Below are 57,470 nucleotides of genomic sequence, written 5' to 3'. Positions count from 1 at the left end.
GGTGTCGACATCCACCAGCAGCGTCGCCGCACCCTGACGTGCGAACTCCCCCGCGAGGTTGACCGCCACGGTGGTGCGGCCGGGGGCGCCGGTGGGCCCCCACACCGCAATGACCGGGCCCTCTCGCACCGCAGTGGCGCGCCCGGCGCCCGTCACACCGGGAGCACGGGGAGCAGGCGCTTGCGGCATCAGCACGCTCAGGGCACGCTGAACCGCCGCGACGAGAGCGTCGTCCGCCGCTTGCGGCGCAACCACCTCGCCGATGCCGATGAGGGATAGCGCCTCGGCCGCCCTTGGAGTCGTGGGCACGCCCACCACTGCGACGCCGATCCTCGCCAGCTCGACGAGCACCGTGCGCGTCAGATGAGGCTGGTCCGACACCACGACGACCGAACCCACACCTGCATCGGCTGCGGCGGTCGCCTCCGCCAGATCCGCGCATCGGCGCACGACCCTCAGTCCGGCCGAGCCGTCGATCACCTGCGCGACACGCGCCTCCATCTGACCCGCGACCGCAATGATCACGCCAGGCGCCGCCATCACGAACCTCCAGCGAGCCCGACCACCGAGACCTCGCCACCCGTCGCAAGCGCCTCGAGGAAGTCCTCCAGCCCGGTGCGCGGCACGACGACGTAGACCGTCTCGCCTCCGCCGGCACCGAACGCGCCGTCGTCATTGTCCAGGTCCGCCACCACGAGTCCGTCGCCCACCAGACTGCTGTGAGCCTCGCCCTCGCCGTCGGCGTGGGTCACCCACACGTCGACCGAGGAACCGGGACGCACATCTGCCGCCACCGGAGACGTCGTGACGACGGCCACGGGTCGCCCGTCGAACTCGTCCGGGCTGGCGAGCGCTCGGGCAGGGATCAACTCGCCCTCTTCCACCACCCTGGTCACCACCTGACCCCAGGGCTCTGTGTCACCGGCTCCGTCGGCCGTGATGTAGGCGCCCTCCCCCACCCGCACATGAGCGACGGCGAGGTCGTCGGCCCCGAGGACCATCCCGGGAGTGAGCGTCGCGTGCGCGACGTAGTGCGGTGTGGTGCGGTCCGCCGCGTTCACGATGCCTGACACGCCGACGATCGCCACGGCGATCAGCAGCAGCCCGATGAGCAGGCGTGGGTCCTTCCACCCGGGGCGTCGCAGTCGACCCGCGACAGGTGCCCGTTCGTCCATAGCCTTTCCCCCCTGGTACACGGCTTCAGGCATAGCCTGCCCCGTCGCGACGCATCTCACAAGGGCCTGTGGAAACGCCCGAAGGAAAGCCGGCACCGTGCCACAATGGCGCCATGGCGCCCCGTTTCCTCAAGATCGAGGACGTGCAGGAGATCCTGAACGTCTCCTCGCAGCAGGCCTACGCACTCGTGCGCTCCGGCGATCTGCCCGCCATCCAAGTGGGCGGGCGCGGCATCTGGCGCATCGAGGCGAGCGAACTCGAGTCGTACATCGAGCGTCAGTACGCCGCGACGCGCGAGAGGACGAGCCAGCCCCGCTCCGCTGCCGAGTCCTAGGAGGACGCCACCTCCACGATGCCCGCAATGGGCACCGCCACGCGGTGCCGGTGGTGAACGTCGGTCATGAGCTCGATGTGATCCGCGTACACCGCCGCAATGACGCCATGCGTCTCGCCCCCTCGCGTCCGAACCCGCACGCGGGCGCGATCACGGCTGAGAGCACGCAGCGCATGTGAGATGCCGAGCCTGCGCTCGACTTCGGTGACGTGATGCGCGGCTCCGCTCAGACCACTGATGGAAGCGATGGAGGACATCGGCACCAGGTGCTCCCGCGCACCCTCATCGACCAGCAGCACCCACGCATGCGCGGAGTCAGTCACCACGCCGAGAAGCACTTCTCCATCACTCAGCACCACCGAGACGCTCGTCCCCTGCGCCCCCGCGATCCGGGCCGGAAGGTCGACCGCGGCTCGCTCGCCCCGCGTGCGTTCGGAGACCTCCGCTCGCCAGTCATGGTCGTGCGCCGCAGCCATCTGTCCCTCGAGGTCGTCGAACAAGGCATCCCAGCGCATGTGCACACGCTACGGGGTGAGCGCTGTCCACAGCCAGCACTGACCTCCGGTAGACGCCAGAGCGGCATCGTTGTATATCTACCATTATCAAACTGCATCAAACGCTATCGAAGAGGTGTGACATGGAGATCAGGACGACACGGCGAGCGCGCGGACATCGGGGAGCGTTCGCGGCGCGCGAAGCCGCGGCGAGGGCGGGCGCGATGGCCGCGTTGGCGGCGACTCCCGTCCTCGCATGGGCGCTCGCCGTCGCCACGTGGGACTCAGGAAGCGCGATCGCCGCCGGGCTATCGCGGGCGCCGTCGATGGCGCTCGCTCCCCTGACTCTCGGCGAGGGAGTCGCCGTGGTGGCAGGCGCTGGCGGCGCTGCGGTCGCGGCTCATCTCAGCGTCATGTCGCTCGTCCTCGTCGTCGCGCCGCGGCACTCGCGCGTGCGCCGGGCCGCACTGCGACTCACTCCCGGAGCATGGAGGCGCGTGGTGTCCATCGCCGCCACCGGGGCGCTGTCGGCGGGTCTTGCGCTCCCGGCGGGCGCCACGCCTGGCGACTCCGACGCCGGGTGGATTCCAGAGCCGATCGCCCCCCGCTCGAGCCTCGTGGAGCCTCCCGTGTCGCACCCGGTGCTGCCGCCTCCCGTGGGCCGTGAGGGACAGCCAGCGGCGGCTCCCGAGTCTGGCGGATCCGAGACTCCGACCACCGCAGCGCCGGCTGACCGCTCGCGGGATCGGCTCCACGTCGTGGCCCCAGGAGACTCGCTGTGGTCCATCACGGCCGACGCGATCGACGGGGGGCTCCACGACGGGTCCATCAGCCGCGACGCAGGAGCCATCGCGGCGGCATGGCCACAGCTCTACGAGGCGAATCGCGAGACGGTAGGCACCGATCCCTCTTTGATCCACCCCGGCCAGGAACTCACCATCCCCCCGGGGTGGGAGCGATGAGCGCCGCAAGCCTCCCCGCGCCCCAGGGCGGTGCCCGTGCGCCGGGGTTCACCTCGGCGCCGCCGCCGCCCAGCCCTGTGCCCTACGGCCGGGAGCGACGGGTTCTCGGCGACCCGGCGCCGCTCGCCTGCACGGTCGCCAAGGCGGTCATGGAAGCCCTGCTGGGCGGACCGGCACTGGACCCCTATGTGCGTTGGATCGCACCTGCGGTGTTCGGTCAGGTGGCTCGGCAGCGCTCCCTTGCTCGCCGAGCGGGCCTCGCTCGCTCGCACCCCGTCGGCGTGCGTCGGGCACGCGTGTTCCGGGTGTCGCGGGACGCGGCGGAGGTCTCGATCGTCGTCGACGACGGAGACCACTGCCGAGCCATCGCCATGCGACTCGAAGACGTGACGGGCCGCTGGCTCGTCACCGAGATGCACGTGGGTTGAGGCTCAAGCCTCGTTCTTGCCGTGGCACATCTTGTACTTCTTGCCTGAGCCGCACGGGCACGGGGCGTTCTTCGCGGTGCCCGGGAACGTCGCGCCGTCGTCGGAGGGCTTGTCGCCCGCCTTGGGCCCCGACTTCTTGACCTCGCCCGTGCCGTCGTCCGAGGGGCCCGAATACGTGAGCGCACCCATGTTGGACTGCATCATGGCGCCGGGCGTGGCCGAGGCGACGCCCCGGCGCTGACCCGCCTGTGGGCCCGCTGCCTGCGCTCCCGCGGTCGCCTGCGCGACGTTCGGGGAGCCCGCGGCGGTCGCTGCGGCGGAAGCGGCCGTGACCTCGCCCGCCGCCGGCTCCTTGACGCGCTTCTCGACCCGGTACAGCACCTGCAGCGACTGCTCCTTGATCGAGTCCGTCATAGCCTCGAACAGCTGGAAGCCCTCGCGCTGATACTCGGTGAGGGGGTCGCGCTGGCCCATGGCCCGCAGCCCGATGCCCTCCTTGAGGTAGTCCATCTCGTACAGGTGCTCGCGCCACTTCGCGTCGAGCACCTGCATGACGACCTGGCGCTCGACGGTACGGGTGAGGTCGGCGCCCAGGCGCTCCTCCACGGCCTCGTACTGGACCTTCGCGTCGGCGGTGAGTTCCCGCGTCAGGAACGCGCCCGAGAGCTGACTGACGCCTCCCGCCTCCTCCACGAGCTCGTCCGTGGTGAGCGAGACCGGGTAGATGGTGCGGAGGTCCTTCCAGAGCGCGTCGAGGTCCCAGTCCTCGGGACTGCCCACGGCGGTGCCAGCGCGCACGTAGGCACCGACGATGTCGTCGATGAACGTCATGACCTGGTCGCGGAAGTCCTCGCCGTCGAGCACGCGACGCCGCTCGGAGTAGATGACGCTGCGCTGAGAACTCATCACGTCGTCGTACTTGAGGATGTTCTTGCGAATCTCCGCGTTCCGGCCTTCGATCTGGGCCTGCGCCGAGCGCACGCCGCGCGTCAGCACCTTCGACTCGATAGGCATATCGTCGGGCAGCGCCGACGAATTCATCATCGTCGCGGCCAGTCCCGACTGGAACATGCGCATGAGGTCGTCCTCGAGCGACAGGTAGAACCGGGACTCGCCGGGGTCGCCCTGACGGCCCGAGCGGCCGCGAAGCTGGTTGTCGATGCGTCGCGACTCGTGGCGCTCGGTGCCGAGCACGTAGAGTCCGCCCGCGGCGAGCACCTCCTCGTGCTCAGTGGCGACGGCGGCCTGTGCCTCCTCGAACACGCCGTCCCACACGCGCTCGTACTCCTCTGGCTGCTCCTGCGGGTCCAGGCCGCGGTCCGACATCTCCTGCACGGCCCGGAACTCGGGGTTGCCGCCGAGCATGATGTCGGTGCCGCGCCCGGCCATGTTCGTGGCGACGGTCACGGCGCCCTTGCGGCCCGCCTCGGCGACGATGGCCGCCTCGCGCTCGTGCTGCTTCGCGTTCAGGACGGAGTGCTGGATCCCGTGCTTGCGCAGCTCGGCGCTCAGCCGCTCCGACTTCTCGACGGAGACGGTGCCGACCAGCACCGGCTGGCCCTTCTCGTGGCGCGCGAGGATGTCCTCGATCACTGCGTCGAACTTCGCCTGCTCGGTCTTGTACAGCAGGTCCGACTTGTCCTCGCGGATCATCGGCATGTTGGTGGGGATCGGCACCACGCCCATCCCGTATGTCGCGTTGAGCTCGGACGCCTCGGTCTGGGCCGTTCCGGTCATGCCGGCGAGCTTGTCGTACTGACGGAAGTAGTTCTGCAGCGTGATGGACGCGTAGGTCTGATTCTCGGCCTTGACCTCGACGCCCTCCTTCGCCTCGATGGCCTGGTGGAGCCCCTCGGAGTAGCGGCGGCCGCGCAGCAATCGGCCGGTGTGCTCGTCGACGATGTCGACCTCGCCGTTCTGCACCACGTAGTCGCGGTCGCGGCGGAACAGCTCCTTGGCCTTCACCGCGTTGTTGAGGAAGCCGATCAGGGGCGTGTTGGCGGGGTCGTAGAGGTTCTCGATGCCCAGGGCCTTCTCGACCTTGTCGATGCCCGGCTCGAGCATGCCGACGGCCTTCTTCTTCTCCTCGACCTCGTAGTCCTCGTCGATGACGAGCGACGCCGCGATCCGGGTGAACTCCGTGTACCACTTGAGATTGTCGCCCTGCGAGGGCCCCGAGATGATGAGCGGGGTGCGCGCCTCGTCGATGAGGATCGAGTCGACCTCGTCGACGATCGCGAAGTGGTAGCCGCGGTGCACCAGGGAGTTCGGGTCCAGCGCCATGTTGTCGCGCAGGTGGTCGAAGCCGAACTCGTTGTTGGTGCCGTACGTGATGTCGGCCGCGTACTGGGCCTTGCGGTCCTGGGGGGACATCCCCGACAGGATGCAGCCGGTCTCCATCCCGAGGAACCGGAACACCCGGCCCATCAGCTCGGACTGGTAGCTCGCGAGGTAGTCGTTGACCGTGACGACGTGGACGCCGTTGCCCGTGATCGCGTTGAGGTAGGCCGGGAGGGTCGCGACGAGGGTCTTGCCCTCACCGGTCTTCATCTCGGCGATGTCACCGAAGTGCAGCGCCGCACCACCCATGACCTGGACGTCGAAGTGCCGCAGGCCGAGGGTCCGGCGCGATGCCTCACGGACGGCCGCGAACGCCTCGGGCATGATCGCGTCGAGACTCTCGCCGCCTTCGAAGCGGGTGCGGAACTCGGGAGTGAGGCTCTTCAGCTCGTCGTCCGAGAGCTCCTGGTAGGCGTCCTCCATGGCGTTCGTCAAGGTGACGATCCTGCCGAGACGTCGCAGCACGCGGCCCTCGCCCATGCGGACGACACGATCGAGAATTGACACGTAGCTCTCCTTGCGGTTCGGATCCGTCAACCATCGTAGGGCGTCAGTGCAGGGTCGCTGGTTCGTCTCGCTGTGGGCGCAACAGCACGACGGCCGATGCGAGGGCCGCCCCTCCGAGCAGCCCCCAGGGGCCGATGCGCTCGACGAAGATCAGCGCGCCGAGCACGGCGGCGACGAGCGGCTCCAGCAGCGCGACCACGGTCGCGACGAACGGCGGCACCGTCCGGAGGCCGGAGAGGTACGCGAGATACGCGAGCGCGGTGGACACGACGCCGAGCACCAGCGCATACCCCCACGGGGCGGCCCCCTGGGGCACTCCCCACCCGACCAGCGCGGCGACCGGCACCAGCATCAGCCCGCCTGCGCTGAAGGCGAGCGCCGTGAGGCGCGCCGCGCCGAGCCCAGGGACCGGAGCGCGGTTGACCACCGTCACCCCGGCGAAGACGGCACCGGTGGCGATCGCCAGCGCCACGCCCGCGAGCGCGCGGTCGTCGGCGTCCACGGACGAGCCCAGCAGCGCGACCAGACCGGCGAGAGCGATCACCAGCGCGAGCGCGCGGCGAGCGTCCGGGCGGTCTCCGCGCCGTGCCCAGTCCCACAGCACCACCCACGCGGGCGCGCAGCCAATCGCCACGAGCGTCGCGAGACCCACCCCGGCGAGTGCGATGCTCGTGAAGTACAGCACCTCGAAGGCGGCGATCATCGCTCCCGTGGTGACGAGGCGCCGGAGCATCGGCACGGTGAGGGACCGGGGACGCACCGCTCCGCGCGCAGCCAGCCACAGCGTCAGCGTTGCGCCGGCGACGAGCATGCGCCACATCGCCACCGAGGCGGCCGGAATCTGGCCGTCATCGGCCAGCAGCGTCCCGAGCACCCCTCCCGTCCCCCACAGTGCGGCGGCGAGGAGGACGAGCAGAAAGTCGCGGGTGCGCACGCTCGGAGACTACCGGGAGACCCCGGTGCTCCGGCGTGCGCGCCCGCGACGATTCCGTGTCGTCAGGCGGTCAGGCGGTCTCGCGCTGAGCGTCCTCGTCGTCGGCGGTCTCCTCGATACGGATCACGCCATAGGTCCAGCCGCGCCTGCGGTACACCGCAGAAGCGAGACCGGAGTCGGAGTCGAGGAACAGGTAGAAGTCGTGCCCGACGAGCTCCATCTGATCGATGGCGTCGGCCACGGACATGCGCGTCGCACTGTGGGTCTTGGAGCGGATCACGATCGGCGTGCCATCGATGGGCACCTCGACTGTCGACCCCTCGGGGGCGCCATCCCACGATTCGACGCTCTCGACTCGTTCGCCGTCCCGCGGGGCGCCGTGCTCGGTGGTGGTGCCGGCCTGCTCGGCGGCTGCCATGTCCTGAGCGACCACCGCGTGGAGCGACGGCTTGCCCTTGTGACGGTTCGCGCGGCGCTCGTGCTGTCGGCGCAGCTGCTCCACGATGCGTGCGGTCGCAAGGTCCAGCGCGGCCATTCGGTCGTCGGCGGCGGCCTCGGCCCGAATCACGCCGTGATCGTGGAGCGTGATCTCCACGCGTTCGCGCTCTCCGGACAGCCGGGGGTTCCGTTCGTGTACCACGTTGATCTCTGCGCGCGTGGCTCTGGGGGCGAGCGACTCGACCTTCTCCATCTTCTCGAAGATCTTCAGGCGCGTGTCTTCGGAGACCTTCGTGTGGCGTCCGACGATCGCAATGTCCATGGTGAAACTCCTCCGGGTCAGCGTTAGCGGCCACGTGGCCGAGTCATGGTGACGGCGGCGCCTTCTGCGCCTGCGGCATCACCTCCTCGAACCTTGAAGGTGTCGACGAATCTCTGTCTGAATCCCACCCTAGACCCACCCGGGCACGCGAGCGAGCACCACTGGCAGACGCGGCGACGAACGCCCCGATCACGATCGCGCCCTCCCCCTCGAGCGCGTCGACGCAGGCCGCCAGAGTCGCCCCCGTCGTGAGGACGTCGTCGACCAGCACAACCGGACCGCGGACGGCGCGCCGCACCGCGACGGACCCCCGCGCGCCGCGCCAGCGGGCGCGCGCCGACCGCCCGCGCGACTCCCCGCCGCCGATGCTCATCACCCTGGCGACCGACGCCTCGAGCCCCGCCTCCCTCAGGCCCGTCGCGACACCCCTGGCGAGCATCTCGGGCAGGTCCACCCCGCGCCGCCGGGTGCTGGCGGGGCGTGCCGGTGCAGGCACCACCGTGATCGAGGGCGGGGCGGGTGGGACGACAGGGCCTTCTCGCATCGGCGCCCTCGCGAGCTCCGGGCCGACCCGCCGGGCGGCGAGCCGCACGGATCCGGCGATCCAGGCGTCGAGGTCCCGGCGCGCGCCGTCCTTCCACGCGCGCACCACGGACTCAGGCGATCCGTCGAGGCCCGCGACCGCCCACACGGGCAACGGAGCCCGCCCGTCGATGTCGAGTCGCGGAGCACCGGAGTCCACGCGCACGGGCCACCCCCACCAGACGGACGCGCAGTCCTCGCACAGCCTCACGTCCACCTCGCCGCACCCGGCACACTCGACCGGCACGACGAGCCGTGCGAGATCCTCCGCTGCGGTGCGCGCCGCCCCGACCCAGTCCACCGGCCCAGGATGACCGGCCGTCCGCCGCCGAAGCACCGTCAGAGCAGGGTCGCGGTGCGCGCCGTGCCATCACGCCCGCCTGGGGACGGCGTGGCTCAACCCGAGTAGGCGACCTCGGACACGCCTTGGAGCACGGGTGCCCACGCCGAGCCGGAGCGCTCCTCCACCCGACCATCGGCGCCCACCACCACCAGCGACGCTTCGCCGACGCGCACGGACAGGTCGACAGCGTCCTGGAGCGTGGTCACCAGGGAGGTGCCGCCCCCGACGGTCACGAGCCACAGGGGCGACGAGGCGCCCTCGACGTCCTCGCCCAGCACCGCGACCGTCGAGTCGTCGAGCCATGCGAGGTCGACGCCCGCGCCGACCCCCGTCCCGATCGCGACTGGCTCCCCGATGCCCAGCGGCGCGCCTGCGGCGTCACGCACCACGGCGGCCACCTCCACCACGGGCTGTCCGCCGGAACGCGACACCGTGGCGACCATGCTGCCGTCGCGCGACACGGACAGCGCAATCGTCGACCGGGTCTGCAGCCAGGCGCTCTCGAGCACCACGCTCTCCCCGGTGGGGGCGACCGCGATGAGCCCCTCGCCGTCGACCCCGCGCGCGGTCCACAGGTACCCGTGCCGGTCGAAGCTGGGCGCCACCAGATCGCTACCGGAGAACACGTCGGTGGCCGCCACCGTGCCCACGGGCGCGGGCATGTCCTGCTCGAAGGCGACGAACGAGGCACCGTCCTCGGCAAGCACGGTGCTCGTCATCAACGCCTCGCCGTCGACGTAGGCCACGCGCTCGCCGTCGTATGACCGCGCCAGGCCGTACGCGTTCGCGCCTACACCGCCCACGTCGTCGGCGGTCATCAGCAGCGTCTCGCCATCCCACGTGCCGAGGCGACCCGCCGCGAGCACGGCCGCTTGCGGCTCGGGCACCGGCGGTGCCGTGAGCTCGACGGGCTCGTCGGTCGCGATGGGCAGTCCGCCGATGCGCACCTCGACGTCCGTCACGCTCGGCATCGCTCCCAGCGTCACGCGCATCTGCTCCGCCGCCAGCGCGCGCTGCTCCGGCGTGCCCGCGGACTGAGGCGTGAGGTCCACGGTGGCCACGCCGCCCGTCACCACCACCGACTCCACCGCGAGCGCAGCGGTCGCCGGGAAGCCGGTGACGACCGCATCGGCCAGCCACGTCGAGGGCCCCTCCACGAGTTCGCGCGCCGCGGCGGTCACGACGTTGTTGTCCGGCAGCCACCGCACCTCCGGGACGGACGTCGTGAGGTCGGGGGTGGCGAAGACCAGGTCGACCTGGCGGAAGAACCGCGTGAAGTTCGCCTGGTTGATCACCACGCCGTCAGCGAGCTCGGAGATGCGCCACCGCCCCTGATCGTCCTCGATGAGCGTGTACGAGAGGTCCGCGACGGTGCCATCGGGAGAGTCGACACGCCTCCCCGACGAATCGACCGTGGATGACAACGGCACCTCATAGGCGACCGTGCGCGACTCCTCGTCCCACACGGGCGTGGCGGCACCGGACCGGTAGACGAGCGTCTGCGCTCCGGGGTTCCAGCTGGCCGCCGCCTCGTCCGTCAGGAACTCCCGTGCCACCTCGAAGTCCGAGGCGACGCCCGCAGCGGAGGCGTTGAGGAAGCCCACGATGATCGCCGCCGGCTCGTCCGAGGGGCCCGGGCCCTCCTGGATGGGCTGCAGCGGCTCGACGGGCAGCACGTCGGCGCTGCCCTCCTGCACGTCCCCGGTGTGCGGGATCGCCGCGCAGCCCACCAAGGTCGTGGCGGCGAGCGTGATCACGGCCGCGAGTCGTCGGGTGTTCACGGCTGGCCTCCCTCGGCGCTGGGACTCACGAGCGTGGAAGCGAAATCCACGCGGGGGCCAGCGGCCTCGAAGTCCTTCTCACGCATCACGAGGGGCAAGGGGGCGTTCGAGCCGAGCCCCTCCGACGTCCGCGGCAGCAGCAGCCGGAAGCTGGCGCCCTTGCCCGGCTGACCCCACGCCTCCAGCCGCCCATCGTGCAGCACCGCATCCTCGCGCGCGATCGACAGTCCGAGACCGGTCCCGCCCATCGTGCGCGCCCGCGCGGAGTCCGCCCGCCAGAACCGGTCGAACACGCGCTCGACCTGGTGCGTGGTGAGCCCCAGACCGTAGTCGCGCACCACGACGGCGACGCCGCGCCTGTCGGCGCGGACCGCGACGTCGACGGCGCCCTCCTGACAGTGCTCGATGGCGTTCGAGAGCAGATTGCGGACGATGCGCCCCACCCGGGGTCGATCGATCGACGCCGTGTGGCCGCCCGCCGCGACGTGGAGCCGGATCTCGACGCCCATGTCGCCCGCGATGGGAAGCATGGCCTCGACCTCGTCTCTCACCACATCGGCGAGGTCCACCTCTTCGAACTCCAGGGGCGCGGCGCCCGCGTCGATGCGGGAGATCTCCAGCAGGTCGCTCAGCAGCGCCTCGAAGCGATCAAGCTGAGTGCTGAGCAGCTCGGCCGAGCGGGACACGTGGGGAGGGAAGCCGTCGCGAGCGTCGTGGAGCACGTCGGACGCCATCCGCACCGTCGTGAGCGGGGTGCGCAGCTCGTGCGAGACGTCGGAGACGAACCGACGCTGCAGTCGCGACAGGTGCTCCATGCGCGTGATCTGGCGCTGGAGCGACTCGGCCATCTCGTTGAAGGTCTGCGCGAGCGTGGCCATCTCGTCGTGACCGCGCACGGTCATGCGCTCCGAGAGCCGCCCCTCGGCGAGGCGCGACGCCACGCGAGCCGCCTGCCGCACCGGCCGCACCGCCTGCGACGTCACGAACCACGTCATGGCGACCACGAGCGCGACGAGCACCGCGGCGCCCAGCGCGAGCACCTGCTGAATGAGCGCGAGCGTCGACTGCTCGTCGGCGAGCGAGTACACGAAGTACAGCTCGTATGCGCCTGCGACGGGGATGTCGAACTGCGACCCCACGACGATCCCCGGGTCCCCCGTGCTGGGCAGGGTGACGAACTGCCATGGCTGGGCGACGCCGTCCGCCACCGCGTCACGCATGTCAGAGGAGACGGCCAGACGCAGGCCCGTGGTCGACTCACCGATGGTCAGCGGTACCGCCGAGGTGTTGTCGGGACTGCGCAGCATCACCAGACCGCGGCTCTCGCCGCCCAGCGCGCGCAACTCGGTCTGCAGCACGTAGACGAACTGCTGCAGGTCCTGCGGGTTGGCGGCCGTCGACGTCTCGGCACGTTCCTGAGCGGTGGCGGCGTCACGCGCGCTCTCCGCAAGCACACGATCCACACGGTTGTCGACCAGGCCGTCGCGGATCTGGGTCGTGACGTAGGCGCCGAGCAGAGCGACCGTGCCGATGCCCATCACGAGTGTCGACACGACCACGCGCAGCGACATCGAACGGGTCCAGCGCCGGGTCGCGTAGCGCACCGGGGTGGCGAGAGCCGCGCCGACGGACCGTGCGATGCTCGTCATGGGGGTGGACCTCAGACCCACGCCGTCACGGCTGGTGGGCGCCCGCCTTGTAGCCCACGCCGCGCACCGTCTGGATGATCTCGGGGTTCTCCGGGTCGTGCTCGATCTTCGCGCGCAGTCGCTGGATGTGGACGTTCACCAGACGGGTATCCGCGGCGTGCCGGTAGCCCCACACGTCTTCGAGCAGGATCTCGCGCGTGAACACCTGGCCGGGCGCGCGGGCCAGGGTGACGAGCACGTCGAACTCGAGCGGCGTCAGCGGGATGACGTCCCCGGCGCGCGTCACACGGTGGCCGGTGACGTCGATCTCGAGGTCGCCGATGCGCACCACCGCCGGGACGGCGTTGTCGTTGCGGCGCAGTCGCGCCCGCACCCGAGCGATGAGCTCGCGCGGCTTGAACGGCTTGGGGATGTAGTCATCCGCCCCGGACTCGAGGCCGAGCACCACGTCGACCGTGTCGGACTTCGCCGTGAGCATGATGACCGGAACGCCTGACTCTGCGCGGATCTCCCGGCAGATGTCGATGCCGCTCTTGCCCGGCAGCATCAGGTCGAGCAGGATCACGTCGGGATTCTCGTCACGGAAGGCCTGCACTGCACGGTCGCCGTGATCGCAGAAGACAGGCTCGAAACCGTCGCCGCGAAGGACGATTCCGATCATCTCCGAGACTGCGGGGTCGTCATCGACCACCAGGATGCGTGCCGTCATGACGCCATCTTGCCACGGTGGGCGCGACGGGAGTGAGAGGGCCGCAACCCGCGTGCGCCGCATGGCAGGATAGTCCGAGTCGACGAAGGGGGCTCGATGACCAACGACGATCGCCGCGGCACGGAGGCATCAGCCGACGCGGCGGCGCTGCACTGGCCGTCCGACCAGGACGCCCGCACGGCGGCCGATGCGGCAGCGCCCCAGGCGTGGACCGCGCCAGGTGGCACCCCACCGGGTCCGCCGGGAGCTGCACCCGCACCCGTCGCCGGCGCCGCACCGGGCCCGTCGCTCGCTGAGCAGCCCGCCTACGGCACGCCTGCCGCGGGACGTGGGCCCGTGCCGCAGCAGATGGGTGCCGCGCCATCGTTCCGGTCGTGGCAGCCGGGGATCATCCCGCTTCGTCCCCTCAGCTTCGGCGACTTCCTCACCGTGCCGTTCAAGGCCATGCGCTTCAATCGCGCCGTCGTCCTGGGCGCACCGCTGCTGTTCACGCTCGTCTCGACGATCCTCATGCTCGTCGCGCTGTGGATGGTGTTCACCGACCCCCAGCTGGGCCTGATGAACACCACCCCCACGTTCTCTGGCATCTCCTCCCGCACCATCGCGATGATCGTGGTGTCAGTCCTGATGATGCTGCTCGCGGACGTGTTCTCCAGCTCGATCATCGCCCCTGGAGTCGCGCGCGCCGTGCTCGGGGAGCGCATCGGCATCCCGCTCGCGTGGCGCCAGGTGCGCCGGCGCCTGGGGTCCCTGCTGCTGCTCTACGTCACGACCTCCGCAGCTCTCACCGCGCTGCTGCTCGTGGCGTTCTCGCCGCTGCTGGTGTCCCTCGCCGCGGGAGACGCCAGCGGCGGCGCCATCGCGCTCACCGTGGTGCTGTTCTTCCTCCTGATGATTCCTGCGGGCTTCCTCGTGACGCTCGGCCAGGGCATCGCACGAGCGATGATCGTGCTCGAGGGCATCTCGATGGTGGCGGCACTCAAGCGTCTGACGCGCCTGATCCGTGGTCGGTTCTGGTGGAGCGTCCTCGTACTGTTCGTCGCCGCGATCCTGATCAACATCGTGTCGAGCGTGCTGCAATACGTGGGGCAGTTCGGCGCGATCTTCGTCTCGCTCGTCGCCCCCGAGAACATGGTCGTCCTGATCGTGGCCTTCTTCGTGGTGTACGGACTGTCCTACGTGATCTCGCTGGTGTTGGTGTACTCCTACCTGGGCTCCGTATTCGCGCTCCTCTACATCGACCTGCGCATGCGTCACGAGGGCTTCGACCTCGACCTGGCCCGTGCCGCCGAGCAACGGGCACGGCGCTGACAGATGCGCGTCGACATTCCCGTCACACCTGACTCCGACAGCGCGCGCGAATGGGCGCGCGAGGAGCTGGCGAAGGCCGAGTACCTCGACCAGGGCACCACCTGGTTCGAGAGCTTTCTCCAGTGGCTGCAGGAGCTGTTCGACGGCGTGGGCTCGCTGGGGGGCGCGATCGGCCCGCTCGGCACCATCCTCATCGTGGTGCTCGCGGTCGCTGCCGTCGCGATCATCGTGTGGCTCGTGCTCGGACCCCTCCGGCGCTCCCGCCGTGCCGCCGTCGCGGGTGCGGTGTTCGACGACGACGGTCGGTCCTCTCAGCAGATCCGCGACGCGGCGGCCACGGCCGGAGACGCGGCCCAGTGGGACCTCGCGGCCATGGAATGGTTCCGCGCCGCGGTGCGGCTCATGGAGGAGCGGCGCATGATCGTCGACTCACCCGGAGCCACCGCGCGCGAGGCCGCCGTGCGGATCGAGACAGCGGTCCCGGACCTCGCGGGAGCCGTCGCGGTCGACGCCGAGAGCTTCGACGTCGCCCGGTACGGCTCGGGCGGGCTCACCAGAACCGACGCGGATCACGCGCGCGCGACGTACGAGTCGCTCGTCCACGCGCGTCCCGGAGCACGGGCCGAGGCCACGGCGTGAGCACCGCATCCGTGGACAGCGCGCGCACGCGACCCGCGCCATCCTCCCCAGGCTTCAGCCGCGCGGACGACGATGCGGGTCTGGTGACGCGCGCACGTCGGCGGCCCGTCGTGCTGAGCGCCGCCGCGCTGTTCGTCGTGCTCATCGTGACGCTGATCTGGACCTCGCGCCCCGAGGACTACACGCCGCTGTCGACGGACAACGCGACTCCCAGCGGCACCCGGGCGCTGGCCCAGGTGCTGCGGGCCCAAGGTGTGGACGTGCGCCAGATCGGGACCATGGCCGATGCGCGCATCGACTCACCTGGGACGACCACGCTCGCGGTCGCGGGCACCGAGCCCATGGCCGAGTACCAGATCGACGCGCTCATCGAGTATCCGGGAGACCTCGTCCTGATCGACCCGTCGCAGAGCGTGGTCGACCGCATCGCTCCGGCGCTGTCCGTCGAGCCATCGCTCGACGCCGCGCCCGTCGCTGCCGCATGCGAGGATCCGGATGCGGTGGCGGCCGAGAGCGTGCGAGTCGCGGACACGGGGCTGGCTGGCGATCCTGGCCCGGACGGGATGCTGTGCTTCCCGAACGACTACGGCAGCCACGCGTACGCCGTGGTCGACGACGGCGACCGCCGCGTCACGCTGATCGCGTCGTGGCCGCTCGTCACGAACGAGCACCTCGCGGAGGACGGCAACGCCGCACTCGCGCTGCGGGCCCTCGGGCGCCACGAGACGGTGGTCTGGTACGTCGGCGACCTGTTCGACCCGTCGACGCTGACGTGGAGCGACGGGGACGGCGACGGGGACAATGGCGCTGATGGCGCGGTTCCGCCCACCGAGATCGAGGCCAACCCCGACTTCCTGCCTCCTGGTACCGGCAGCGCCGTCTACCTGCTGGCGCTCACCGCCCTCGTGGCGGCGTGGTGGCGAGCCCGCAGGTTCGGCCCGCTCGTGCGCGAACCGCTGCCGGTGATCGTGCGGGCGTCCGAGGCGACGCGAGGGCGCGCACGACTCTACCGCCGCTCGCGCGCCAGCGGGCGGGCGACCGCTGCTCTTCGCGCCACCGCCGCCGCACGGATGGCACGCCGGCTGGGCGTGCCGCGCGCGGCAGGACGGACGGGACTCGTCCCTGCGGTGGCCCGCGCCGCGAACCGCGACGAGAGCGACGTCGATCGCATTCTCTACGGCGCACCGCCCACCGACGACTCCACCATGATGAGCATCATCCAAGAGCTGGACACCCTGGAAAGTGAGGTTCACCGACCGTGACCGATACCCCTGACTCCCCACGCCCGACCTCCGAGACGACCCCCGCCGGCGGCGATGCCGACAGCGCACGCGAGGCGCTGTCACGCATCCGCACCGAGGTCGGAAGGGCCGTGGTGGGCCAGGACCAGGTGGTCACCGGTCTGGTCATCGCCTTGCTGTGCCGCGGCCACGTGCTGCTCGAGGGCGTGCCCGGCGTGGCCAAGACGCTGATGGTGCGCACGCTCGCGCGCACGATCGGCCTGGACTCCAAGCGCGTCCAGTTCACGCCCGACCTCATGCCGGGAGACGTCACCGGGTCGCTCGTGTACGACGCGCGCACGGCGGCGTTCTCGTTCCGGGAGGGGCCCGTGTTCACCAACCTGCTGCTCGCCGACGAGATCAACCGCACCCCTCCCAAGACCCAGTCATCTCTGCTCGAGTCGATGGAAGAGCGCCAGGTCACGGTCGACGGCGAGGCTCGCGCCCTTCCGGACCCGTTCCTCGTGATCGCGACCCAGAACCCCGTCGAGTACGAGGGCACGTATCCGCTCCCCGAGGCCCAGCTGGATCGGTTCCTCCTCAAGCTCCCGGTGCGCATGCCCGCGCGACACGATGAGATCGACGTGCTGCGTCGCCACGCCGACGGCTTCGACCCTCGCAACCTGGAGGCGGCCGGGGTCACCGCCGTCGCGACGATCGCGGATCTCGAGGCCGGACGCGCGGCCGTGTCGCAGGTCGCGGTCTCCGACGAGGTCGCGGGCTACGTGGTCGACATCTGCCGCGCGACGCGAGAGGCCCCCTCGGTCGCCCTCGGAGTCTCCCCCCGAGGAGCGACGGCCCTGCTCAGCACCGCGCGAGCGTGGGCGTGGATGCGCGGCGGCACCTTCGTCACGCCCGACGACGTCAAGGCGCTCGCCGAATGGGCCCTCAGCCACCGGATCCAGATGCGCGCGGAGGCAGAACTCGAGGGCGTCACCACGGCCGCCGTGCTGGCCTCGGTGCTCGCGAGCGTCCCGGTGCCGCGCTGACGATGTACATCACCGGTTGGACAGTGGCGCTCAGCGCGATCGGCGCCGTGCCCGCGATGTGGGTGCAGGAGCGCGCCTTCGCGTGGGTGTGGGTGATCGGCGTCATCGCGCTGGCGTGCCTGGATGCTGCGCTCGCGGCCAAGCCTGGGATTCTCGGCGTCAGGCGCAGCGCGCCTCGCGCCGTCCGGCTGACCGAGTCCACCGCGGTGGAGCTCGAGGTCGTGAACCTGGGGAGCAGGGTGGTCTCGGGGACCGTGCGCGACGCGTGGCAGCCGTCCGCCGGGGCCACGGGCAATCGCCACCGCTTCCGGCTGGCGCCGGGCGAGGCGACGGTGTGCGTCACGCCGATGCGCCCCACGCGTCGCGGGGACCGGCGAGCGGACGTCGTCACGGTGCGCGTGGCGGGACCGCTGCGGCTCGCGGGCAGGCAGCGTTCGATCGAGGCACCGGCGACGCTGCGGGTGCTCCCGGAGTTCGCCTCGCGCAAGCACCTGCCGTCCCGGCTCGCCCGCCTGCGCGAGATCGACGGTCAGACAGCGGTGCAGCTGAAGGGCGCGGGGTCCGAGTTCGATTCCCTGCGCGAGTATGTGATCGGGGATGACGTCCGTGCCATCGACTGGCGCGCGAGCGCGCGGCGTGCCGAGGTGCTGGTGAAGACCTACCGCCCCGAGCGCGACCGGCGGGTCATGATCGTGCTCGACACTGCGCGGCTCTCCGCCGCCCGCGTGGGGGACGCTCCGCGCATCGACGCCTCCATCGAGGCGGCGCTGCTGCTATCCGCTCTCGCGTCCAAGGCGGGCGACCGCGTCCAGGTGAGCGCGTTCGACCGCGTCGAGCGAGCGCGCGCGATGGGCGTGTCCGGACCCGCGATGATGCCTGTCCTCGCGGACGCACTGTCGACCGTCGAGCCCGCGCTCGTGGAACCCGACTGGCCCGCTGTGGCACGGCTGGTCCAGTCCCGCCTGTCCCAGCGCGCGCTCGTCGTGCTCATGACGACGCTCGATGCCTCCGCCGTCGATGGCGGCATGCTCGACGCCGTCGCGGCCATCGCGCGCAGCCATGCCGTCGTTCTCGCCTCCGTCGACGACCCCGAGGTGCGCGCGCTGGAACGAGGCCGCGACGACATGCACGACCTCTACGCCGCGGGCGCGGCCGCACGGGGAGCACTCGAGCAGGACGCGGTTGCGGCGCGGGTGCGCGAACTGGGCGCGGACGTGCTCACCGCGCTGCCGGACGACCTCGCACCGGCCGTGGCCGACCGCTACCTCGACCTCAAGGCCTCGGGGAAGCTGTAGCGCCGCTGAGTCCTCAGCCGACGACCGCGGCGGTGTCAGTGGCGAAGTCCCCCTCGGAGTCCCCCGTGATCTGCGAGGCGACCGCGTGGCGGCCGATCACGAAGACGTAGAGCCAGAACGCCCCGAATGCCAGCGAGCCGATCGCGATCTTCACGGACCACGGCATGTGCGACCCGGTCACGAATCCCTCGATCAGTCCCGACAGGAACAGCACTCCGACGAGCCCGATGCCGACGCTCACGGCGATGCGGCCCTCCTGCGCGAGAGCCTCTCCGCGCGCGCGGTCCCCGGGCACGAGCATCGTCCAGAACAGCCGGAGGCCCGCGCCAGCGGCCACGAACACGGCGCTCAGCTCGAGCAGACCGTGCGGGATGATCAGCTGGAGGAAGATGTCGAGCAGCCCGGCCTCGGCCATCACGGCGGCGGCGACTCCCAGCTGGATGACCGTGTTGTACATGAGGAGAATCGGGAAGAACCCGGTGATGCCCAAGGCGATGCACTGCAGCGCGATGAGTCCGTTATTGGTCCACACCGTCGCGGCGAACGACGAGGAGTCGTACTCGTAGTAGTAGCTCGCGAACTCGAGCTCGGCGACGGCCGCCCGCTCCTCGGGCGTCCCGACGAGTGCGAGAGCCCCGGGGTGGGTCACGGTCCACCACGCCGACACTGCGGCCATGGCCACCACCGCCGCGAAGACGATGACTCCCCACCACCGCACCCGGTAGAACGCGGCGGCCAGCCCCAGCGTCAAGTAATGGCGAAGGCCGTGAGTCGACACCTCGTGCGCGCCCGTGAGCCACACGCGCGCACCGGCGAGCAGGATCGACAGTCGAGTGACCAGGCCGGGCTCAGGGGCCGCGGAACGGATCGCGGACAGGTCTCCGGACGTCGACTGGTACAGACGGGTGAGCTCGTCGGCCTCCTCGCCTGTGAGGCGGCGCCGGCCGGAGAGGTCCTTCAGACGAGCCCAGCGGGCCTCGCGAGCCTGGGAGAAAGCGTCGATGTCCACGCCGCTACGATGCCATAGGAGCGGCGGAGAGGGAGTACACGGTGGACGAGATCGACGACGAGATCCTCACGGGCGAAGGCGTGGTGCTCAGCACCGGTGCGGCCTCGGTGACGATGCGGATGCTGTCCGGCATCATCGATCTTGTCGCCTACGGCGTCCCCGCCCTGCTGGCGATCGCGGCCGTCGAGCGGGCCGTGATCCCGCTCAACGAGGCACTCGTCCGGGCGCTGCTGATCATCGCTGCGGTCGTGATGCTCGTGCTCGTGCCGGCGCTGGTCGAGACCCTCACCCGCGGCCGCTCTCCGGGCCGCTACGCCACCGGTCTGCGCGTCGTGCGCGACGACGGCGGGCCCGTCTCGTTCCGCCATGCGTTCACGCGGTCGCTCGTGGGACTGGTCGAGGTGTTCGGCACGCTGGGCATGCTGGCGATGACCGTGTCCGTGCTGTCCGCCCGCGCGAAGCGGCTGGGCGACATGCTCGCGGGCACGTACGCGATGCGAGTGCGCGGCGCCAAGCGCGCCCTCCCACCCGTCGACATGCCTCCGCACCTCGCCGCGTGGGCCTCGACGGCGGACATCCGCCGACTGCCGGACGGGCTTGCGCTCACGTGCCGGATGTTCCTTGCCCGCGCGAATGACCTGCACCTGGGCTCGCGCGCCCGCCTCGCCGCCGCATTGTCCGAGCGCCTCACGGAATACGTCTCGCCCGCGCCGCCGGTCGGCACGCACCAGGAGTACATGATCGCGGCGGTGCTCGCCGAGCGCCGCTCGCGCGAGACCGCCATCGAGTCGCGGCTCTCCGCTCGCGCGGCGGGAGAATCCGCACGGGTGAGCACACTGCCATACGGCATCCCCGACGCCGTCAACTGACCCACTGACCGAGGGCCGATGCGCGCATCGTCGCGCACGCATCGGCCGCCTGCAGTCACTACCGCCCGGTGGTCAATACCTGTAGTGCTCGGACTTGAACGGGCCATGCTGCGGCAGACCCAGATAGTCGGCCTGATCCGCAGTGAGCTCCGTGAGTCGCACGCCGAGGGCGTCGAGGTGCAGGCGCGCGACCTTCTCATCGAGCACCTTCGGCAGGCGGTGCACGCCCAGCGGGTAGGCCTCGAGGTTGACCCACAGCTCGATCTGCGCGAGCACTTGGTTCGCGAACGAGGTGCTCATCACGAAGCTGGGGTGACCGGTCGCGTTGCCCAAGTTGAGCAGCCGTCCCTCGGACAGCACGATGACGCTGTGGCCGTCCGCAAACGTCCACTCATCGACCTGCGGCTTGATGGGCTGATGCTTGGCTCCCGAACGGGCGAGCCCCGCAATGTCGATCTCGTTGTCGAAGTGGCCCACGTTGCCCACGATCGCCTTGTCCTTCATCGCAGCCATGTGCTCGACGCGAATGATGTCCTTGTTGCCGGTGGTGGTGATGAAGAAGTCGGCGCGGCCCACGACGTCCTCGATCCGGACCACCTCGTAGCCATCCATGACCGCCTGCAGTGCGCAGATGGGGTCGACCTCGCTCACCACGACGCGAGCGCCCTGTCCGCGCAGCGCCTCTGCCGCGCCCTTGCCGACGTCGCCGTAGCCCGCGACGAAGGCCACCTTGCCGCCCATCAGCACGTCGGTCGCACGGTTGATGCCGTCAGGCAGCGAGTGCCGAATGCCGTAGCGGTTGTCGAACTTGGACTTGGTCACCGAGTCGTTGACGTTGATCGCGGGGAACGCCAGTTCACCGCGGGCGTGCATCTGGTCGAGCCGGTGCACGCCGGTGGTGGTCTCCTCCGACACGCCGACGATGCCGGCCGCCATGCGCGTGAAGCGCTGCGGGTCCGACTCCAGCGAGCGGCGCAGCACGTGCCGCATCGACTCGACCTCGGCGTTGTAGGCGGGGTCCTCCTCCTCGAGCGGTGCCGGCACGGAGCCGGAGCGCTCGGCCTTGACACCCTCATGGACCAGCAGGGTCGCGTCGCCGCCGTCGTCCAGGATGAGCGTGGGGCCGTCGTGGCCCTCCCACGTGAGGATCCGGTCCGTGTACTCCCAGTACTCGCGGAGCGACTCGCCCTTGACCGCGAACACGGGCACGCCGTCGGGCGCCGAGTACGTGCCCGCGCCCACGACCACAGCCGCGGCCGCATCGTCCTGCGTCGAGAACACGTTGCACGACGCCCAGCGGACGTCGGCGCCCAGCGCCGTCAGCGTCTCGATGAGCACCGCGGTCTGCGTGGTCATGTGAAGCGACCCGGCGATGCGGGCGCCCGCGAGCGGCTGGGACTCTCCGAACTCCTCACGGAGCTGCATCAGGCCCGGCATCTCCTGCTCCGCGAGCCGAAGCTGGTGGCGGCCGGATTCCGCAAGGGATAGATCGGCGATGACGTAGTCGGTCAGGGTCACGGGTGGGGCTCCTCGGTTCGGGCGGTCGACAGCGGATTCAGGAATGGCGGATGGCCGCGAGCGCGGCGTCGCGCACCCTCTCCATCTCGATCGGCTCGGCGGCCTCGCAGTTGAGCCGCAGCAGCGGCTCAGTGTTGGACGCTCGGATGTTGATCCACCACCGCGGCTCGGCGTGCCAGTGCGACAGCGTGACGCCATCCATCTCATCGACCTCGATCGAATCATCGGCGAACTCGGCACGCACGCGGGCGATGGCCGCGGATGCGTCCTCGACTGTCGAGTTGATCTCTCCGGACGCCGCGTACGGGCTGTGGGACTCGAGGAGAGCCGAGAGCGGCCGCTCCTGCGAGCCGAGGGCGGCCAGGACGTGCATCGCGGCGAGCATCCCCGAATCGGCGAAGAAGAAGTCACGGAAGTAGAAGTGAGCGGAGTGCTCGCCGCCGAACACGGCGTTGAGGCGCGCCATCTCCGCCTTGATGTAGCTGTGGCCCACCCGCGAGCGCACCGGGGTGGCGCCAGCCGCCGTGAGCTGCTCAGGCACGGCACGGGAGGAGATCAGGTTGTGGATGACCGTGGGGGTGCGGCCCGCGGCGAGCTCGCGAGCGCTCTCGCGCAGCCCGACGAGGGCGGTGATGGCCGATGCGGGCACCACCTCGCCGCGCTCGTCCACCGCGAAGCAGCGGTCGGCGTCGCCGTCGAAGGCGAGCCCGATGTCCGCACCGGTCTCGCGCACCGCCGCCTGGAGGTCGACCAGGTTCGCGGGGTCCAGGGGGTTCGCCTCGTGGTTCGGGAAGGTGCCGTCGAGCTCGAAGTACAGCGGAATGATCTCGAGCGGCAGCTCGGGCAGTCCGGCGCCCGTGCCGAGCACTGCGGGCACCGTGTACCCCCCCATCGCATTGGCAGCATCCACCACGACGCGCAGGGGGCGATTCGCGCTCAGATCGACGAGCGAGCGCAGGAAGGCCGCGTAGTCGGCGAGCATGTCGCGCTCGACGGCGTCGCCCCTGTCCGGTGCGACGGGGATGCCGTCGGCCAGGTAGTCCGCGGCGAGCGATCGCACGTCGCCCAGCCCGGTGTTCTCTCCGACGGCACGCGCGAGGCGCCGGCACAGCTTCATGCCGTTATAGGCCGCGGGATTGTGCGAGGCCGTCACCATCACTCCCGGCCGCTCGAGGGCGCCGGACGCGTGGTAGAGGCCGTCCGTCGAGCACAGGCCGATGTCGATCACGTCGACTCCCCGGTCACGCAGGCCCTCACCCACCGCCTCGACCAGGGCGGGCCCCGAGTCGCGCATGTCGCGGCCGATCACCACCTGGCTCTCCCCATCGGGAAGCACCACGGCATCGGCGAAGGCCGCGCCGATCGCACGAGCGACGTCCACGGTGAGGGAGACACCGACGATGCCGCGGACGTCGTAGGACTTGATGAGGGAGCTGAGATCAGGGCGCAGGGTCACGCGCCCAGGGTAGCGTTCAGGCGTCCCCGGAGACCACGCGCAGGTGTCCGCGGCGGGGCTCGGAGGCCAGCGGAGCCGGCGGCTGCTGCGATGGGCGTGGCCTGCCAGCCTCGCGCACCGCTCGCGCGAGGGCGTCGAGATCGTCCGGAGTGGGCCCGGCGTCTACGAAGTCCTGGTGGATGTGCACCACATCCCAGCCACGCGGCGCGGAGAACCGATCTGCGTGATGCGAGCACAGGTCGTAACTGTGAGGTTCGGCGTCGGCAGCCAGCTGCCCCACCACCACCGTCGAATCGGCGTACACGTACGTCAACGTCGCCGCCGCTGGGCGGGAGCACGAGGTACGGGAGCACTGACGAGTCGACTTCACGCCTGGGACGCTACCCGCGCGGCCCCGTCGCTTCCGGCTGCCACGCCGATGCGCGGGTAGCGTGGACGCCATGGGACGCCGGGACCGCCACGACCGCGGCCTCCGCGCGCCCCTGCTCCCCTACGACGCGCCGGGCTATCGCACCCGCGCGGACGTGTTCGACGATTGGGTGAGAGACGGAGCCGAGCGGCTCGAGAGCCGATGGGGATCGCGATGGGGGCGGATCGACTTCGCCGCCGAGGACGTGCCTCCATCCGATCCGACGCCGTGGGAGCACGGCGTGCCCTTGGGCCGGGTGTTCCCTGCCGATCTCGGCCAGCCCACCCGGGTGGTGCTGTACCGGCGTCCCATGGAGCTGCGCGCGGACTCCGACGACCTCGCGTCCCTCGTCCGCGACGTGCTCGCCGAGCAGGTGGGGGCGGTGCTGGGCCGCGCGCCGGAGGACATCGATCCGCACTATGGAACCGACTAGCGGTGGCACCGCCCAGCCGAGCGGCGCCGGCTGACCGAGGCGACCGTGGGAGGCTAACCCCCGACGATGACCGTCGTCTCGACTGACGACATCTCGACCGACACCGGTTCGATGGTGGTCAGGAACCCGGGGTCGTCGGTCACCACCAGCGTCCACGACGCCTCCGTCGTGCTTGACAGACGCACGCCCGCCGCGACGTCGACAGGCACGATCACGCTTCCGCTCGCCGGTACGGTCACCGTCAGGGTCTCGCCGACCGCATCGAAGTCGACTGCGCCCGCCGCGTCAGCATGGACCAGCAGGGACACCTCACCCGGGGGCACCACGACCGCCCGTTCGCGCGCATCGGCGCGTGCCTGGGAACCGGTCCAGGCGAAGTCGTACGCCTGGGTGCCCTGGCCTGCGGGAGCGTCGCGCTCGATGCGGACGCGCGAGGCAGCGGCGACGGGGGCGCTGGCGTCGATGAGCACCGTGCCGGGGGCCGCCTGCGGGACTGGAATCTCGGTCAGCACCCCTGGTTCCAGGGTGAGCGCTGACTCGCCGATCCACGTGACCTCGCCCTGGTCCGTGACCATCGAGAGATCCACCTGGGCACCGTCGGGGGCGATGAGCGTGACCGTCGCTCCGCGGCCGCCATCGGACTCGGCAGGGACCGGCACCGCCAGGGCCTCGCCCACCGCCGATGCGGTCACCCAGTCGGAGCCCGCTGGAGTGAAGCCGTCGAGCCGCGAATCCTGGATTGCCACGCTGACGCCGAGGCCTCCGGCGGTGATGTGGACCGCGACTGCCGGCATCTCGGGCTCGATCGCCTCGAGCAGGACGATGCGCTGGGCACCCGGTCCGATCACCACCGACGTGACGCCGTCGACGGCGCCCACGGGAGTGTGGAGAGCGACCTCTGCGCGCACCGACGTGTCTGCTGGATTCGAGAGCACCAGCCGCGCGCTCGCGCCGAGCTCCGTCGACCCGCCGACCAGCCACTGGTCGCGCGAGGTGGGCGCACAGGTCATGCCGGCGAGGCCCGCGATGTCGCCTGAGCCGATGCGCTCGAGCGACATTCCGACGCCCTCGAACGCAGTCCCGCCGTCGATCACCTCACCGCCCTCGGGCAGCACCGTGAAGTCGACCTCGTCCGAGCCGGAGTCGAGCTCCGCGTCGCCTGACTGGATATCGCCCACGGGAATCGTCTGCGTGCCGGGGCACACCGCAGGAAGAGTGCGGGGGTCCGACGCGAAGGTCGCCGTCGCGGCCGGGGCCCCACCCGGGGTCGGGGCGTCGAGTGCGATCGCGGCGGCGAGGCCCAGCAGAGCGGCGACGATGGCCAGCGTGCGAATCATCTCTCGTCCTCCTCGGTCGCGCGGCGCGAGCGGGCCGGAATGGACCCGATGGCCGCCCAGGCGAGCGTCGCCGCGGCGGCCCAGAACCAGGCACGGTATCCGCGGTCGTCATAGGAGAACACGACCTCTCCCGGCCCTGACACCGCGAAGGCCTGGCGGCCGAGCGGGTCCTCGACGGCCACCACCGGTGCACCGTCGAGAGTGGCCCGCCACGCGGAGTCTGCGGCTGCTGCGACGACCAGCGTGCCGGGCCCTGTCGCGTCGACGGTTCCCGTCGCGTGCCCCATGCTCGCTGCGGTGACCCCGTCGCGTGTCTCCATCCACGCGCGAGCGACTCGGCCGTCTCCCTCCGGAGCGCCGATGCGCCACGACGTGCCGCGGTCAGACGCTCCCATGAGCGCAAGGCCCGGGGTCTGCGCCAGGGCGTCAGCGATGCCCTCGGACCCTGGTGCGGCCACCACGACGCCGACGCCCCACTGCGCCAACGCACTGGCCGCATCGCTGCTGGAGGTCACGAGGCCCGCCACCGCCGCGCCCAGATCGGCGGCGCCCGCGATGGGCGCGGCGTCTCGGCGTGCTGCGGGAGAGCCCGTCGCGGTGAGCGTCGCGGCGGACGACACCACATCGGGCCCGTCGGAGGACAGCACCGCATACGTGGCCACGCCATCGACCTCGGCGAGCGTGATGACACGCTGGCGCTCCTCCGTCCCCTGCTCGATCGCTGCCACCAGCGGAAGGACGTCGCGCGCGACCGGTGCGACGTCGTCATCGGACTCGCGAGCGGGCCAGACCTGGGCCGCGGCCGCTCCTGCGGTCGCGACCACGAGCACCGCGCCGACGGCGATCGCGCCCACGCGCCGCCAGGCTCGCGCGGCGCCGGCACCCGCGAACCACACGTCGGCCGCCGCAGAGGTGGCAAGAACGAGGAAGGCGACAGCCACCACGGACATTCCTGGTCCGTAGAACCCGGCGGCCGCTTCGCCGCCAGAGCCTGCATCGGGAGACATCGTCACGCCCTGCACGAGGACCGCCACCGCGAGCCCGAGGGCGGCGGCGACGACGGCAAGCGCCGACAGCGCCCGGCGCCTGCCGATCAGGGCCGCGACGACCGCCGCCAGGACCACGAGTCCGGAGAGCCCCCTCGCAGTCAGCATCAGGACCTGCGGAACTCCGGCAACGTCGAGGTCGAGCCCCGTGAGGAGATCCAGCGACGACTGGATGGCCGCGGTGCCGCTGGGCCCGGGCTCACGCACCACGATCGCGAGAGCATCGCGCGTGAAGGGGCCGGCATTCCACGCTGCGATGAGTCCCGGCGCGGACAGCACGAGCGCAGGGATCGCGACGCCCCAGAGTCTCCACCGCAGGCGGCCGGCGGCGGCGCCGAGCACCGCGATCACGACGAGGGCGGGTGCGAGCAGCACCGGGGCGGCGATCACCACCACGCCCAGCATCGCGGCCGCGCCCATCGCGGCGCTGGAGGACGGCGGCCGTGCGGCGTGCTCGTCTCCCCCGCCGATGCGCTCGCCCCGCTGCCAGCCGCCCGCCCTGGCAAGGCCGAGGACGACCCACGGAAGCACGATGTGGACGACGACGGCCCCGACGCGGCCCTGGTCGACGGCGACCAGCGCGGCGGGCCACAGGGCGTAGACGACGGCCGCGAGTGCCCGCGCGGCGAGGGACCGGGTGAAGGCGCCCGACGCCGCCCACAGCGCGAGTCCAGCGGCCAGCGGGGTGAAGACCAAGAGGAGGCCGAGGCTCACGGCGAGCCCGCCGGGTGCCGCAGCGAGCGGCACCAGCAGCGCACTCAGGCCCGCATCGATCGAGGGCGCGCCGAGCGACTGCGCCGACCATCCGGTGAGGGCACGGTCCCACAGCGCGCCGATGCCGGGATCGGTGACACCGAGCATGGTGCCGGACAGCATCTCACCCCCGACGATCCCCGCGACCCAGGGTGGCCGGAGCGCAACCGACACACCCGCGAGCAGCACGGCCAGAGCGGCCAGGACGGCCCTGCGCCGTCGCCGTGCCGTCAGCAGTTCGGCCTTCACGACATCGGTGGGCGCGGCCGCAGCCTTGCGGCGGTCGCGCACGCCGAATTCGAGGGCGCGAACGTGGTGGGCGATCTGACGAGACCCGGCCAGCAGGCTCTTCTCGGCCGCACGACCCTCCCTCCCCGCCTGACGGACCTGGAGTCGGGAGCGCGGCAGCCGCGGCACGAGCGCGAGCACTCGCCACGGCACCACCAGGTCGGCGACGAGGAGGCGGGGCTCGTTCTGAGCGATGCGCAGCACCGCGCGTGCGAGCGCCGAGATCACGGTCCACACGAGCAGCAGCGGCACCGCCCACAGCGGCGAGTAGGTGAGCGCGTGGTACCACTCGGACGCACGCCGGACGGCATACGTCGAGCGACGCCCGCCACCGGACCCACCGCGTCGGCCGTACAGCCGTTCCTGGCCATGCCGCACCTTCGCCGCGGGCACAGCGACCACGTCGTGGCCCGATCGCCACGCGCGTCTGCAGAAGTCCAGGCTCTCGGACCAGCCGTCGCACCCAGGGTCGATGCCGCCGAGCCGCTCCCACAGCTCGCGCCGGACCAGTGCGCCGCCCAACGACACCGCGAGCACGTCGTCGCGATCGTCGTACTGCCCCTGATTGACGTCTTCCTCCTCGACGAGCGCGAGCCGGCGCGCGCCGATGCGGGAGGTGGTGGTGCCGAGGTTGACGAGCCGGGACGCATCGTCCCACCGCACCTGGGCGGCGCCGATCACTCCGGCGCGCAGGCGCTTGCGAGCGGTGGCGGTGAGCGCCGCGAGGGCGCCCGGGAGCGGCGCCATGTCGTCGTGAAGGAGCCACAGCAGCTCGTGTGGGGCTGCGGGCACCTCGGCGACGAGAGTTGCGACCGCCTCTCCCCATGAGTCGGCCTGGACGCGCCGCACATCGATGCGAGGGTCCCAGCCGTGGTCCGGAGCGTCGACGTCAGCGGTCAGCAGCAGATGGATCGCGTCGGGAGCGGGGTCTTGAGCGAGGATCGCGTCCAGGGCCGCGAAGAGCTGAGGGGCGCGCGCGTCCGAGACCACGACCGCGCGCACTGTCAGGCGCGCGGGGCTCATGCGATGCCCACGCAGGCCGACCGGCTAGACAGCGCGACGCTTGAGTTTGCGCCGCTCGCGCTCCGACAGCCCGCCCCAGATGCCGAAGCGCTCGTCGTTCTCGAGCGCGTAGTCGAGGCACTCTGACCGCACGTCGCACGAGGCGCAGACCTTCTTGGCCTCGCGGGTGGATCCGCCCTTCTCAGGGAAGAAGGCCTCGGGATCGGTCTGAGCGCACAGCGCGCGTTCTTGCCAGCCCAGGGGACCGTCATCGTCGGCCCCATCGAAGATGTCCACGACCGACGCGAGGGTCGGTGCGGGCTTTCCTGCGTCCGAGGGCACTGCGCCTTCGTAGATATTCCACATAGGCCGTCCTCCGATTCGCTGCTGCAGGAGTTCCTGCATGTAGGAATTACACCGTTGTCATCCCTATGCGTCAAGTCGAGAGTAGCGCACACCACACAAATATCCGACGCCCCAGGCAACATGCATGGTAATGAGCACCACGGGCATCGCGAGCGCCGCTCGTGCTCCGGTGCGTCGCGCAAGAGACGCACTCGCGCCGAACACGCCAAGAACGTAGGCCCCGGGGACCACGAGCAGCCATGCGAGGGCCGGTGTCCCCAGCACTGCGCCCAGTCCCGCGGTCGCGATCGCCGCCGCGTTGGCCACTACCATCGCCGGCGCCGCCAGGTACCGCGGCGACCGAGTGCTGGGGTGGGTGCGCACCACCTCTCGACGCCACTGCCCGGACGTGAAGAACTGCCGCCGGAGCGCAGACCAGCGCGACCGCGGCGTATAGGGCACCGCCATCTCCGGCACGAACCAGACGACGTGACCGGCCTCGCGCAGCCGGTGATTGAGCTCCCAGTCCTGCGCGCGGACGAAGTGGGGATCGTAGCCGCCGACGTCTGCCAACGCGTCTCGACGGAACGACCCGAGGTAGACGGAGGACGCCTCGCCTTCCACGCCGCCGAGGCGGTGGCCCGCGCCGCCGAGCCCGAACCGCGAGGACATGGCGACGGCGACTGCTCGGCCGAAGGGAGCATCGGCCGTCGGCACCATGCGGCCGCCCACATTGGCGGCACCGGTACGGAGCAGCGCGTCGACCGCGAGGTCGATGTACCCGGCAGGCATGTGCGCGTGGCCGTCCATCCGCACGAGGACATCGTGCTGGGCTGCGGCGATGGCGGCGTTGAGGCCGTCGGGGGTGCGACCGCTGGGGTTGTCGACCACCACGACGCCGGGCGCCTCGGCGAGCCGTCGTGCGATGTCCGCGGTCGCATCGTCAGAGGGGCCCACCGCGATCACGACCTCGAGCGGCCCGGAGTACCCCGCTGCCAGCACGGCGCCCACCGCGCCGTCGAGAGCGGACTCCTCATTGCGCACGGGCATGACGACCGACACGCCGGGACGGGCAGCGGCTTCAGGCATGGCGGGCACGACACGTAGGCTATCTGAGAAGAGTGGGACGCCCCGAAAGTGCGAGGTATCCAGCACGAACACCGCGCAGCCGCCATGCCAGGTCTGCGCTGACAGAAGGCGGGAATGCTCCGCGCACTGTCGACGACGACGAGGAGAGTTGCGTGTCCAGACGCATCGGTCACGTCCGGCACGCGCGCCGCGCCCGCACGCACGCTCTTGGTCGCACGATCGCCATCGCTCTCGCGGCATCGGCCGGGTTCGCCATCGTCTGGGTACAGACCATCGCCGTGCAGTTCGGCGGCGCGATCGACACGCGGGACGCCAAACCTCTCGTGACGAGGACGCCGGACTCGCCGGTCGAGGAGCTCGCCGGCGACCCGCTCACGATCCTGCTCATCGGCTCTGACGTGCGCTCCGACGAGAACGGCGAGATCGTCACCGATGGCGTCGAGGGCATGCGCAGCGACGCCACCGTCGTCGCGCACCTCTCGGGAGACCGCTCCCGCGTGGAGCTGGTGTCCATCCCCCGCGACCTCCAGGTCGAGATCCCCGACTGCACCCTCTTCGACGGCACCGTGGTGCCGGGCGGGTACGGCGACTTCAATGTGGCCTTCTCCAATGGCGGGCGTCATGACGACCCAGCGGAGGCCGCCGCGTGCACGATCAACGCGGTGCACGACATCACCGACATCCCGATCGACCATTGGGCGGTGATCGACTTCGCGGGGTTCACCCGCATGGTGGACGCCCTCGACGGCATTCCGATGTGCATCCCGGAGCGGATCGTGTCCAAGAGGGCAGATCTCGAGCTCGACGCCGGTGCTCAGGTGCTCGACGGGGCGGAGGCGCTCGGGTACGCACGGCTGCGCACTGCTGAGGAGGGCGACGTCTCGGGCTCCGACCTCCAACGCATCACACGCCAGCAGCAGCTGCTCGAGCGCACGCTTCAGACGGCCAGGGAGAAGAGCCTCTTCACCGATGTGGGAGCGCTGACCAGCTTCATTCGGGCGGGCGCGGAGTCGCTCACCACCGATGAGCAGCTCGGCGATCTCGACTTCATGGTCCGCCTTGCCTACGGCCTCCGGGGCGTCACCGCCGACGCCCTCACAGTCACGACGGTGCCCTGGGAGTACACCGACGATCGCCTCAACGTGCTGATGACCGACGACGCGTCGCGCATGTTCGACGACATCCGCCACGACCGTCCGCTGTCGGTGATGTCGGAGGGAGACGCGACCAGCGAATGGGGTGCGGATCCCAGCGCAGGCCCCGATGCCGCGGGGGATTCCCCCGAGCCAGACTCCCCGAACAGCGCCGCACCCGATAGCATCGACGAGATTCGGGACGCGTGCGGCTCGTGAGCGCGCGCGTTCCTGCTGCCACCGGGCGCGGGAACCCTCGCGTTCACTGGCGCGTTACCTGCCCAGCCCCCACTCGTCACGCTCGTCACATCCCGTCCTGGAGGAACCCATGCCGGCAGCGACCCGGCCCGTCCGACCGCGCCACGCCTCGCGCGCCGTTCACCGGCGCGTGCTCGGCACGCTCGCGGCGGCATCGGCGGCGATCCTCGGCTTCGCCGCAGTCGGTGGCGCGACCTACCTCCAGCTGACGGTCGGCGCTCTCGAGACGCACGATGTCTCCGGCCTGCTGGGCCCAGGCAAGAACTCGACGGCGGAGCCGGTCGAGGAGGGCCCCACGAACTTCGCCCCAGGAGAACCCATCAACATCGCGTTGATCGGCACCGACGAGCGCAACGGCGAGAACGGGGAGATCGGCGGCTTCGTCACGGAGGGCATGCGAGGCGACACCACCATGGTCATGCACATCTCGGCCGACCGCTCTCGAATCGACGTCGTCTCGATCCCCCGCGACTCGCGGGTGCGGGTCTCCGACTGCCAGATGTTCGACGGCAGCACGGTGAAGGGCTGGACCGGCAAGTTCAACATCGCGCTTGCCAACGGAGGCCAGAATGGCAACCGCGGCGAGGCCGCCGCATGCGTGATGCGCACCATCAACGACCTCACCGGGGTGGACTTCAGCGGCCACTTCATGATGGTCGACTTCTCGGGATTCCAGAACATGGTCGACTCGCTGGGCGGCATCCCGATGTGCATCCCGCAGGACATGTACTCCACGAAGGCCAAGCTGGATCTTGAGGCAGGGCCGCAGGTGCTCGACGGCGAGACCGCTCTCGCCTACGCCCGCGCCCGCACCGGCACCGGCCTCGGAGACGGCACAGACCTGATGCGCATCGACCGGCAGCAGGAGCTGCTCACCAACACGGCCCGCCAGGTGTTCGGCTCGAACCTCCTGACTGACGTGCCCGAGCTCACCCAGTTCGTGAGGTCGGCGGCCGAGTCCCTCACGGTCGACAACGAGCTCGGCAGTCTCAACAACATCATCGGCCTCGCCTACTCGCTGAGGAACTTCGACACCGCGAACCTGACCTTCGCCACCGTGCCATGGCAGTACGCGGGCGACGGCTCGGGCGACGTGCTGTGGCGCGAGGCAGAGGCCGCTGCGATGTGGCAGTCGATCGTGGACGATGAGCCGATCGTGATCCCCGAAGACGATCAGGAGTCAGCCACCGCCGAGCCCTCTCCGGATCCGTCGGCAGCGGGCACGACCTCCCCCGGGCCCGCGATCACCCCGCAGCCCACCGCGTCTCCGGTGCGCGAGACGCAAGAGGACATCCTCGACAGCTGCGTGGTTCCGGAGAGCTGAGAGAGGCCTCAGCGCCCGGAGGTGGCGCGTCGCTCAGCGTCGCGCTCACTCGGCGCAGCCATCACTCGGAGGACCGGAGCGATGCACCCTTCGCGTAGGCGGCCTGGCGCAAGTCATCCCTGAACTCGGACATGCGGGCTCGGATCCGCGCGGCCTCGTCGCCGTCGCCCGCGCCGAGGATGCGCGCGGCCAGCAGCCCAGCGTTGCGGGCGCCTCCGATCGACACGGTCGCCACGGGAACCCCGGCGGGCATCTGCACGATGCTCAGCAGAGAGTCCATGCCGTCCAGGTGCGCGAGCGGCACCGGCACCCCGACGACGGGAAGGTTGGTCACCGACGCGAGCATGCCCGGCAGGTGCGCCGCGCCGCCCGCGCCGGCGACGATGACCTTGAGCCCTCGCGCCTCCGCCTCGCGACCGTACGCGATCATCTCGTCCGGCATCCGGTGCGCGGAGACGACATCCTTCTCGTACGCGATGTCGAACTCGCGCAACGCCGCTCCCGCGGCCTGCATCACCGGCCAGTCCGAGTCGGACCCCATCACGATTCCCACCACGGGAGCATCACTCATGCCGCACCTCCGTCCCTCACGATAGCGGCCGCGTCCACGGCCCTGCGGTAGGCCTCAGCACGGTCGGGACCCGTGGTCGTGACGTGCCCGACCTTGCGGCCCGGCCGCACCCCCTTGCCGTACAGATGCACCTTCGCGCCTGGGTCGCTGACGTCGCCGAGCGCACCGCCGAGGTCGCTCCTGGCCCCACCCAGCACGTTGGCCATCACGGTCCACGGCGCCATGGCGACGGTGTCGCCGAGAGGCAGGTCCAGCACCGCCCTGAGGTGCTGCTCGAACTGGCTCGTGACTGCCCCATCGATGGTCCAATGCCCGGAGTTGTGCGGCCGCATCGCGAGCTCGTTGATGACAAGGCCGCCGTCGACCTCGAACAGTTCCACGGCCAGCACGCCCGTGACGTCGAGCGCCTCCGCCACCGTGATCGCGATCTCCCGAGCGCGCTCGGCGAGGTCGGCGGAAAGGTCGGGAGCAGGAGCCGTGACCTCGGAGCACACCCCCTCCCGCTGGATCGACTCGACGACGGGCCACACGGCGCTGCCACCACCGGGACGTCGCGCGATCTGCACTGCGAGCTCCCGGCGAAAGGCCACCTTCGCCTCGATCAGCAGGCGCGGCCCGCCGTTGGCCGCCGCAGCGATCCACTCGTGCGCCTCTGACGCCGCCCGGATCACCCGCACGCCCTTGCCGTCGTACCCTCCCCTGGCGGTCTTCAGCACGGCCTCGCCACCGTGCGCCGCCAGGAACTGCTCCACCTCGTCGTCGGTCTCGACCCTGCGCCACGGCGGGTTCGGCAGCCCCAGTTCGTCCATCCGCGCCCGCATCTCGATCTTGTCCTGCGCGAAGCGCAGCGCCTCGGCGCCCGGTCTGGCGGGGACGCCCGCCTCGGCACACGCCGCGAACACCTCGGACGGAATGTGTTCGTGCTCCCACGTCACGACGTCGGGATGGGGGGCCGCCAGCAGGCGCCGCACCGCCTCCGGGTCCGTCGGCAGTCCGACCACGGTCTCATGGGCGGCGTCGGCGGCGGAGGCCTCGTCGGACTCGACGAGGACTCTGAGGGTGATGCCGAGCGCGGTCGCCGCTGGCGCCATCATGCGCGCGAGCTGACCTCCGCCGACGACGGCGACGATGGGTGAGTTCATGGGCCCAACCTACCGGCGACTAGGCTCCTGCTCGTGAGGGTGACCACATGGATTCGCAGGCGTGCGGGACAGCTGTCCCGCTTCGCCGCCGTGGGCGTCACGGGCGTCGCTGTGAACCTCGTCGCGTTCAATCTGCTGCGCCTGGGACCGCTCGCCTCGGATGCCGAGGTGGCGGGCGAGGACGATCGCGTGGTGACCGCCAAGGTCATCGCCACCCTGCTCTCGATCGCCTTCGCATGGTGGGCCCATCGAGGATGGACCTTCCGGGGTGGGCGCCGGCACGGACCGAGACGCGAGATGGTGCTGTTCGCCGCAGTCAACGCCGTGGCGCTGGTGCTGGAGGCGGGAGTGGTCGCGATCAGCCACCATGGTCTGGGATTCACGTCCCTGCTCGCGAACAACATCGCGTCGCTCGTGGGGATCGGCATCGCGACCGTCGCGCGGTACACCGGCTATGCCCTCTTCGTGTTCCATGCGGAGGCGCAGGAGGCGCCCGCGCCCGGAGCCGCTCCCGCTACCGGTGCCGACGCGCCTTGACGGTGAGACCGTGCGGGACCACCGTCTCGAGGTCGACCATCTGCGGGACGCCCTGCAGGAACACGGCGAACGCCGCGGGCACCCGCTGAGCCAGTTCGAGGCGACCGCCGTCGGCCGTCACCAGGTCGCGCGCGAGCGCGAGCCCGAGGCCGGTGCCGCGGCCTCCAGTCACTTCTCGCTCGAAGATGCGCGGGGCGAGGTCCTCGGGCACGCCGTCGCCCTCGTCGCGCACTTCGATCACGATCGCACGGCTCGCTCCTGACTCACGGACCGCGACGGTCGTGGTGCCCGCGCCGTGGTGCAGGGAGTTCTCGATGAGCGTCGCGATGACCTGCGCCAGGCCCCCAGGCGTGGCGAAGACGGTCGCCGCCGAGTCCTGGATGTCGAGCCGCCGCCCGGCCGAGCGGAACGGCTGCGTCCACTCCTCGCGCTGCTGCTCGAGCACGTCCTGCAGCACCACCAACTCGGTTCCCGAGCCGAGAGCACGGCGCGATCGACCCAACAGGTCATCGACCACGCCCACCAACCGCTCGACCTGTTCGAGCGACTTCTCCGCCTCTTCCCTGACCTCGTCCTGCGACGTGGTCGCGGCGATCTCTTCGAGGCGCATGGTGAGCGCCGTGAGCGGCGTGCGCAGCTGGTGCGAGGCGTCGGACGCGAACTGACGCTCGGCGGCGAGCCGCGCGGCCATGCGGTCGGCGCTGCGCGACAGCTCTTCGGCGACCTGGTCGATCTCTTCGACCCCGGTGCGTGCCAGTCGCGGGCGCACCTGCCCCGAGCCGAGCTGCTCCGCGCTCGCGGCGAGATACAGCAGTGGTGCCACCAATCGGTTGGCGAGCCAGATCGAGATCGAGACGCCCGCCACCACGGCGATCACACCGAGCACGAGGACCAGTCCCACGTATCGTGCCGCCTGCCAGAACACATCCCACCACGCGACGGACATCACGACGACGATGCCGGACTCCGTGACGTACGAGTCAGCGAATGCGGACTGGGGCTCCTCACCCGCCGTCAGCTCGGTGCCGTCGGGGAGCTGGACATAGATGTACGAACCGGCGCCGGGCGCGCTCGACACATAGGAGGACAGGTTGTCCTCCGTGATGGTCTCGCCCGCCTGCTGGCGCACGTCCAGCGCGCGGGCGGCGGTCACGGTCCGCAGCTCCAGGTCGCGCAGCGCATCGTCGCGCACGAGCTGTGCGGAGAAGAACCCCAGCGGGATCCCCAGCAGAATCACTGCGACGGCCAGTGCCGAGATGGTGGCCTGCAGCACGCGGCGCCGCACGGGGACGCCTACTCGTCGTTCTCGAACCGGAAGCCCATGCCCCGCACGGTCGTGATGTACGACGGGTCGGACGCGTCGTCGCCGAGCTTGCGTCGCAGCCACGAGACGTGCATGTCGAGCGTCTTGGACGGGGCGCCGGGGTCGGCCTCCCACACCTCGCGCATCAACGTGTCACGCGACACCACCGAGCCCGCGTTGGCGACCAGGAGGTGGAGCAGGTCGAACTCCTTGCCGCTCAGCTGCAGCTCGCGATCGTCGAGGAATGCGCGGTGTCCCGCGACATCCACACGCACGCCGCGCACGGAGAGATCCTGGGCATCGTCCGCCGTCAGGCGCCGGCGCAGCAGCGCACGGACGCGGGCCAGCAGCTCAGCGAGCCGGAACGGCTTGGTGACGTAGTCGTCGGCACCCGCGTCGAGCCCGACCACCAGGTCCACCTCGTCCGCACGCGCGGTGAGCATGAGGATGGGCACCTGCAGGCCCTTGTCGCGGATCCTGCGGGCGACGTCCACGCCGTCGATGTCGGGAAGGCCGAGGTCGAGGATGACCAGGTCCGCCTCATCGGCGGCGCCTACGCCCCCCATGCCGTTCCCGTGCCAAGCGACGTCGTAGCCTTCTCTGCTCAAAGCACGGGTCAAGGGTTCTGAAATGGTCGGGTCATCTTCGACCAAGACAATTCGCGTCATGGGGCAACACTACCCGCGAGCGCGACGTTTGCAACGCGGGTCAACGCGCGTCGCCAGACGGCCCGGGTACGCCGTCACCGTCCCGCGACTAGCCTGGTGCCTCGTGACCGCCACCGCTCACGACGCCGCCACTGCGCCCGTCCCCTCCCCTGTGCTCCGCGCGTTCGCCGCCGCGCCCGAACGGCTCGTGCTGATCGGTGTCGCACTCGCGCTCGCCGCCGGAGCCTCGGTCTCTCTGGGCGTCCACCACTGGTGGACGGTGCTGCCCGCCGCAGGCGCGTTCACGGTCCTCGCATGGCGGCGGCTCGGGCCCCGAGCAGCCGTCACGGCGGCCGATGCGCGGGCGGGCGCGATCGCGGTCGGCGGCACCCTGGTCTGGACCGTGGTGAACATCGCCCTCGCCGCCGAGTACGTGATCGTGGTCCGTGACCCGGGCTTCCTCACACTCTCCGGACTGTGGCTCGCGGATCACCCCCACACGGACATCCCGGCCGCCGGTGCCGTCGAGGCTGCGGCCTCCCATCCATCGGCGCTCCCGGATGCCTCCGAGGCATGGAACCTTGCCGGCGACGTCATCCAGCCGCAGGGAGCGAAGATGCTCCCGGCCACCATCGCGATCGGCGGCTGGGTCGCAGGTGACACGGGCGTGCTGGCCGCCAACGTCGTCATCGGCGCTCTCGGCATCCTCGCGGTGTACACCGTCGCACGCCGCTTCCTCGGTCCGGCGGCGGCTCTCGCCCCCGCCGGCGCGCTGGCACTGACGGTGTCGCACATCGGCCTGTCGCGGGCGGCGTACTCGGAGCCGCTCACGCTGCTGCTGGTGATTGCGGGAGTCCTGTGGGCCTGGCGGGGCGTGGAGGAGCGCTCTGTCCCGTTGCTGGCGGCGGGCGCGATCGCCTCTGGAGCCACCACGTTCATCCGGATCGACGGCGCCGCCTCTGCCATCGGGGCCCTCGTCGGCGTCACGGTCGCGTTGGCGCTCACCGACGCGGACCGGGCGTGGCGACGCAGGGCCGCACTGGTGTTCCTCGCCGTGCAGGCGGCCGTGCTGATGCTCGGCTACGCCGCATTGGCTCGCTGGAGCACCGAGTACCTCGAGCGACTCGCCGACGAGGCGTATGCCCTGCTGTTCGTCTACGGCGCCGTCGCCGGGCTCATGGGCGTGTGGGTGCTGCTGTGGTCTCGGCGTCTCCACGTCGACCGCTGGCTTCCCGCCTGGGCAGACGCCCTGGGCCGCCGTGGCGCCATCGCGGCCGGAGCCGTCGTGGTGACCGGCATGGCGGTGCTCGCCTCGCGACCGCTCTGGACCACGGTGCATCGCGGCACCGAAGCGGAACGCGATCAGTTCACCAATGGGGTGATCGAGGGCTTCCAGGCGTCGCAGGGACTCCCCATCGAGCCCACCCGCACGTACGCGGAGTCCACGGTGACCTGGCTGTCGTACTACCTGACGTGGCCGCTGGTGGTGCTGGGCATCCTCGGCCTGGGAATCGCCACGTATCGGATGGTGCGGCGGCAGGGTGGCTGGACGGTGTTCATGGGAGCAGTCATGGCCCCCACGCTGGTGTACCTGTGGCGCCCCGCCATCGTGCCGGACCAGTTGTGGGCGATTCGCCGCTTCGAGCCCGCCACCCTGCCAGGGTTCGTGCTCGCAGCGGCCGCCGCAGCGTGGGCGCTCACCGGACTCGCTCGGACGCCGGCCGCTCAAGCGACGCTGCGCCGTGCGGCGGCCGCGCTCATGATCGCTCTGCCGCTGTCCACGTGGCTGTCGATCGCCCCCGATGAGGAGTACCCGCTGTCGGGCGCGGTGAACGTCACCTCGCGGGAGATGATCGGCGCGCGCACCCAGCTCGACCAGCTGTGCGCGATCGCCCCCGGGCGACCCATCGTCCTCGTCGGCACGAGCTCGCACTACGGCTCCCTGCGCGTGATGTGTGACGTGCCCGTCGTCCTCATGCTGTCCGCGCCCTCCGCCGACGACCTCGCCTCGATGTCTGAGGCGTGGGACGACGCCCCCCTGGTGCTCACGCGCGAGGTCGACGACGTGCCGTGGTCCTCCGACCCCCTCGTCGTGGTCGATTCTCGGGTGACGCACTCGGGCTACACGCTGCAACGCATCCCTCGCACCTTAGTCGAGCGCTCGTACAGCTGGTACGCGGGCGTGGTCGAGGAGTCAGGCGAGGTGCGCCCAGTTCACGTCGGCGACACCCTCACCGCTCCCTGACCGCTCCGCCGCCCCCAGCCAGGGCGGTTCGCAACGTTGTCCACAGTCGCGTCTCGGAACAGTGCGGGGGACACGCCCATCGGGGAACCCTGACCCGATGCGCATCACGGCTCCCGGCGACGTCGATCTCGACGTGAACCCCGGCGCGACGGCTGCGGAGGTGCGCGCCTTCATCGGCCTCGATCGCGTCTGGTGCGGCCCTCTCGAGCTCGACGCCGACCATCCGGCGGGGGTCCCTCCCCTCGTGCACGGTGCCCGCATCACCGCGTCACCGGCCCCGCCGTGCATGGCGCTCGTCGGTCCACACCTGCGCGTCGTGGAGGGCCCCGACGCTGGCCACGCCATCGCCCTCGACCGCCCGGTGGTCATCGGCCGGGGCGAGAGCGCGGACCTCCGCCTCGACGACCCCGCCGTCAGCGCCGAGCACGCGGTGGTCACCGGGCCTCGCCGGATCCGGGTGCACGATCTGCGGTCGTCCAATGGCACCGTCGCCCCGCGGCGAGGGCGGCTGCGCCCCGGCGACCACGTCACCGTCGGGCGTTCGCGCATCGTGCTGGTCGACCCCGGCGCGACAGCGCCCGCGGATGCCGGCCGTCCGGCCCCACAGGCGCGCACCGGCGACGGGCCGCGGCGGTGGGGCGCGCTGGCCGGCGGCCTCGCCTCCGGCATCGCGCTGGCCACGGCGACGGGCCGGTGGCAGCTCGGGCTCGTCGGCATCGTGCCCGCCGCAGCACCGTGGCTGAGCCAGGTGGCGGCTCGCCGCCGCATCACTCCTGAGGACCCGGCGCCAGCGCCGTCGGGCGTCGTCGCGGTGCGGGGCGACGCCGATGCGGTACGCGGCTACATGCGCGCGCGGGCGATCGAGAGCGGGACGAGGCCCTCGGGAGACTCGTGGGACGAGCCGTGGATGCGCTGGCTCGATCCGCCGAGCGACCACGAGCGCATGATCGCCGTCCAGCCTGGCGCCGCGTGGCCATCGTGGGCGGCGATGCGTGTCGAGGTGGACCGCGACTCGCGGGTCGAGGACGACGGCCGCGGGCCGCGCACCCTGCTGCCACTCGCAGTCGCGGCGAGCACTGCCGAGCTCGCGGCCCGACGACGGGCGTCCGGCCGCGAGGATGATCCGCTCCCGCACGAACTGCGCTGGGCAGACATGGCCGATGCGATCGACGACCACCCCGCGGACGGCGCCCCCCGACGCCTCCGTGCCGCATTCGGCGTGAGCGACGACGGGCCGTACGTGCTCGACCTCGATGCCGATGGACCGCACCTGCTGGTCGCCGGAACCACGGGATCGGGGAAATCTGTCGCGCTGGAGACGCTGGTCACGGCGCTGGCATTCGCCCACTCTCCCCGCGACGTCACGATGGCGCTCATCGACTTCAAAGGAGGAGCAGGCCTGCGCGGCTGCATGGCGCTGCCGCACGTCGCGGCGACGTTGACCGACCTCGACGGCGGTCTCGCCCGCCGCGCACTCGCTGGTCTGGCACACGAGCTCCACGCGCGCAAGGCCGCGTTGAAGGACAGACGTCTCGCGTCACTGAGCGACTGGGAACGGGCCGGTGGCGCGCCGCCCCGCCTGCTGGTGGTGATCGACGAATACCAGGAGATCGTCGCAAGCCACGCATCGTTCCTGCCCGATCTCGCTCGGATCGCGGCACAGGGGCGGTCGTTGGGGCTGCACCTCGTGCTGGCGACACAGCGTCCCGCAGGCGCGGTGACGCCCGAGGTGAGGGCGAATGTCTCCACCACCGTCGCATTGCGCGTCGCGTCGACATCGGAGTCGCGGGACCTGCTGGGCACGGCGGCGGCCGCTGCCATCCCCGCATCCGTCCCGGGGCGCGCGATCATCGCTCGCGGCACGGAGCACCGCGAGGTGCAGATCGCTGCACCGAGTGCGGAACCGTCTCCTCGCGTCCGGCGAGCGGGAGTGTCGAGCGGTCCCGGGGCGCCGCTCGCCGTCGTGGCCGCGGAGCGATGGCAGGGAAGCCTCCGCGCCGATCCCCTGTGGCTCCCGCCGCTCCCACGCCGATGGCGGCCACCTCCGCGCGCAGCAGCCGGCATCGCCTTCGCGCTCCTCGACCGACCCGGCTCGCGCACTCAGGTCATCGCCCCGTGGGTCCCGCACGAGGGAGCGGCGGTCGTGATCGGGCCGCCCGGATCAGGCCGCACCAGCGCGCTCACCGCGGTCGCCCGACAGGCTCGCGAGAGGGGGCTCACGCCTGTGGCCTTGCCCACAGATCCGCGACTCGCCTCGCGGACCCTCGCCATCGCGTCCACGCGCGCGGACGTGCTGCTCGTGATCGACGACGTCGACGCGGCCATGGCCCGGCTCGCCACGGTGGATGACGGCGCAGCGCTCGACGACGTGGCCCAGAGATCTGCGCTCCGTCTCCCCACCGTCATGGCAGGCAGCCCAGCGATGCCGACCCGCCTCGCGGCCGGGGCGTCGGCTCTGGCGATCCTGACCGGCGTGGAGCCGAGCATTGCGTCCCAGTGGGGCGTGCCGCGGACGCTCGTCGAGCACGCCGGGACACCGGCACCCGGCCGCGCACACGTCCGGCACCGAGGCGCCTGGGACGTCGCACAGCTCGCCTCGAGTGACGACCACGCATCCACCACCCTTGTCCGTTCGCTCCCGCTCGAGGTGGACGGGGCGCACGCGGGCGCGTCGCTCGGCATCGGCGGCGACGACGCGATCCCGGTGGAGGCGCCCACCGGACCCGTCACGATGGTCGGTCCCCCCGGCCGCACGCGCGATGCGGTGCTCGCGCGCCTGGGGAGTGCCTCGATCACGACAGTCGAGATGCCCGCTCTGATCCCTCCCGGCGCGACCACTGTGGTGCTCGTCGAGCCGACCCCGCGCGCCGTACGACAGTGCGCCCCGCAAGCCTGGCGGGGAGTCACCGATCCCCATCAGGTGCCCGGCCGCATCGTGCTCGTCCGTGATGGCGCTGCGGTCGCGGTACAGGTGCCGCTCGGTGGAGGGAGGCCGGGTCAGGCGGCGTGAGACCCCGGGTCACCCGGCGCATCGGCGCTCATCGCCTGGATGTCGCGCCTCGCATCGGCGAGCAGGGCGGCAGCCGCCACGATCGCCACCACGATGACCGCCACGCCCGCGCCTGCGGACCACCCGAGCACCGTCACGCCGGCCGCAGCCTGGAGCATCTGCCACGTGATGGCGAGCCCGCGCGGCCACACCGCACCGCGCCACAACGAGCGGCTCGCCCACACCAACGCGATGCCCGCTCCCAGCGCCATCAGGGCGATCGCCGCGGCCATCGCGGTCGCATCCTCTCCCGTCACGGCACTCGCTCCGATCCAGACGGCGACGGCGACCAGGGCGACACCTTCCGAGCCCACCAGCGCCGCAGCACTGCGGCGCAACGGCAGCGCCCTCCCGATCGTTGTGCTCATGGACGACACGGTAACGGGTGAAGAACTGTGGAACACGACACACCGATACCCCCTTGTCATCTGTTGTTAACAATGAGAGCCTTGGACCAGTGAATTCCGCGATGGCAGCGGCATCCCCCCACCACACTTGAGGGCTTTGCTGCGCCTCCAAACCCAGGAGGAACCATGGATTGGCGTAACAATGCAGCCTGTCTAGATGTTGACGACCCCGAGCTGTTCTTCCCCGTCGGCAACACCGGGCCGGCACTCGTGCAGATCGAGAAGGCCAAGGCCGTCTGCAACACCTGCGAGGTGCGCGACATGTGCCTGCAGTGGGCGATGGAGCACAACCAGGACTCCGGCGTCTGGGGTGGCCTGTCCGAGGACGAGCGCCGCTCCCTCAAGCGCCGCGCCGCTCGCGCGCGCCGCGCCGCCAAGTAGCCGCAGAGCACTCGCTGTCGGGCCGTTCGCGGCCCTGCGGCTCGGCCCTTTCGCCGTCAGCGCTCGTCGCCCACCAGGGCGTCGAGCTCGACGACGGAACCGCCGTCGAGCCGCGTCCACGTGATCGAGCCCGACAGCTCGTTCTCGATCAGCGTGCGGACGATCTGTGACCCGAGCCCCGACGGCTCGCCCGCAAGACCCACGCCGTCATCCTTGATCGAGACGTGAAGGCGATCGTTCTCGCGCGCCGCCGCCACCGTGATCGTGCCGAACTCCCGTCCCTCGAACCCGTGCTCGACGGCGTTGGTGACGAGTTCCGTGATGACGAGTGCGAGCGACGATGCGAACTGCGCCGGCACCAGGCCGAAGTCCCCATCGCGGACGATCTTCACCTGCACGCCCGGCGAGGCGACGTCGGCAGCCATGCGCATCGACCGCTGCGCCAGGTCGTCGAAGTTCACGAGCTCGTCCAGCGTGCCCGACAGCGTCTCGTGGACGAGCGCGATGGTCGACACGCGTCGCATTGCTTCGGCGAGCGCCTCCTTCGCCTCCGGCGCCTCGACACGGCGTGACTGCAGGCGCAGCAGCGCCGCGACCGTCTGCAGGTTGTTCTTGACGCGGTGGTGGATCTCGCGGATAGTCGCGTCCTTGGTGATGAGTTCACGCTCGCGTCGGCGCAGTTCGCTGACGTCGCGGCACAGCAGCACCGCACCGGTGCGCTCCCCCTGCTCCGTCACGGGGATGGCCCGTAGCGACAGGCAGGCTCCGTTCGCCTCGAGATCCGTGCGCCACGCCGCACGGCCCATCACCACCATCGCCAGGGTCTCGTCGATGTGTCCCTTGTCGAGCACGACCTCGCTCGTCACGCGCGGGAGCGAGCGGTTCATGAGCGAGCCCGTCACGCCCAGGCGGTGGAAGCACGACAGCGCATTGGGGCTCGCATAGGTCACGTGCCCGGCGGCATCGAGCCTCAGGACGCCGTCCCCCACTCGCGGCGCGCCGCGTCGGGGGCCCGTCACGGACGTCTGCACCGGGAACTCCCCCCGCGTGATCATGTGCAGAAGGTCGTCCGCAGCACCCTTGTAATTCAACTCGAGACGGCTCGAGGAGCGCGACACCGCCTGAGACACCTCACGGGTGAGGACCGCGATGGCCTTCCCGTTCATCACCACCGGCAACGCGTCCTCACGCACCGCGTATGTCTCGTCCCAACGGGGCTCGCGAGACGCGATGATGCCGCCCTCGTCGAGTGCGCGCTGGAGGTGAGCGACGCGCCCCGCAGCTGCCTTGGTGCCGACCACGTCGTCCTGATGGACGGTCGGGCCCGTGGACGGCCGGCACTGCGCGATCGCGACGAAGCCCTCGGGCACCTGACGCCACATCACGAGGTCGGCGAAGGACAGATCGGCGATGATCTGCCAGTCCCCCGCGAGCAACGCGAGCCTGTCCGCCTCCGCATCCGTCAATGGGCCGAATCGTTCTGCTGTCTCTCGAAGTGCTGCCACAGGGACCACCCTAGGCAATGGGAGGCGCGATACGCTGATCCCACCTCGTAAGGAACATCATGGACATCTCACACACCCACGTTTTCGCCGCCACCCCGGACGACATCTCCGCTCTCCTGGCCGATCCCGCATTCGCGAGCGCCCGCAGCGACGCCGCTGGCGCCGCGCACGCCGACGCGATCGTGGACGGCACCCCCGCGACCGGATTCTCGGTGTCGGTTCGCCAGTCGGTCCCCGCTTCCACGATCCCGGCCGAGTTCCGCTCGTTCGTCGGATCGCAGCTGAATGTGCGCTACACCGAGGTGTGGGACCCCGCCACCGGCGACACCCGCACGGGCACGTTCGCGGTGGAGATCGTGGGCACTCCCGGCCATGCTGCGGGGTCGCTGCGACTCGACCCCGACGGCGACGACACGCGCTTCACGGCCGATGGCACGGTGTCCGTCAGGATCCCGCTCGTCGGGCCCATGATCGAGAAGGCGGTGGCCAGCGCCGTCGTGAAGGCGCTGCGCGAGGAGCTCACGGTCGCGGACGAGTGGCTCGCGCGGCGGTGACGTCGGCGCGCGCGCCTCTCGCGGTCTTCGTGGGCGGCTGTCTCGGAGGTGCCCTCCGGCTCGGCATCGACGAATGGGTGCCGTCGACCGGCGCTGGGCTCCCGCTCGACATCGTCGCGATCAACCTCATCGGCGCCTTCGGCCTCGGCATTCTTGCGGCCTGGGTGCTGGTGCAGGGCGCACGCTGGTGGGTGCCGCTCGTGGGCACCGGCGCGCTCGGAGCGTTCACGACGTTCTCGGCGCTCGCCGCGCTGCCGTGGGTCTCTGAGGCAGGAGCCCCGCTGGCGGTGGCCCTGCTGCTCGCGACCCTCGTGTCCTCCGTGGCCGTCGCGGCGGCTGGTTGGCTCGTCGGCGTCAGAATCGCGCTCGCTCACGAGCGTCGCGAGGAGGCCGCGTCATGACGCCCACGCTGTTCCTCGTCGCGGTGCTCGGATGCGGGACGGGCGCGACGCTCCGCTACGCCATCAGTCGGCTCGACCGTCACGGCAGGTTCCCGTGGCCCACGATCGTGTCCAACATCGCGGGCTCAGCGCTGCTGGGGTGCGTCGCCGCGACCGTCGTGGACGGCGGCGTGGGTGCGGGCTGGCTGCTCGTGCTGGGCGGAGGCGTCGCGGGGGGCCTCAGCACCTTCTCCACCCTCGCGGTCGATGCGGTGATCCTGTGGCGCGAGGGGCGCACGCGTGCGCTGGCCGCGTACGTGGGTGCCACGCTCGCCACCGGCCTCGGGGCCGCGGCACTCGGATGGACCGTGGGCCTGGCACTGGTCTGACGTGGGCGGGGCAGCTAGGCGCCCGTGCTGCGGCGACCGCGAGCGCGCAGCACCCACGGCCACCCCACGACGACGAGTGCGACGACGAGCGCCGGCCACACGGTCGCGGAGGACCCCACCAGCGCGACTGCACCGAGCACGAGCGAACCGACCAGCCCGGCGCCCGAGACTGCGACCGGCACCCTCACCGTGGCAGTGCGGGGCGCCCTCCGCTGCGCCATCGCCGCGATGTTCGCCACGGCGTAGTACGTGAGGATGGTCGCCACCGACACGAGCAGCAGATCGATCCCTGGCGCCCACACCAGCGCGATCGCGCCGACCGCGATCGCAGCCTCCGCTCGCACCGGCGCACCATGGACGCCCTGGTGGGCGAGAGCCAGGGGGAGGTCGCGTTCCCGCGCCATCGCCATCGCCGTGCGACCCGCACCCGCCATCACGGCAAGCATCGCTCCGCCCACCGCCAACGCGGCCGTGATCGTCACGAGCCCCACCGGCATCCCGACGGCGCTGGCGAGCACGGCGATCGGCGCGTCCGCCACCGCAGTGGGCTCCGCGGCCGCAGCCGTCACCACGCCTGCGTCATCGCCGACACCAGAGGAACTCGCCGCCACACGGTCATCGAAGAGATCGCTCAGCACCACCGCGAGCCCGACGTACAGCACGAGGACCCATGCGAGCGCCAGGCCGATCGCTCGCGGGATCGTGCGCCCGGGGCTCACGACCTCCTCCCCCAGCGTCGCGATGCGCGCATATCCTGCGAACGCGAAGAAGGCGGCCGATGCGCCGGTGAGCACGGCGGGAAGGCCCGCCCCGGCATCGGCCGGGTTCGCGACGAGAGGCGCGGAGGAGAACCATCCGAACGACTGCTCCGCGGTGGCGCCGAGCACGATCAGGACCACGAGCACAGCGCTCACCACCACCGCGATGGCGGTCGCGCCGGCGGCGGTGCGGGTGATTCCTCGCGCGTTGAGCGCCCAGCACACCACGATCGCGGCCGTCGCGACCGACTGGGGGTGGCCCGGGAGCACGTATGTCCCCAGCACCGCCGCGCCCACTCCCACGGATGCCGTCTTGCCGACCACGAACGCGGTGCCCGCGAGGCGACCCGCGAAGTCGCCGAGCTCGGCGCGCCCGTACGCGTAGGCTCCGCCTGCCACGGGATGGCGGGCGGCGAGCTGTGCGGTCGACAGCGCGTTCGCGGTCGCGACGAGTGCCGCGATCGCGATCGCCGCGAGATACCAGGGGCCAGCACCGTGAACGTCCACCCACATGCCAGAGAAGACTCCGGCGCCCAGCATCGAGCCGACGCCGATTCCGGTGGCTCCCAGGAGTCCTAGCCGGCGGGTCTGCGTCACGGCGACAGCCTAGGGGCAGGGGCGGCATCATCACACCCACGCCGGGAACGCACGAAAGCCCGGACCAGATGGTCCGGGCTTTCGTTCGCTGTAGTAGCGGGGACAGGATTTGAACCTGCGACCTCCGGGTTATGAGCCCGGCGAGCTACCGAACTGCTCCACCCCGCGTCGGCAATCACTCACTCTACCGGACGCTTGCCGAGCCACCAAATCCCCGTCTCGCCGGCCCTACCGTCAACCGGCCGGCCCGCTTATAGTCGGAGCGTGATGCCTCGCAGCGCCCTTCGATTGGCGGCGGTCCCCGCGATCATTCTTGCGGGGTGCGCCGGGCCGCCGAATGACGCTGTCGAGGGCAGTGCCACCCCGCGGCTGATCGAGCGAGCAAGCTCATCGCCGGCACCCTCCCCGTCCCGCCCCGCCCCACTGCCGTTCCGAGGCACGGAGCGCGCCGATCCCGAGACCCTCGTATGGTCGCAGGAGTTCGACGGGCCCGCCGGCAGCCTGCTCGACTCCCAGACGTGGCTGGTCAACGACTACGCCTCTCACCCCAGTCAGTCGTTGACGTCCTGGACCGCTCGCCCTGAGAACGTCTCGCTCACCGGCGACGGAGCCCTGCGCATCACCGCGAGGGCGGAGACGTGGGAAGACCCGTATGGCACCGGGACGGACTACACGTCGGGCCGCATCGAGACGGTCGATGCGTTCCGCTATGGCAGCGTCGAGGGCCGGGTCAAGGCGACGGCCGGCCTCGGCACGCTCTCGGCCTTCTGGATGCTGGGCCGCTACGAGGAGGACGGCGAGACATGGCCGGGGGCGGGCGAAATCGACATCGTCGAGCTTGTCGACGAGGCGGACCTCGTGCACGGGACGGTTCATGGCGCCACTCGCATCGACGGTCACTGGCAGCAGGGCGGCACCCTGGACTCCGAGGACGGCTGGACGGACGAGTGGCACGTGTACCGCGTCGCATGGGAGCCGGAGTCCATCGAGTTCTCCGTCGACGGCGAGGTCTACTACCGGATCACGCCTGACGACCTGGCCGAGGACCAGCGCTGGAGCTTCGACGAGCCTCAACACATCCTCGTCAACCTTGCGGTGGGCGGCTCATGGGCGTCCGCGCCCACGGACCCCTCAGTGTTCCCTGCGGAACTGCTGGTCGACTACATCCGCGTCTACGGGAGCGAACACCACCCGAGGCTGTGACTGCGGGTGGACCGCTTCATGCGGCCCACCCGCGGGGCGCGACCCCGCCGAAGCGGTGCCGCGCCGTCAGATCACGGCGAAGGCTCGGGCGACGGCGAGGCGTCCGGCTCGCCGGCCGCCTCGCTCTGGATGGCGGCGATGCGCTCGTCCGCGACGACCGCGTCCTCCAGCGCCGCAGCGAGCTCGTCCTGTGCGGTGCCGTAGGCCGTGAAGTCACTGGCCTGCAGCGCGGTCTGGCCGTCGGCAATCGCCTGCTGAGCGCGCTCGAGCGCGTCCCGCAGGTCGGCCTGCGCCGCTTCGAGCTCCGTCAGCGTGCCGGGGTCGATCGGGGCCTCGTCACCCTCGGCGGGCTCGTCGCCCTCGACCGGCTCATCGCCGGCCTCGCCAGGTGCGACGGCTTCGCCGTCCTCCGCCGGGGGCCGCGGGTCCTCGACAGCCCCATCGGCCGCGCCCTCGCCGAAGACCTGGTCGAGCGCCTCCTGGAGCGTGTCGGCGAAGCCCACCTCGTCGCCGAAGGCCACGAAGACCTTGCGCAGCAGCGGCACTCGGGTGCCCTCGCTGGACTGGACGTACACGGGCTGCACGTAGAGCAGGCCGCCGCCCACGGGAAGAGTCAGGAGGTTGCCGTTGACCACGTCAGTCTCGCCCTGGCGGAGCAGGTTCAGCGTGGTCTGCGCATCCGAGTTCGAGTTGAAGTTGTTCTGCACCTGACCCGGACCGGGAATGGTGGTGTCACGTGGCAGCTCGAGGAGCCGCAGCGTGCCGAAGTCCTCCGCCACCTCGCCTGCGGTCGATCCCGTCTCGGAGTCCACCGCGAGGTAGCCGGTCAGGATGTTGCGGTCCGTGTTTCCACCAGGGATGAAGTTGCTGGTGAGCGAGAAGGACGGCTCATCCTGCCCCGGCATCTGCAGCGAAAGGTAGTACGGCGGCTGCAGACCTTCGCCTGCCTGCACCGGGTCGGCGGGGGTCGACCAGATGTCCTGCCCGGAGTAGAAGGCCGAGGCATCGGTGACGTGATAGCGCTGGAGCTGGTGACGCTGGATCGAGAACAGGTCCTCGGGGTAGCGCAGGTGGCTCATCAGATCGCTGCTGATCTCCGACATCGGCTCGATCGCGTTCGGGAAGATGTTCTGCCACGTCTGGAGGATCGGGTCCTCCTCGTCCCATGCGTACAGCGTCACCGAGCCGTCATAGGCGTTGACGGTGGCCTTGACCGAGTTGCGCACGTAGTTGAGCGAGGTGGGGAACTGGGAGTTCTCCGACCCGGCGAACACGCCGGTCGCCTCCACCGGTGCGGAGTAGGGGAACGATCCCGTGGTCGTGTAGCCGTCGACGACCCAGACGACCTCCTCGTCGACCACGGCGGGATAGGTGGTCTGGTCGAGTTCGAGGTACGGCGCCACCTTCGCGACGCGCTCGAGCGGATCGCGGTTGTACAGGATCTGCGACTCGCTGGTGACGCGGTCGGAGAACAGGATCTGCTCCTCGCCGAACTTGATCGCGTAGAGCACCTTCTCCAGGAGAGTGCCGATGCTCGGGCCACCCTCGCCTTCGTAGGTGGTGTTGACCTGACCGTTGGGCGAGTCGTCGTCCGGATAGTCGAGCTCCCAGGGGTTGGTGTCCGCTGGTGCTCCCACGATCGAGTAGTCGGGCAGCGTCTGGCCGAAGTAGATGCGGGGCTCGTAGGGGCCCAGTCCGCCGTTCGACGGGATGTTGCCCTCGTAGAAGGCGGGCTGACCGTCGATCGTGGTGCGGTTGCCGTACGCGGCGACGACGCCGAACCCGTGCGTGAACACGGTGTGGTCGTTCACCCAGCTGCGGTTCTCGTCGGACAGACCATTGAGATCGAGCTCTCGCACCGCGATGACCGTGTCGCGTGACTCGCCGTCGATCGTGTACCGGTCCACCGCGAGCTCATCGCCGAAGTTGTAGTACTGCTTGTTCTGCTGAAGCTGCTGGAACGCCGGGCCCACGATGGTGGGGTCGAGCAGGCGGATCTGGGTGGTGGTCTCCGCGTTCGCGCGCAGCGCGTCCGCCTCCGCCTCGGTGGCCGCCTCGTACTGCATCGTCTCGATGTTGTCGAGACCGTAGGCGTACTGCGTGGCGTCGATGTTGCGCTGGATGAAGGGCTCCTGGAGCGACTGCGCGTTCGGCTCCACCTGGAAGCGCTGGACCACCGCGGGGTAGATGCCACCGATCACGAGGGCGGACAGCACCATCAGCGAGACGCCGACTGCGGGAATCCGCCAGTCGCCGCGCCAGATGACGGCGAGGAACAGCAGGCCCACCAGAATGGCGATACCGACCAGGATGGTGCGCCCCGGCAGGATCGCGTTGATGTCCGTGTAGGAGGCCCCGTAGAAGCGCTCCTCCTCGGAGTTGAGCAGGGCGAACCGGTCCAGCCAATAGTTGGCGGCGATGCCGAGCATGATGATCAGGCCGGAGATCGCGAGCTGGATGCGCGCGCCGCCCGAAGCGACGAAGCCCCGCCCGCCGCCGATGCCGCCGTAGAGCAGGTGCACGAACGCCGCGAGAATCGTGCACAGAATCGCGATGGTGAGGACGAAGCCGGCGAGCGTCTGCAGCACGGGAAGGGTGAAGACGTAGTACGCCGCGTCCAGGCCGAACTCGGGATCGGCGACCCCGAACTCCTCGTGGTTCAGCCATGCGAGGAAGTCGACCCACCGCGCGGACATCGCGAGACCCGCGATCATGCCGACGAAGGCGGGCAGCGCCACCATGGCGATCTTCTCGAGGGGCTGGATCTGCTCGCGATACTGGTCGAGCGTGGTGCGCTTGCCCGTCACTGCGGGCCGCACCCGACGGGCGACCCAGAGCGTGATCCACACCGCGAGGGCGGCGATGAGGCCGAAGCCGACGAAGAGGACCGCACGCGTGATCCACTGAGTGGTGAGCACCTCAGTGAAGCCGAGCTGGCGATACCAGGCGATCTCCGTCCACACCTGTGCAGCGATGATCGTGAGGACCACGAGCACGGCCACCACGATCCCTGTCACAAGCATCGGAGAGCGGCGCCGCGGAGCCTGCATCGGGCGCGGTGGGGTCGAACGGCGGTCGTCGTCGAACGTCACAGAGGTGTCCTTCTTTGGGGTCGATTCACATCAAGGGTAGTTCAGGGCGAGCGGCACGACTGCAGACTGGCGGTGTCGCCGCTGCCAATGCTGATGATCGCGTCATAGGCATCGTCCAGCGTCTCCACTGAATAGACGTCGAGACCGTCTGGTACGTTCCCGACGACCTCCCCACAATTGTCCGCAGGTGCCAGGAAGTAGTCCGCTCCGGCATCCACGGCGCCGTGCATCTTCATCGCGATGCCGCCGATCGCGCCGACGTCGCCTGACGCGTCGATCGTGCCCGTGCCAGCCACCCGCGCATCGGCGAGCTCGTCGGCCTCGGTGAGCATGTCCATGATCGCGAGCGAGAACATCAGCCCTGCGCTCGGACCCCCCACCGAGTCGATCTGGACCGAGACGTCGATGGGGAGCTCGAAGCCGGGATCGATGCCGAGCCCCATCAGCGCCCCTCCGCTGCCATCATCCAAGGTGGCGAACGTCACGTCGGCGTTCTGGCCCTCACGCACATACGTCACAGTCACGTCGTCGCCGGGCGTGACCTCGGCGAGCACATCTGCCAGCGCGGAGAATGTGGGAACGTCCTCACCGTCCAACGCCACGATCACGTCGCCCGGCTCCAGCAGCCCGGTGGCGAGCGAGGCGGGGATGACTTCGGCGACCTCCAGCTCGGCCGGCACGGGCCGGTCCAGCGCCTCGAGCGCGGCCACCGTCGCGGACTCCTGGGACGTGATCCACGCCTGGGCCGACTGCTCCTCGAACACCTCCTCCTCGTCCGGCGTGCCGAAGACCTCTTCCTCGGGAACGACATAACGGGCCTCGTCGGCCCACCCTCGCAGCACGCGGCCGAGAGTGAAGGCTGACGAGCTTCCGCGCGCCACGGAGACGGTGGTGAGGCGCAGCTCGCCGGAGGCGGGGAAGGTGGGCGCTCCCCGGATCTCCACCAAGGGCACGCCCTCCACCTCCGACAGCGTGTCGAAGGTCGGCCCCGGGCCGCCGATGGCGAACGGCGCGGGGAGGATGGACAGCACCGCGATGAGCACCGATGCGCCCAGCCCGCTCACGGCAAGCACGAACGAGCGGCGATCCCCAGGATCTCGGGGGACGTCGGCGGTGGTGTCTCCGCCGGCGCCGTCGAGGAGAACGGGGGGCGGTGGGGGTGCGGCGCTCACGCGCACCATCATTGCTCATAGCGAACGGCGTGCCCAAATGGCCGAGGTGTTCGTTACCTTGGACAGACGTGCGCGCCAGGCGCTCGCCGCGAACTCCAGGAGCACTCAGTGACCGACGACCAGACCCCGTGGATGCGCCTGCTGCGCGAACTGTTCGGAGACGACGCGGAGGCCGCACTCGAGGAGCTCGAGCGCATGGGCATGGATCCTGCGGCGCTCGCTCAGGCGAGCGGCATGCTGTCCAACCCCGCGATGCTCGACCACGTCCTCGGGCAGATCCGGTCGCTGGTGGCACAGTCGCAGGGCGAGGACGTGAACTGGCAGCTCGCTCACGACGTCGCTCGCGGCGTCGCCGCGCAAGGCGGCGACCCCACGGTGACCGCTCACGTCGCCTCGGAGCACCGGGCCGCCGTGTCCCGCGCCGAACTGTGGCTCGATGCCGCCACCGACTTCGACCCCTCTGGTCGCGAACCGCGAGTGTGGAGCCGCGCCGAGTGGATCGAGGCGACCATGCCGACGTGGCGCGTGCTCGCGGGCCCCGTCGCCGCCAGCGTCTCGAAGGCACTCACCGGCATTCTCGGTGCGGAGGGTGGGCCCGGACTCGGTGCCGAGTCCTCTGCGCTGGTGGGCTCCGTGAGCCCGACTGTATGCGGCATGCACGTGGGCCAGGCGGCCGGGGAGATGGCTCGCGACGCGTTCGGCGCGACCGACCTGGGCTTCCCCCTTCTCGCGGAGCCCCGCGTCGTCCTCGTCCCCGGCGCGATCGATGCGTTCGCCGAGGGACTGGGAGTGCCGAAGGACGAGGTGCGTGCCTACATCGCGCTCCGCGAAGCGGCTCACGTCCGCCTGTTCTCGGCGGTCCCGTGGCTGCCCGGCCACCTCCACACCCTGATCGAGAAGTACGCCGCCGGCATCACCATCGACGTCGAGGCGCTCGACGAGGCGGTGCGCGACGTCGGCTTCGAGGAGCCCGCGAAGATGCAGGAGGCGCTCACCCAAGGAATCTTCGCCGTGCACCACAGCGACGAACAGCGCGAGACGCTCGAGTCCATCGAGACGCTGCTCGCGCTCATCGAGGGATGGGTGCAGGAAGTGACGGTGCGCGCCGCGGCGCCGCACCTGCCCTCCATCGGCGCGCTCCGCGAGATGATGCAGCGCCGTCGCGCGACGGGCGGGCCGGCCGAGGACGCCTTCGCCACCCTCCTCGGCCTCGAGCTGCGGCCCCGACGCCTGCGTGACGCCGCCACGCTCTGGGCACGGCTGAGCCTCGAGGCTGGACCTGAGGAGCGGGACCGCGTGTGGTCGCACCCCGATGTGCTGCCCGGCTCGGACGCACTGGACGATCCGCAGGCGTGGGTCGCGCGGTGGCTCGGCGGAGCGGAGGAGGACGACGTCGACCGTGCCCTCGAGGCGCTGCTGGCGGAGGGGCTCCGTGACGACGCGGCGGGGCCAGAACCGGATCCCGACGACGAGGATCCGGGGGCGGACGGCGGCCCCGGAAGCGCATCTGACGGCGGTTCTCCTCGCAGATAGGCCTCGCGACGCGACGACACGGCACGCGCGCGCTTGTCCCGCATTGTCGCGGTGTCCGTCTACGCTTGTGGTGATCGGCCCGCAGGGGCCACCGGAGCCGGGAGCGCACTGCTCCCGGCGAGCAAGCGAAGGAGATGCCTCATGGCTGACGAAACTTACAAGGGCGAGTTCTACTGCGTGAAGTGCAAGGAGAAGCGCGAGACCGAGGGCAACGTCGTCGTCTCGGAGAACGGCCGCCGCATGGCGAAGGCCGTGTGCCCCGTCTGTGGCACCAAGCTCAACCGCATCCTCGGCAAGGCGTAATCTCCGCCCGACCGCATCGTTGACAGCGGGCCGCCCCACTGGGGCGGCCCGCTGTCTGCTTTTCGCGATCGACGCTTGGAGGACGGCGCAGAGGCCGCCCTGTCCCTGTGGATAGCGCCCATTCTGCGGGCTCCTTTGGCACGCTGGCCAGATGCGCCTCCACCCCGCCGCCCCCGTGCTCGCGCTGCCTGACGCCGGCGTGCAGGTGGGCTGGGACTCTCCGCTCGTGCTGGCCTCCGCCTCGGCCGACGAGACACGGTTCCTCCGGTCGCTCGAGGGCGGCAGGCGCGTCGGCGCGGCAGAGAAGCGTCGGCACGCGGACCTCCTGCGTCAGCTCGCCGACCACGGTCTCCTGGACGCCGACGATCAACCACGCCGGGACGCCCTGTGCGTGCGGATCCACGGCGCGGGAGCACTCGGTACGGAGGCCGCGGTGGCCGTCGCGCGAGCCGGGTTCGCGCTGACGGTCGTCGACCGCGCTCCCGCCCGAGCCGGAGCCGCACCCCACCTCCCCGACCCGGACTGCGGCGCGGTCGCGCATGCTCGAGTGCGCGACGCCGTCCCGTCCGCGCAGCTGCGAGGAGCGCATGCCGATGCCGCGCTCGACGTCCTCATCTCCGCTGGCCCGGCGGTCGCCCGGGCTCGGGCGTTGCTGTCGGCGAACCAGCCTCACCTGCTCGTCGAGTGCGGCGAGGCGTCAGTGCGCGTGGGTCCGCTGGTCGTGCCGGGGGTCACGGCTTGCGCCACCTGCCTGGGCCTGGCGGCGACCGAGGCTCTCAGCGCGTGGCCGGTGCTCGCGCTCCAGAGCGATTCCCGCCGCCCGCGGGTGGACCCCGTGACCGCCACGATCGCGGGGGCGCTGGCCGGCCGGGAGGCCGCCGCCTTCCTCGTGGGTCGCGCTTCCAGGACCTGGCGCGTCAGCGGCGGCGACGTGACGGCGCTCGCGCCCACAGCGCCGCACCCCGACTGTCGCTGCACAGATGAGGCGGTGCGTGCGACGGCCCTCGACGCGCCATCTGGCGTCTGACGGCCGCCACCGCCCGCACACGGTCGTCCCCATGGTCGGCTTCCCTGTGAGCCCCCGAGCAGGGCCAGCCGGCGATACGAGCGCGAGTCGGCGTCAGCCGGGAGGGCGATGCGCCTCTCCCCTTGCGGCGCAGGCGCCGAAGGGCACTGGACATCAGTCGATGCCGGGCACGGCTGTCTTCGGAAGGAGGGGCACGAACAGGAGGCAGATCCCGATCAGCGCGAGGAGCCCGAGCAGGGTGGCGGTGACAGCACTGAGGTCCCCCACGGGCACGAGCGCAAGGAAGATGCTGGTGACGAGGGCGGAGCCGATACCGTTGGCGACCTGCTGGACGGCGCTGAGTGAGCCGCTCGCCGATCCTGCTTCCTGGGGGCTCGCATCTCCGAGCGCGGTAGTGAAGATCGAGCTGAAGCAGATGCCCGCACCGATGCCCATGAGGAGTGTGGAGATTGCCAGGTGCCACCACAGCAGGGCTCGATACCGGACCTGCCTCGCTCTACGTGTATGTGCGGAACACCACCGAACTCAACACGCTTCTCATCGATAGATACCTTGCCGGACTTGATCTGCGCTGGGACGGCGACGAGAGCGCGCGCGAGCGCCTCCATCGCGTTCTCAGCGACTACGTTCAGCTCCTCGCCAGCCAGCCCGCCCTCGCCCAAGCCGCCCTCGTCACCTGGCCCGAAGGTCCCCACTACCTGGACCTGCTCGAGCTCCTGCTGCGCACGCTTCGCGGCCTGGGGCTCGACATCCGGACAGCCGGTCGGGCGGTCGACCTGCTCCTGCAGTTCGCCACCGCGTCGGCTGCCGAATGGGCCGCGCATGCTTCTGACGACGCACAAGACCTTGCCGACCTCGAGTCCACTCTCGCCTCGGCAGAGTCAGCGCGTCATCCACTACTGGTCGAGGCGGGGACGTCCGCCTTCGTCAGCGGGACTCCCGGTGAACGCAACGCGTGGGCGATCGATGTCCTCATCAACGGCTTCCTCCACACCGGCATGACCGATCACGCGCAGGCCGAGTCCTGATCCCTCGGCGAGCAGGCTCGCCAGACACCGGGCACGAAGCGGAGCAGCCGCGCTCTAGTTGTCTGCGACGACCCTCAGGATCTGCGCGCCGAACTGGTCGAGCTTCGACGCGCCCACGCCGCGGACGCTCGCCAACGCGCCGATGGTCGAGGGCCGCTGCTGCGCGATCTCGACAAGAGAGGCGTCGGTCAGGACGGTGTAGGCCGGCTTCGAAGACTCGCTCGCGAGGTCCAGCCGCCATGCCCGCAGCGCCTCGAAGAGGTGCGCCTGGTCGGCATCGAGATCGGCGACCTTGCCCGCCGCCTTGACCCGGCGCTGCGGCGCGCGGCCGGCCTCGGGCCACCAGCGCTCCAGGAACCGCGTGCGCTTGCGGCTGGCACGCCCTCCCGTCTTGCGCGATCGCGCGAAGCTCAGCATCACGTGCTCACGCGCTCTGGTCACTGCGACGTAGAGCAGGCGTCGCTCCTCCTCCACCGCCTCGGGCGCCTCCGCGAGGGAGATCGGCATCAGCCCTTCCGAGCATCCGACGATGAACACCGCATCCCACTCGAGGCCCTTGGCCGCGTGCATGGTGGTGAGCGTCACGCCCTCGACGGCGGGAGCATGCTGTGCCTGAGCGCGCTCGCCGAGGTGCTCGACGAACTCGCGCACCGTGGCGTTCCCACCCCCGTCCGCATCGAAATCGTCGGCGAGCTGCACCAGGGCCTGCAGGGACTCCCAGCGCTCCCTCACCGCTCCCCTGGCCGCAGGCGCCTCCTCGCTCCACCCGGCATCGGCGATCGCGTCGCGCACCTGCTCGCCGAGCGGCGCCTCTGTCGCGCTCACGGCGGCGCCCCTCAGCAGCACCATCGCCTTGCGGACCTCT

The 57,470-nt window shown here is 70.8% G+C and carries 53 protein-coding genes and 1 tRNA gene (2 of these 54 only partly in view); 24 read left to right on the top strand and 30 right to left on the bottom strand.

Annotation, left to right across the window (positions count from 1 at the left end; translation table 11 throughout):
* Both AOP72_RS02680 and AOP72_RS13500 read right to left on the bottom strand, forming a co-directional pair.
* On the bottom strand, positions 1-540 hold the 5' portion of the coding sequence (locus AOP72_RS02680; protein WP_062132027.1) for a CpaE/TadZ family protein. 726 nt of this gene lie to the left of the window's left edge; the window shows 540 of its 1,266 coding nt (coding positions 1-540); it begins with the start codon at positions 538-540; the stop codon falls past the left edge of the window.
* A complete protein-coding gene (locus AOP72_RS13500; protein ID WP_062132024.1) occupies positions 540-1,175 on the bottom strand; it encodes a CpaB family protein in 636 nt (211 codons plus the stop codon). The genes AOP72_RS02680 and AOP72_RS13500 overlap by 1 nt, the downstream gene beginning before the upstream one ends.
* A gap of 113 nt (positions 1,176-1,288) precedes the next feature.
* Between AOP72_RS13500 and AOP72_RS02670 the strand changes: the two genes are divergently transcribed.
* Positions 1,289-1,510, top strand: a complete 222-nt coding sequence (locus AOP72_RS02670; protein WP_062132022.1) for a helix-turn-helix domain-containing protein — start codon at positions 1,289-1,291, stop codon at positions 1,508-1,510.
* Here the strand turns inward: AOP72_RS02670 and AOP72_RS02665 are convergent.
* On the bottom strand, positions 1,507-2,025 hold the full coding sequence (locus AOP72_RS02665; protein WP_062132019.1) for a hypothetical protein: 519 nt from the start codon (positions 2,023-2,025) through the stop codon (positions 1,507-1,509). The two genes, AOP72_RS02670 and AOP72_RS02665, sit on opposite strands and share 4 nt — an antisense overlap.
* A gap of 122 nt (positions 2,026-2,147) precedes the next feature.
* Between AOP72_RS02665 and AOP72_RS13180 the strand changes: the two genes are divergently transcribed.
* Positions 2,148-2,966: a LysM peptidoglycan-binding domain-containing protein gene (locus AOP72_RS13180; RefSeq protein ID WP_084631175.1), complete on the top strand. Its 819-nt coding sequence runs from the start codon at positions 2,148-2,150 to the stop codon at positions 2,964-2,966.
* Positions 2,963-3,394, top strand: coding sequence for an Rv3235 family protein (locus AOP72_RS02655; RefSeq protein WP_152650221.1), 432 nt, complete (start codon positions 2,963-2,965; stop codon positions 3,392-3,394). The genes AOP72_RS13180 and AOP72_RS02655 overlap by 4 nt, the downstream gene beginning before the upstream one ends.
* Before the next feature lie 3 nt (positions 3,395-3,397).
* Here AOP72_RS02655 and secA read toward each other — a convergent pair whose 3' ends face one another.
* The 7 genes from secA to mtrA form a co-directional block, all read right to left on the bottom strand.
* Positions 3,398-6,214, bottom strand: a complete 2,817-nt coding sequence (gene secA / locus AOP72_RS02650) for a preprotein translocase subunit SecA (protein WP_062132013.1) — start codon at positions 6,212-6,214, stop codon at positions 3,398-3,400.
* 70 nt (positions 6,215-6,284) lie between these two features.
* Positions 6,285-7,175, bottom strand: a complete 891-nt coding sequence (locus AOP72_RS02645) for a DMT family transporter (protein WP_084631171.1) — start codon at positions 7,173-7,175, stop codon at positions 6,285-6,287.
* A gap of 70 nt (positions 7,176-7,245) precedes the next feature.
* Positions 7,246-7,935 (bottom strand): ribosome hibernation-promoting factor, HPF/YfiA family, encoded by a 690-nt coding sequence (gene hpf / locus AOP72_RS02640; protein ID WP_062132010.1) that lies wholly within the window; start codon positions 7,933-7,935, stop codon positions 7,246-7,248.
* 43 nt (positions 7,936-7,978) lie between these two features.
* On the bottom strand, positions 7,979-8,818 hold the full coding sequence (locus AOP72_RS02635) for a ComF family protein (RefSeq protein ID WP_062132006.1): 840 nt from the start codon (positions 8,816-8,818) through the stop codon (positions 7,979-7,981).
* A 95-nt stretch (positions 8,819-8,913) separates the two neighbouring features.
* The gene (locus AOP72_RS02630; protein ID WP_062132003.1) at positions 8,914-10,641 is read right to left on the bottom strand and encodes an LpqB family beta-propeller domain-containing protein; all 1,728 of its coding nucleotides are present in this window, start codon (positions 10,639-10,641) and stop codon (positions 8,914-8,916) included.
* Positions 10,638-12,290, bottom strand: coding sequence for an MtrAB system histidine kinase MtrB (gene mtrB, locus AOP72_RS02625; RefSeq protein WP_062132000.1), 1,653 nt, complete (start codon positions 12,288-12,290; stop codon positions 10,638-10,640). Before mtrB ends, AOP72_RS02630 begins: the two co-directional genes overlap by 4 nt.
* A gap of 25 nt (positions 12,291-12,315) precedes the next feature.
* Complete coding sequence (gene mtrA / locus AOP72_RS02620; protein WP_062131998.1) at positions 12,316-12,999, bottom strand: MtrAB system response regulator MtrA; 684 nt, start codon at positions 12,997-12,999, stop codon at positions 12,316-12,318.
* Positions 13,000-13,095: 96 nt separating this feature from the next.
* Between mtrA and AOP72_RS02615 the strand changes: the two genes are divergently transcribed.
* From AOP72_RS02615 to AOP72_RS02595, 5 genes are read left to right on the top strand one after another with little or no spacing between them, the layout of a single operon-like run.
* Positions 13,096-14,310 carry a hypothetical protein gene (locus AOP72_RS02615; protein WP_062131994.1) on the top strand — a complete coding sequence of 405 codons (1,215 nt, stop codon included), beginning with the start codon at positions 13,096-13,098 and terminating at the stop codon, positions 14,308-14,310.
* Between the two features lie 3 nt (positions 14,311-14,313).
* On the top strand, positions 14,314-14,949 hold the full coding sequence (locus tag AOP72_RS02610; protein ID WP_062131990.1) for a DUF4129 domain-containing protein: 636 nt from the start codon (positions 14,314-14,316) through the stop codon (positions 14,947-14,949).
* Entirely contained in the window at positions 14,946-16,211 is a 1,266-nt protein-coding gene (locus AOP72_RS02605) for a DUF4350 domain-containing protein (protein WP_062131987.1), read from the top strand. Before AOP72_RS02610 ends, AOP72_RS02605 begins: the two co-directional genes overlap by 4 nt.
* Positions 16,208-17,218 carry an AAA family ATPase gene (locus tag AOP72_RS02600; protein WP_062131985.1) on the top strand — a complete coding sequence of 337 codons (1,011 nt, stop codon included), beginning with the start codon at positions 16,208-16,210 and terminating at the stop codon, positions 17,216-17,218. The genes AOP72_RS02605 and AOP72_RS02600 overlap by 4 nt, the downstream gene beginning before the upstream one ends.
* Before the next feature lie 2 nt (positions 17,219-17,220).
* The gene (locus AOP72_RS02595) at positions 17,221-18,513 is read left to right on the top strand and encodes a DUF58 domain-containing protein (protein ID WP_062131982.1); all 1,293 of its coding nucleotides are present in this window, start codon (positions 17,221-17,223) and stop codon (positions 18,511-18,513) included.
* 13 nt (positions 18,514-18,526) lie between these two features.
* On the opposite strand, the gene AOP72_RS02590 is transcribed toward AOP72_RS02595, so the two are convergent.
* On the bottom strand, positions 18,527-19,522 hold the full coding sequence (locus tag AOP72_RS02590) for a stage II sporulation protein M (RefSeq protein WP_062131979.1): 996 nt from the start codon (positions 19,520-19,522) through the stop codon (positions 18,527-18,529).
* Positions 19,523-19,563: 41 nt separating this feature from the next.
* Between AOP72_RS02590 and AOP72_RS02585 the strand changes: the two genes are divergently transcribed.
* Positions 19,564-20,391: an RDD family protein gene (locus AOP72_RS02585; protein WP_238581586.1), complete on the top strand. Its 828-nt coding sequence runs from the start codon at positions 19,564-19,566 to the stop codon at positions 20,389-20,391.
* Between the two features lie 72 nt (positions 20,392-20,463).
* On the opposite strand, the gene ahcY is transcribed toward AOP72_RS02585, so the two are convergent.
* Genes ahcY through AOP72_RS02570 form a run of 3 tightly spaced genes read right to left on the bottom strand, consistent with a single transcriptional unit; the run spans position 20,464 to position 23,735 of the window.
* A complete protein-coding gene (gene ahcY / locus AOP72_RS02580) occupies positions 20,464-21,909 on the bottom strand; it encodes an adenosylhomocysteinase (protein ID WP_152650220.1) in 1,446 nt (481 codons plus the stop codon).
* Positions 21,910-21,946: 37 nt separating this feature from the next.
* Positions 21,947-23,359, bottom strand: coding sequence for a phosphomannomutase/phosphoglucomutase (locus AOP72_RS02575; RefSeq protein ID WP_152650381.1), 1,413 nt, complete (start codon positions 23,357-23,359; stop codon positions 21,947-21,949).
* A 22-nt stretch (positions 23,360-23,381) separates the two neighbouring features.
* Positions 23,382-23,735 (bottom strand): DUF3499 domain-containing protein, encoded by a 354-nt coding sequence (locus AOP72_RS02570; RefSeq protein ID WP_062131973.1) that lies wholly within the window; start codon positions 23,733-23,735, stop codon positions 23,382-23,384.
* A 70-nt stretch (positions 23,736-23,805) separates the two neighbouring features.
* Here AOP72_RS02570 and AOP72_RS02565 point away from each other — a divergent pair, with 70 nt between their 5' ends.
* Entirely contained in the window at positions 23,806-24,207 is a 402-nt protein-coding gene (locus AOP72_RS02565) for a metallopeptidase family protein (RefSeq protein ID WP_062131970.1), read from the top strand.
* A gap of 53 nt (positions 24,208-24,260) precedes the next feature.
* On the opposite strand, the gene AOP72_RS02560 is transcribed toward AOP72_RS02565, so the two are convergent.
* The 4 genes from AOP72_RS02560 to AOP72_RS02545 all read right to left on the bottom strand — a co-directional run bounded on the left by AOP72_RS02560 (position 24,261) and on the right by AOP72_RS02545 (position 30,067).
* Positions 24,261-25,544 (bottom strand): DUF5719 family protein, encoded by a 1,284-nt coding sequence (locus AOP72_RS02560; protein ID WP_062131967.1) that lies wholly within the window; start codon positions 25,542-25,544, stop codon positions 24,261-24,263.
* Positions 25,541-28,654 (bottom strand): glycosyltransferase family 2 protein, encoded by a 3,114-nt coding sequence (locus AOP72_RS02555; protein ID WP_084631167.1) that lies wholly within the window; start codon positions 28,652-28,654, stop codon positions 25,541-25,543. The genes AOP72_RS02560 and AOP72_RS02555 overlap by 4 nt, the downstream gene beginning before the upstream one ends.
* A gap of 24 nt (positions 28,655-28,678) precedes the next feature.
* The gene (locus tag AOP72_RS02550; RefSeq protein WP_062131961.1) at positions 28,679-28,999 is read right to left on the bottom strand and encodes a WhiB family transcriptional regulator; all 321 of its coding nucleotides are present in this window, start codon (positions 28,997-28,999) and stop codon (positions 28,679-28,681) included.
* Between the two features lie 63 nt (positions 29,000-29,062).
* Positions 29,063-30,067 (bottom strand): glycosyltransferase family 2 protein, encoded by a 1,005-nt coding sequence (locus AOP72_RS02545; protein WP_062131958.1) that lies wholly within the window; start codon positions 30,065-30,067, stop codon positions 29,063-29,065.
* A gap of 152 nt (positions 30,068-30,219) precedes the next feature.
* Here AOP72_RS02545 and AOP72_RS02540 point away from each other — a divergent pair, with 152 nt between their 5' ends.
* Together AOP72_RS02540 and AOP72_RS02535 are read left to right on the top strand one after the other, a co-directional pair.
* Positions 30,220-31,419, top strand: a complete 1,200-nt coding sequence (locus AOP72_RS02540; RefSeq protein ID WP_062131955.1) for an LCP family protein — start codon at positions 30,220-30,222, stop codon at positions 31,417-31,419.
* Positions 31,420-31,528: 109 nt separating this feature from the next.
* Positions 31,529-32,782, top strand: a complete 1,254-nt coding sequence (locus tag AOP72_RS02535; protein WP_062131952.1) for an LCP family protein — start codon at positions 31,529-31,531, stop codon at positions 32,780-32,782.
* 61 nt (positions 32,783-32,843) lie between these two features.
* Here AOP72_RS02535 and purE read toward each other — a convergent pair whose 3' ends face one another.
* Together purE and AOP72_RS02525 are read right to left on the bottom strand one after the other, a co-directional pair.
* Positions 32,844-33,353, bottom strand: coding sequence for a 5-(carboxyamino)imidazole ribonucleotide mutase (gene purE / locus AOP72_RS02530; protein ID WP_062131949.1), 510 nt, complete (start codon positions 33,351-33,353; stop codon positions 32,844-32,846).
* A complete protein-coding gene (locus AOP72_RS02525) occupies positions 33,350-34,495 on the bottom strand; it encodes a 5-(carboxyamino)imidazole ribonucleotide synthase (RefSeq protein ID WP_062131946.1) in 1,146 nt (381 codons plus the stop codon). Before AOP72_RS02525 ends, purE begins: the two co-directional genes overlap by 4 nt.
* 33 nt (positions 34,496-34,528) lie before the next feature.
* On the opposite strand from AOP72_RS02525, the gene AOP72_RS02520 reads away from it, so the two are divergent.
* Positions 34,529-35,032 (top strand): GtrA family protein, encoded by a 504-nt coding sequence (locus AOP72_RS02520; RefSeq protein ID WP_193746337.1) that lies wholly within the window; start codon positions 34,529-34,531, stop codon positions 35,030-35,032.
* Here the strand turns inward: AOP72_RS02520 and AOP72_RS02515 are convergent.
* Complete coding sequence (locus tag AOP72_RS02515; protein ID WP_062131940.1) at positions 35,010-36,317, bottom strand: ATP-binding protein; 1,308 nt, start codon at positions 36,315-36,317, stop codon at positions 35,010-35,012. The two genes, AOP72_RS02520 and AOP72_RS02515, sit on opposite strands and share 23 nt — an antisense overlap.
* A gap of 8 nt (positions 36,318-36,325) precedes the next feature.
* Entirely contained in the window at positions 36,326-37,003 is a 678-nt protein-coding gene (locus tag AOP72_RS02510; RefSeq protein WP_062131937.1) for a response regulator transcription factor, read from the bottom strand.
* A 103-nt stretch (positions 37,004-37,106) separates the two neighbouring features.
* On the opposite strand from AOP72_RS02510, the gene AOP72_RS02505 reads away from it, so the two are divergent.
* Together AOP72_RS02505 and AOP72_RS02500 are read left to right on the top strand one after the other, a co-directional pair.
* Complete coding sequence (locus tag AOP72_RS02505; RefSeq protein ID WP_062131933.1) at positions 37,107-39,227, top strand: hypothetical protein; 2,121 nt, start codon at positions 37,107-37,109, stop codon at positions 39,225-39,227.
* Between the two features lie 97 nt (positions 39,228-39,324).
* Positions 39,325-42,237, top strand: coding sequence for an FtsK/SpoIIIE domain-containing protein (locus AOP72_RS02500; protein WP_062131930.1), 2,913 nt, complete (start codon positions 39,325-39,327; stop codon positions 42,235-42,237).
* On the opposite strand, the gene AOP72_RS02495 is transcribed toward AOP72_RS02500, so the two are convergent.
* A complete protein-coding gene (locus AOP72_RS02495) occupies positions 42,225-42,644 on the bottom strand; it encodes a hypothetical protein (protein ID WP_152650219.1) in 420 nt (139 codons plus the stop codon). The genes AOP72_RS02500 and AOP72_RS02495 overlap by 13 nt on opposite strands.
* Before the next feature lie 165 nt (positions 42,645-42,809).
* Here AOP72_RS02495 and AOP72_RS02490 point away from each other — a divergent pair, with 165 nt between their 5' ends.
* Positions 42,810-43,064: a WhiB family transcriptional regulator gene (locus tag AOP72_RS02490; protein ID WP_062131924.1), complete on the top strand. Its 255-nt coding sequence runs from the start codon at positions 42,810-42,812 to the stop codon at positions 43,062-43,064.
* Between the two features lie 56 nt (positions 43,065-43,120).
* Here the strand turns inward: AOP72_RS02490 and AOP72_RS02485 are convergent, their stop codons facing one another.
* A complete protein-coding gene (locus AOP72_RS02485; RefSeq protein WP_062131920.1) occupies positions 43,121-44,569 on the bottom strand; it encodes a sensor histidine kinase in 1,449 nt (482 codons plus the stop codon).
* 59 nt (positions 44,570-44,628) lie between these two features.
* On the opposite strand from AOP72_RS02485, the gene AOP72_RS02480 reads away from it, so the two are divergent.
* The 3 genes from AOP72_RS02480 to AOP72_RS02470 are packed head-to-tail and all read left to right on the top strand — an operon-like array spanning position 44,629 to position 45,892.
* On the top strand, positions 44,629-45,123 hold the full coding sequence (locus AOP72_RS02480) for a DUF2505 domain-containing protein (RefSeq protein ID WP_062131917.1): 495 nt from the start codon (positions 44,629-44,631) through the stop codon (positions 45,121-45,123).
* Positions 45,120-45,524 carry a fluoride efflux transporter FluC gene (locus AOP72_RS02475; RefSeq protein ID WP_193746336.1) on the top strand — a complete coding sequence of 135 codons (405 nt, stop codon included), beginning with the start codon at positions 45,120-45,122 and terminating at the stop codon, positions 45,522-45,524. Before AOP72_RS02480 ends, AOP72_RS02475 begins: the two co-directional genes overlap by 4 nt.
* A complete protein-coding gene (locus AOP72_RS02470) occupies positions 45,521-45,892 on the top strand; it encodes a fluoride efflux transporter FluC (protein ID WP_062131911.1) in 372 nt (123 codons plus the stop codon). Before AOP72_RS02475 ends, AOP72_RS02470 begins: the two co-directional genes overlap by 4 nt.
* A gap of 14 nt (positions 45,893-45,906) precedes the next feature.
* On the opposite strand, the gene AOP72_RS02465 is transcribed toward AOP72_RS02470, so the two are convergent.
* Together AOP72_RS02465 and AOP72_RS02460 are read right to left on the bottom strand one after the other, a co-directional pair.
* On the bottom strand, positions 45,907-47,247 hold the full coding sequence (locus tag AOP72_RS02465; RefSeq protein WP_062131908.1) for an APC family permease: 1,341 nt from the start codon (positions 47,245-47,247) through the stop codon (positions 45,907-45,909).
* Positions 47,248-47,341: 94 nt separating this feature from the next.
* Positions 47,342-47,415: transfer RNA gene (locus tag AOP72_RS02460), tRNA-Met, on the bottom strand.
* 99 nt (positions 47,416-47,514) lie between these two features.
* Between AOP72_RS02460 and AOP72_RS02455 the strand changes: the two genes are divergently transcribed.
* Complete coding sequence (locus tag AOP72_RS02455; RefSeq protein WP_062131905.1) at positions 47,515-48,450, top strand: glycoside hydrolase family 16 protein; 936 nt, start codon at positions 47,515-47,517, stop codon at positions 48,448-48,450.
* Between the two features lie 71 nt (positions 48,451-48,521).
* On the opposite strand, the gene AOP72_RS02450 is transcribed toward AOP72_RS02455, so the two are convergent.
* Together AOP72_RS02450 and AOP72_RS02445 are read right to left on the bottom strand one after the other, a co-directional pair.
* On the bottom strand, positions 48,522-51,542 hold the full coding sequence (locus tag AOP72_RS02450; protein WP_369345466.1) for a UPF0182 family membrane protein: 3,021 nt from the start codon (positions 51,540-51,542) through the stop codon (positions 48,522-48,524).
* A 41-nt stretch (positions 51,543-51,583) separates the two neighbouring features.
* On the bottom strand, positions 51,584-52,714 hold the full coding sequence (locus AOP72_RS02445) for a YlbL family protein (protein WP_238581585.1): 1,131 nt from the start codon (positions 52,712-52,714) through the stop codon (positions 51,584-51,586).
* Positions 52,715-52,822: 108 nt separating this feature from the next.
* Between AOP72_RS02445 and AOP72_RS02440 the strand changes: the two genes are divergently transcribed.
* The 3 genes from AOP72_RS02440 (at position 52,823) to AOP72_RS02435 (ending at position 55,577) form a co-directional block, all read left to right on the top strand.
* Complete coding sequence (locus tag AOP72_RS02440; protein ID WP_238581584.1) at positions 52,823-54,247, top strand: zinc-dependent metalloprotease; 1,425 nt, start codon at positions 52,823-52,825, stop codon at positions 54,245-54,247.
* Between the two features lie 141 nt (positions 54,248-54,388).
* Entirely contained in the window at positions 54,389-54,550 is a 162-nt protein-coding gene (locus tag AOP72_RS13495; RefSeq protein WP_193746335.1) for a DUF5679 domain-containing protein, read from the top strand.
* A gap of 151 nt (positions 54,551-54,701) precedes the next feature.
* Complete coding sequence (locus AOP72_RS02435; RefSeq protein WP_062131902.1) at positions 54,702-55,577, top strand: hypothetical protein; 876 nt, start codon at positions 54,702-54,704, stop codon at positions 55,575-55,577.
* A 153-nt stretch (positions 55,578-55,730) separates the two neighbouring features.
* Here AOP72_RS02435 and AOP72_RS02430 read toward each other — a convergent pair whose 3' ends face one another.
* Entirely contained in the window at positions 55,731-56,012 is a 282-nt protein-coding gene (locus AOP72_RS02430; protein WP_062131899.1) for a hypothetical protein, read from the bottom strand.
* 14 nt (positions 56,013-56,026) lie between these two features.
* Between AOP72_RS02430 and AOP72_RS02425 the strand changes: the two genes are divergently transcribed.
* On the top strand, positions 56,027-56,605 hold the full coding sequence (locus tag AOP72_RS02425) for a TetR/AcrR family transcriptional regulator C-terminal domain-containing protein (RefSeq protein ID WP_062131896.1): 579 nt from the start codon (positions 56,027-56,029) through the stop codon (positions 56,603-56,605).
* Positions 56,606-56,659: 54 nt separating this feature from the next.
* Here the strand turns inward: AOP72_RS02425 and AOP72_RS02420 are convergent, their stop codons facing one another.
* Positions 56,660-57,470, bottom strand: the 3' portion of a protein-coding gene (locus AOP72_RS02420) for an ATP-dependent helicase (RefSeq protein ID WP_062136715.1). 1,172 nt of this gene lie beyond the right edge of the window; the window shows 811 of its 1,983 coding nt (coding positions 1,173-1,983); the start codon falls outside the window, past its right edge; its stop codon occupies positions 56,660-56,662.

The sequence above is a fragment of the Demequina aestuarii genome (assembly GCF_000975095.1).
In the GTDB taxonomy this organism is placed as follows: domain Bacteria; phylum Actinomycetota; class Actinomycetes; order Actinomycetales; family Demequinaceae; genus Demequina; species Demequina aestuarii.
This window is presented reverse-complemented; position numbering and strand designations above follow the sequence as displayed.

Coding starts and splice junctions, on each gene's coding strand:
- AOP72_RS13500 (WP_062132024.1), bottom strand. CDS start 1,175: ATGGACGAACGGGCACCTGTCGCGGGTCGACTGCGACGCCCCGGGTGG.
- AOP72_RS02670 (WP_062132022.1), top strand. CDS start 1,289: ATGGCGCCCCGTTTCCTCAAGATCGAGGACGTGCAGGAGATCCTGAAC.
- AOP72_RS02665 (WP_062132019.1), bottom strand. CDS start 2,025: ATGCGCTGGGATGCCTTGTTCGACGACCTCGAGGGACAGATGGCTGCG.
- AOP72_RS13180 (WP_084631175.1), top strand. CDS start 2,148: ATGGAGATCAGGACGACACGGCGAGCGCGCGGACATCGGGGAGCGTTC.
- AOP72_RS02655 (WP_152650221.1), top strand. CDS start 2,963: ATGAGCGCCGCAAGCCTCCCCGCGCCCCAGGGCGGTGCCCGTGCGCCG.
- secA (WP_062132013.1), bottom strand. CDS start 6,214: ATGGGCGAGGGCCGCGTGCTGCGACGTCTCGGCAGGATCGTCACCTTG.
- hpf (WP_062132010.1), bottom strand. CDS start 7,935: ATGGACATTGCGATCGTCGGACGCCACACGAAGGTCTCCGAAGACACG.
- mtrB (WP_062132000.1), bottom strand. CDS start 12,290: ATGACGAGCATCGCACGGTCCGTCGGCGCGGCTCTCGCCACCCCGGTG.
- mtrA (WP_062131998.1), bottom strand. CDS start 12,999: ATGACGGCACGCATCCTGGTGGTCGATGACGACCCCGCAGTCTCGGAG.
- AOP72_RS02615 (WP_062131994.1), top strand. CDS start 13,096: ATGACCAACGACGATCGCCGCGGCACGGAGGCATCAGCCGACGCGGCG.
- AOP72_RS02610 (WP_062131990.1), top strand. CDS start 14,314: ATGCGCGTCGACATTCCCGTCACACCTGACTCCGACAGCGCGCGCGAA.
- AOP72_RS02595 (WP_062131982.1), top strand. CDS start 17,221: ATGTACATCACCGGTTGGACAGTGGCGCTCAGCGCGATCGGCGCCGTG.
- AOP72_RS02565 (WP_062131970.1), top strand. CDS start 23,806: ATGGGACGCCGGGACCGCCACGACCGCGGCCTCCGCGCGCCCCTGCTC.
- AOP72_RS02560 (WP_062131967.1), bottom strand. CDS start 25,544: ATGATTCGCACGCTGGCCATCGTCGCCGCTCTGCTGGGCCTCGCCGCC.
- AOP72_RS02555 (WP_084631167.1), bottom strand. CDS start 28,654: ATGAGCCCCGCGCGCCTGACAGTGCGCGCGGTCGTGGTCTCGGACGCG.
- AOP72_RS02550 (WP_062131961.1), bottom strand. CDS start 28,999: ATGTGGAATATCTACGAAGGCGCAGTGCCCTCGGACGCAGGAAAGCCC.
- AOP72_RS02545 (WP_062131958.1), bottom strand. CDS start 30,067: ATGCCTGAAGCCGCTGCCCGTCCCGGCGTGTCGGTCGTCATGCCCGTG.
- AOP72_RS02535 (WP_062131952.1), top strand. CDS start 31,529: ATGCCGGCAGCGACCCGGCCCGTCCGACCGCGCCACGCCTCGCGCGCC.
- purE (WP_062131949.1), bottom strand. CDS start 33,353: ATGAGTGATGCTCCCGTGGTGGGAATCGTGATGGGGTCCGACTCGGAC.
- AOP72_RS02525 (WP_062131946.1), bottom strand. CDS start 34,495: ATGAACTCACCCATCGTCGCCGTCGTCGGCGGAGGTCAGCTCGCGCGC.
- AOP72_RS02510 (WP_062131937.1), bottom strand. CDS start 37,003: ATGACGCGAATTGTCTTGGTCGAAGATGACCCGACCATTTCAGAACCC.
- AOP72_RS02500 (WP_062131930.1), top strand. CDS start 39,325: ATGCGCATCACGGCTCCCGGCGACGTCGATCTCGACGTGAACCCCGGC.
- AOP72_RS02495 (WP_152650219.1), bottom strand. CDS start 42,644: ATGAGCACAACGATCGGGAGGGCGCTGCCGTTGCGCCGCAGTGCTGCG.
- AOP72_RS02490 (WP_062131924.1), top strand. CDS start 42,810: ATGGATTGGCGTAACAATGCAGCCTGTCTAGATGTTGACGACCCCGAG.
- AOP72_RS02480 (WP_062131917.1), top strand. CDS start 44,629: ATGGACATCTCACACACCCACGTTTTCGCCGCCACCCCGGACGACATC.
- AOP72_RS02470 (WP_062131911.1), top strand. CDS start 45,521: ATGACGCCCACGCTGTTCCTCGTCGCGGTGCTCGGATGCGGGACGGGC.
- AOP72_RS02455 (WP_062131905.1), top strand. CDS start 47,515: ATGCCTCGCAGCGCCCTTCGATTGGCGGCGGTCCCCGCGATCATTCTT.
- AOP72_RS13495 (WP_193746335.1), top strand. CDS start 54,389: ATGGCTGACGAAACTTACAAGGGCGAGTTCTACTGCGTGAAGTGCAAG.
- AOP72_RS02435 (WP_062131902.1), top strand. CDS start 54,702: ATGCGCCTCCACCCCGCCGCCCCCGTGCTCGCGCTGCCTGACGCCGGC.
- AOP72_RS02430 (WP_062131899.1), bottom strand. CDS start 56,012: ATGGGCATCGGTGCGGGCATCTGCTTCAGCTCGATCTTCACTACCGCG.